Origin of the sequence: Xanthomonas sp. 3307 (genome assembly GCF_014199735.1) — a bacterium.
Classification (GTDB): domain Bacteria; phylum Pseudomonadota; class Gammaproteobacteria; order Xanthomonadales; family Xanthomonadaceae; genus Xanthomonas_A; species Xanthomonas_A rydalmerensis.
In genome coordinates, this window is record NZ_JACHOG010000008.1 from 113160 (window position 1) to 168834 (window position 55675).

The following is a 55675-nucleotide window of genomic DNA, read 5'->3' on the forward strand; positions in this document are numbered from 1 at the left end:
AGGCGGCTTCCTTCAGCGGCAGGGTCACGTTGGCGCCGACGCCACCGGCCGCGGCGAAGGCGGCCAGCGCCGCGACGAAGCCATCGGCCTGGACGTCAATGGCCTCGTACTGCAGGGCGATGCCGGTCTGCTTGGCGAAGGCGGCGTGGATGCGCGGCGACAGCGAATGGGCGACGGGATGGCCGAACACGGCAAAACGGGAGTTGGGCATGGAGCGCTCGTTGGTTGTTTTAGACTGGCGGCGACATTCCATGGACTCCCACATGCGGACCCCTGTCCTGCCGCTCGCGCTGGCCGCGAGTTTACTCTGCGCGCCGTGTGCGTTCGCGCTTTCCGAATTCGGCATCGAGGGCATGGGCGTGGTGTCGACCGCCGCCGACGAGACCCGCGGCAGCGTCGCGCCCGACGGCCAGCGCATCGTCTGGGCCAGTCCCGACCGCGCCGGCGGGCCCGGTGGCGGCGACCTGTGGCAGGCGGTGCTGCGCGACGGCCGCTGGCGCGACCCGCAGCCGCTGCCCGCACCGGTGAACTCGCCGAACCTGGACAGCGACCCGTTCTTCAGCGCCGACGGCCGCTGGCTGTACTTCGCCTCCGATCGTCCCGGCGGCCACGGCGGCACCGACCTGTACCGTGCGCCGGTGCTGGCCGACGGCGGCTACGGCCCACCGCAGAACCTGGGCGCGGCGGTGAATTCGCCGGGCAACGAGCGCGCGCCGGCACTCTCGCTGGACGGCACGCGGCTGCTGTTCGCCAGCGACGGCCGCGGCGGCGCCGGCGGCCTGGACCTGTTCGTCGCGCACTTGGAGGGCCAGACGTTCGCGCAGCCAACGGCGCTGGCCGGGGTCAACAGCGCCGACGACGACACCGATGCCGCCTGGCTGGGCGACGGCCGCGCGCTGCTGTTCGCCCGTGCCCACCGCAGCGAGCGAAGCCAGGTGCTGCTGGCGCAATGCGCCGGCGGCCGCTACGCGGACCCGCAGCCGCTGGCGCTGTCGTTCAACGGTAGCGACGGCCAGACCGCCGGCGCCGTGCTGGATGCGTCCAAGCCCAGCGAACTGCTGCTGTCCGGCAGCGCCCGCGCGCCGAAGGCCGGCAAGCGCGACCTTTACCGGATCAAGGCACCGGCGGCCACCGGAAGCAGCGATTGCATACCCGCCGATTGAACGGCGACGCCACGCGCTGAAGGGTGGCTGCATGGCGAGGCGTGTCGAAGTGCAGCGGGCCGGCGCCGTCCTGCACCGCCACCGAACGTCTCGGGATGCCCACGCTGCTGCCATGCCGGCAGACAAGAGCTGTAGCAGAGGGCCGTTGTGGGAGGGACGTCAGTCCCGACCCACGGCAGGACGCATCACCTCAATACACGTCGCGCCGGTAGCGCCCGTCGGCGCTGAGCGCATCCAGCGCGTCCTCGCCGAGGATCTCGCGCAATGCCGCATCCACGCCGCGCGCCATGCCTTCCAGGCTGCCGCAGACGTACACGGTGGCGCCGCGCGCGACCCAGTCGCGGACCGCGTCGGCGGCCTCGCGCAGCCCATCCTGCACGTAGCGCTTGTGCGCCTGGTCGCGCGAGAACAGCAGGTCCAGGCGCTGCAGATGGCCGGCGTCGCGCCAGGACTGCAACTCGTCGCAGAACAGCGCATCGTGTGCGGCGTTGCGTTCACCGAACAGCAGCCAGTGCCCGTGCACGCCGGCCTGCTCGGCCTCGCGCAGCAGGCTGCGCAGGCCGGCGATACCGGTGCCGTTGCCGATCAGCAGCATGGGCGCATCGCCATGCCGGCGGAACCCGGGGTTGGCCCGCACCTGCGCGCGCAGCACTGCACCCACCGGCGCGTGCTGGCACAGCCAGCCGGCACCCACGCCAGGGCTGCCGTCGGCGCGCAGGGTCAGGCGTACGACGAGTTGCAACAGGCCATCTTCCGGCACCGAGGCGATCGAGTATTCGCGCAGCGGCAGGCTCGGCAGCGCATCCACCCAGGCCTGCGGATCGTCGCCCGGCGTCGGCGGCGTCAGCGCGCGTGACGCCAACGCCTCCCGCAATGGCTGCCGCACGCCATCGGCCTGCACCGTCTGTTCGGCGTCCAGCGCCTGCGCGGCGAGCCAGGCGTGGACCGTGTCGGCGGCGTGGCAGGGCTGCACTTCCAGGACGTCGCCGGCATGCCAGTGCGCCTGCGGCGGCGGCGCCAGGTCGATGCGCCATACGGGGGCGCCAGCGCTGCCGGGATTGAGCAGGACGCGGCCGACCAGGCGCCAGTCCAGCGGCTCCGGCGCCTGCAGCACCGGTGCCGACGCCGCCACGCCGGTGAGCGCCGACAGTTGCCATTGCCACTGCGCCAGCGCCTGCGGATCGGCGTTGTCCACTTCCAGCGGCGGGAACAGCGCCTGCGCGCCCTGTGCGTCCAGCCAGTGCTGCACCTCCCGCGAGAAGCCGCAGAACTGCGGATACTGGCGATCGCCCAGGCCGAGCAACGCGTAGCGCAGCTCCGGCAAGGCCTGCGCCTGGCGCAGCACGCGCCGGACGAAGCCGCGCGCCGCGTCCGGCGGTTCGCCGTCGCCGAAGGTGCTGATCACGAACAGCGCGCGCTGGGTGCCGCGCAGCTGCGCCAGGTCCAGCTGCGCCAGCGAGCGCACGTCCACCGTCAGGCCGGCCGCCTGCAGTTGCGCGGCGGTCTGCCAGGCCAGGCGCTCGGCCAGGCCGCTTTGGCTGGCAAACCCCACCAGCCAGGAGGCGGCGGCCTCGCCCACCAGCCCCGGCAGCGCGCGCCGCGCCTCGCGCAATGCCCGCTTCTTGCGCCGGCGGTCCAGGTACAGCATCCAGCCGGTGACGAAGAACAGCGACATGCACAGGCTCGCCAGCAGCATCGCCACGCGCCCGGGCAGGCCGAAGAAGCTGCCGCTGTGCAGCGCGAACATGCTGGTCAGCAGGCGCCGCCCCAGCGGCTGCGCGCGGTAGTCCAGGCGGCGCAGGATGCGGCCGCTGGCCGGATCGACCTCCACGCTGTCGTAGGCGCGGTCGTGCGCCGGATCGGGCGACAGGTAACGGGCCACGATCGGCTGGCCGCTGCGGCCGGGCAGGCGCAGATCCAGGTAGGCGCGCTGCGCGGCGGGCACGCTCGCCAGGGCCGCCTGCAGCCGCGCGTAGTCCACTGCCGGTGGCTTGCCGCCGCGGCCGCCCTCTTTCTCCTTGGGCGCGGCATCGCCGCCGAGCATCGCCACCAGCCCCTGCCGGTACCAGTCGTAGGACCAGTACAGCCCGGTCGCGGCGATCAGCAGGTACACCAGCAGGCACCAGGTGCCGATCACCGAGTGCAGGCTCCACAGGAAGCTGCGTCCCTGCCGGTTCCACTCCACCGCCCACCAGGCGCGCCAGCTCCACCAGCGCCGCGGCCAGCGCAGGTACAGCCCGGACAGGCAGAAGAAGATCAGCACGAACGCGCAGGCGCCGGTGACCGCCTTGCCGCGCTCGCCCGCGGCCAGGCGCCGGTGCAGGTCTTCGACGAAGGAGAAGAAGCCATCCAGGCGCGGCGCCGGCAGCACCGCGCCGGTGTAGGGATCGAAATACAGGCGGCCGCCGTCGCGACCGGGCAGGCGCACCGCGGACGGCCGCGTGCCGGTCGGGTCGATCAGCAGCCGGTTGCTGCGGTGCGCCCCGTCCAGGTCCAGGCGCCGCGCCAGCTCGGCCAGCGGCAGGGGCTGCTCGCCGGCGGCATGGCGCGCGGCGATGGCCGCCAGCGGCGGATTGGCCAGGCGCACGATCTCGTCCTCGAAGGCCAGCGTGGCCCCGCTCAGCCCCATCACCGACAGCACCAGCCCGGCGCTGATGCCAAGGAGCCAGTGCAACTGGAACAACAACGACTTGATCACGGCGGAGGCGCAGGACGGGGCGGTCGCGCATTGTAAATGAGAACGCTTATCGCATGCGATTGACCGCCTTGGCGCGGCGTCTACCGCCAAGCGTGACCAGCGGCGCAGTTGCCATTTGCGACACATCCAATGGTCATCTGACGGACACCGAACCTCGCCAGTTTCTTCACTCCCCTGACCAGCCGAGGTTCCTGCAATGTCCGTCTCCCTGCGCGGTTGTCTTGCCCTGCTTGCCCTGTTCGCCGCCCAGGCGGCAAGCGCCGCCACCAGCTGCCCCACGCTCTACGCCGGCGGCAAGGCACCGACGCTCGACGCGTCGATCACCAGCCGCACCACCGAGGTCTGCCATACCGAATACGTGTTGATGGCCTCGGGCGTGACCAAGGGTCCGCTGTACTCGGCCGAACACATCACCGATCAGCAGGTCGCCGGCGCCGAATCGATCGGCCGCGTCGGCTCCTTCCATGACGAGACCGGCATCCCGGCCGCCGACCGCTCGCACACCTCGGACTACACCAACTCCGGCTTCGACCGCGGCCACATGACCCCGGCCGGCGACGCCTCGACCACCAACTCGGAGAAGGAAACCTTCTCGATGGCCAACGTGGTCCCGCAGGACCACAAGCTCAACACCGGCGAGTGGGCGCGGATCGAGGAGCAGGTGCGCCAGCTCGCCAAGCAGCGCGGCGAGGTCTACGTGGTCACCGGCCCGGCCTTCGACAGCGGCACGCGCAGCAGCATCGGCGCCGACAACGTGCAGGTGCCGAACTACGTGTGGAAGGCGGTGTACGAGCCGGGCAATGGCGCGGCCGCCTACATGTGCGTCAACGACAGCACCATCAACTGCGACGTGGTGTCGATCAACGACGTCATCACCATGGCCGGCGTGGATCCGTTCCCGGCGATCAGCGCCAGCATGAAGGCGAATCCGATCGCGCTGACGCTGCCGTAAGGCGGGGATTCGGGAGTGGGGATTCGGGATTCGTAACAGCGTCCTGACACCCTGCCCGGGTCGGGGCGGCCGGATGCGCGAATGCGCAAACCGGCCGCCACTGCAAGCGCGCGCACCTCAGGCGGTGTGCGCCGTCATCGCCTCGACCAGCGCCGCGAACACCGCGCTGCAGGCCGCGCTGCCGCGCACGTCCTGGTGCATCACGATCCAGCTTTCCAGACCGACATTCACCTGCTTTGGCAGCACCGGCACCAGTGCCGGCGTGCGCCGCGCCAGCGCGACCTGGCAGAAGCCGATGCCACAGCCGGCACGCAACAATGCCAGTTGCGCCAAGTCGCTGTCGGCGCGCAACGCGAACGCCTCGCGCCGCCACAGCGGCAGGCCGCTGCGCGCCGCGCGCAGGAAAGGCGTCTCCGCATCGAAGCCGATCAGCGCGTGCTGCGGCAGTTCCTCCATGGCCTGCGGCAGGCCGTGCCGGTCCACGTAGTCCTGGTGCGCGAACAGCGCCACCGCCACCGCACCGACGTGACGCGCGACCAGTACGTCCTGGGTCGGCCGGCTCATGCGCACCGCCACGTCGGCCTCGCGGTGCAGCAGGTCCTGCATCCGGTTGCTCAGCACAAGTTCCAGCCGCAGCTGCGGATGTGCGCGGCGCAGGGCCGCCAGCACCGGCGGCAACACTTCCGCACCGATCACCTCGCTGGCGGCGATGCGTACCGTCCCGCGCACCGCATCGCCATGGCGGCCCGCCGCGCGCTGCAGCGACGCGGCCAGGCTGGCCATCGCCTGCGCATGGCCACGTAAGGCCAGGGCCGCATCGGTGGGCAGCAGGCCGGTCTGCGAGCGCACGAACAGCGGCACCGCCAGCGCCTGTTCCAGCGCCGCCACGTGGCGGCCGACGGTAGGCTGGGTCAGCCCCAGCGCGCGTGCCGCCGCCGACAGCGAGCCCTCCTCCAGCACTGCCAGGAAGGACCGGTAGAGTTCCCAGCCGATCGTGTTGTCCATACAGAAATGTATAGCCGACTGGCGATCTTCGCCAATTTTCTTTAGCCGCACCGGCACCGACACTGACCGCCGACCTCAACGGAGCGCTGTCATGTCCCCATCTTCTTCCACGGCCCTGGTGCTGGGCGCCAGCGGCGGTATCGGCGGCGAACTGGCGCGGCAGTTGCGCGACGCCGGCTGGCAGGTGCGCGCCCTGCAGCGCGGCCTCGCCCACTCCAGCGAGGAGCGCGACGGCATCCACTGGCGCCGCGGCGATGCGCTGCAACGGGCCGACGTGCTGCAGGCGGCGCAGGGCTGCGCGGTGATCGTGCATGCGGTCAATCCGCCCGGCTACCGGCGCTGGTCGGAGCTGGTGCTGCCGATGATCGACAACACCCTCGCCGCGGCCATCGCCGAGCGCGCCACCGTGGTCCTGCCGGGCACGGTCTACAACTACGGCCCGGACGCCTATCCGGCGCCGGACGAAGACGCACCGCAGGCTCCGCTGACGCGCAAGGGCGCGATCCGCGTGGAACTGGAGCGGCGCCTGCAGGCCGCAACCGCACACGGCGCACGGGCGATCGTGGTGCGCGCCGGCGACTTCTTCGGCCCGCGCGTGGGCAACAGCTGGTTCGCGCAGGGGCTGGTGCGGCCGGGACGGCCGGTCGCGACGGTGACCCTGCCGGGCGCTCCAGGCGTCGGCCACCAATGGGCCTACGTGCCCGATGTGGCGCGGACCATGCTGGCGCTGCTGCAACAGCGCACGCGTCTGCCGCCCTTCGCCCGCCTGCACATGGACGGGCATTGGGACGCCGACGGCACGCAGATGGCGGCGGCGATCGCGCGGGTCGCGCAACGCCACGGCCTGGCGTCGCCACGCACGCGCCGCTTCCCGTGGCCGCTGCTGACCCTGGCCCTGCCGTTCTGGCCGCTGGCGCGCGAACTGCACGAGATGCGCCCGCTGTGGCGGCACCCGCTACGCATGCGCAATGCGCGGCTGCTGGAGTTGCTTGGCGAAGAACCGCACACGCCGCTGGACGTGGCGGTGGAGGCAACGCTGCGCGGGCTGGGCTGTCTGCCGGCGGCGACGTCATCGGCGTAGTGCGGCGACGTCATCGGCGTAGTGCGGACGCGTGCGCGGGCGCGGCTTCAACCACGACCCGGCTGCAACGGGAAAGCCCGGTCGCGGCTGAAGCCGCTCCTACGAGGATCCGCGGCCGATGGATCGCAAGATCCTGCCTGTGTAGGAGCGACTTCAGTCGCGACAGGGCCTTCCCGAGAAAAGCGTCGCGACTGAGGTGTCTCTAACAGACGGTGTCTCTAACAGAAAGAGAGACGCTGGCTCAGCGCGCCTCGCGCAGCCAGCGCGCCACCTGCGGCGCGAAGTAGGTCAGCACGCCGTCGGCGCCGGCGCGCTTGAACGCCATCAGCGACTCCAGCACGCAGGCGCGTTCGTCCAGCCAGCCGTTGCCGATCGCCGCCTTGAGCATCGCGTACTCGCCGCTGACCTGGTAGGCGAAGGTGGGCACACGGAATTCGTCCTTCACCCGCCGCACCACGTCCAGGTAGGGCATGCCGGGCTTGACCATCACCATGTCCGCGCCCTCTTCCAGGTCCAGGGCGATCTCGCGCAAGGCCTCGTCGCCGTTGGCGGGGTCCATCTGGTAGGTGGTCTTGTCGGCCTTGCCGAGGTTGCCCGCGCTACCCACCGCCTCGCGGAAGGGGCCGTAGAACGCCGAGGCGTACTTGGCCGAGTACGCCATGATGCGCACGTGCAGGTGCTCGTCGGCATCCAGCGCGCGGCGGATGGCGCCGATGCGCCCGTCCATCATGTCCGACGGCGAGACGATGTCCACGCCGGCCTGCGCATGCGACAGCGACTGCTGCACCAGCGCCTCGACGGTGATGTCGTTGAGCACGTAGCCGCGGTCGTCGATGATGCCGTCCTGGCCATGGCTGGTGTACGGATCCAGCGCCACGTCGGTCATCACTCCCAGTTCCGGGAAGCGCGTCTTCAGCGCGCGCACCGCGCGTTGCGCCAGGCCGTCCGGGTTCCAGGCCTCGGCCGCGTCCAGCGACTTGCCGGTCGGGTCGATCACCGGGAACAGGTCGATGACCGGGATGCCCAGCTCCAGCGCCGCCTCGGCCTCCTTCAGCAGTTCCTCGATCGACAGCCGCTCCACGCCGGGCATGGAAGCGATCGGCGTGCGGCCGGGCACGTCGTGCACGAACACCGGCCAGATCAGGTCGTCGACGGTGAGGGTGTGCTCGCGCATCAGGCGGCGCGAAAAGGCATCGCGGCGCATTCGCCGGGGACGATAGTGGGGATGGGCCACGTGCAGGCTCCTGGGTGGGCGGATTCTGGGAGGCCGCGCCAGTCGCACGGTCCGAGGCCGCCAGGCACCCGGGCCGCGCCGCCGGCACCGGCGTGAACGCAAGGCGGCCCGCGCACGGGCGCCGTCGGCTGGGCATGTTACTCCCGCAGGCGCGGCACGCCGCGCGGGATGTTGCAACACAGCATGCCGGTCGCCCGGCACGCGCGTCAGATCACCCCGCCTCCCAGGCTCAGCCGGATCACCCCGACCACGATCACCAGCGCATTGAGCATCAGGCCGGTCTTGGCGCGGCCACGGTTGGGTGCCGCGGTGAACAGCAACCCGATCGCGGCGATCAGCGCGCCGACCGCGGCGAACGGGATCAGGAACCAGTTGCCCCAGCCGAGCAGCGGGATGAAGGCGAGGATCATCCACAGCAATGCCACGATGCCCCACAGCAGACTGATCAGGCCCATGCCGGCCTCCATGCGAATGTCAGCCTGCACCATAGCGCACTGCGCAGCCTGGCGCGGCGCGACCGCCGGCCGGTGCGGCGCTGGCGCAGGTCTATTCGGGGCCGGCGCCGGAGGCGGTCGATGGCCAACTGGATGTCGCCAACGCGGTCGATTTCGGCACGCGGTACCGAACCGAAGCCCGGTGGCCCGGCGCAAGCGCGAAGCGGCCAAGCTCGGCACCAATGGCGTGGACCTGAAGGGTGTAGACGCGGAGCGCTGCGGCAGCAGCCTGTCGGTCGGCGCGGGCAGCGCTGGCGGCCACGTCGGTGTCGGCCTGAGCATTGGCGCCCCATCACGCGGATGCGCGCAGCGGGCGTGGCGATCTGGACGTCGCCGGGAGCCGGGGGCGACAGCGGCCCCAGAAGTGTTGAAGACACGCCAAGACACGCCGCGCATCGACAGGACCAACTACGGCGACCGGCGTACCTGTGTCAGGTGCTGCAACAGGACTGCGCTGTCATCCGACCAACGGATGGCGGCCGATCCACGGTCACGGCGCACACCGAGCACCTGGGCAACCCGGTAGGGGAGGCGCGCACTGGATCGTCTTAATGCGGGACGGAAACCCTGGACCGTCTTCATCTCGGAGCAGCCCATGAAGCGCTGGATATGGATTTTCGCGATCTGCCTGCTGTCCTTCCCCGCCATCGCCGCCCCCGTCTACAAGAAGCTCGTGTGCCGCGATAACGACCCCTTCGTGTTCTGCACCCAAGGCTGCAAGGGCGTGGACAAGAACTGGAGCCCGGTCGACCCGATCAGCGGCTCCTGGCAGGCAGACCCCGGGTATTGCTTGCGGCCCAGTCCGGTCCGCTGCTGCAAGCACGGCTCGCACTGCGGCGCGTGGACGCCCACCGCGATCGTGGCCGTTAAGCAGTACGAAGACATCTGCCCTGCTGCCGTCAAGCAAGGCGAGTGGACGGACCCGAGCCGGCGTCCGGAAAGCGTGCCCTACGAGCACTGACGATCCTGCCACTGCGCAACGCGGCGGCGTGCTGCCCTCCCGGCCTCCCCGACTCTTGGCACGGGGATCACGGCGGCCCTGCCAGGGTGGCGGCGCCGGGTTCGGCGCGATTCACCCGGCCCGCCTATGATCGCGTGAGATCCGAACACGGGGGTAAGGCCATGAACATCCGACCGTTGTTGCCGCTGGCGCTGCTGCTGGCCCTGGCCGGCTGCGCCAGTTCCTCCAAGGTGATGGTCGGTGCGGCGCGCCCGCCGATCGACCCGGCACTGGTGCAGATCTACTCCGCGCCGCCGCCGGGCGCGGTGGATATCGCCCAGCTCGAATCCTCCAGCGCGGCCGGCTTCGGCACCCAGGGCCAGACCGACGCGGCGGTGGCCCGGCTCAAGCGCGATGCGGCCAAGCTCGGCGCCAATGGCGTGGTACTGATGGGCGTGGGTTCGCAACGCTCCGGCGGCGGCCTGTCGGTCGGCGCGGGCAGCTACGGCGGCCACGTCGGCGGCGGCCTGGGCATCGGCATCCCCACCACGCAGAAGCGCGCCGCCGGCATGGCGATCTGGGTGCCGCCGGGAACACCGGCGCCGGCGCCGGCTGCCCCGCAGCCTGTACCACCGCCCGTTCCCTGAATCCGGTCAGGTCGGGCAGCGGTCTGCTGCCCTGTCCGGCCGGCGCCCGCCGCTGACGCCCCCCGGCTTCCAAGAACACATCTTCCGCATCCAGCCCCGATGGACCGGGTTGGGGCCATGGCGCCCGGCATCCCCTCGCGCGATGAAACCCTTGCTAAGCTATTTGCGGGCAGAATCGGCACGACCCGTTCGCGGGGCCGGGTTCGGGGTATCGCCCGCCCCGCAATGACACGTTTGGTCCGAACGTCTGGGATGGACCGCTTTCGACAGAGGGAAGTGCGATGAAACAGTGGATATGGATTCTGGTTGCGTTCCTGGGATTTCAGGGCGTCGCGGGCGCACAACAGGTCTATGAAGACCTGTCTTGCCGTTCCAACGATCCGTTCGTGTTCTGTACGCAAGGCTGCAAATCGCCCGATCGACACTGGAAACCCGTAGGTTCCGGCAGCGGATGGGCCCCGATTCCGCCCTACTGCCCCTACCCCACGGTCGTCAGTACCAAGTACTGCAAGGGTTGGTCCCTGACCGCGTACAAAGCATGGTTTGAACGCCAGCGCATCTGCCAGGTAGGCGGAGGCAAGGCCAGCGATTGGACGGGACGGCAGCGACCCGAAACTGTTCCGGGAAATCACTGAGAGCGGCAGCCTGTCCACGATGCCAGCGGCGTGGTCACTGGCGCGCTTACTTGCGCTGTGACGGCACGAACTCCTCGTCCACCGCCGCGGCCAGCTGGTCCGGCGGCAGCAGCCCCTGGTCCAGCAGGAAGTTGTTGAACTTCAGCCGGTCGAACTTGGCGCCCAGCGCCAGTTCGGTGCGCATGCGCAGTTCCAGGATGCGGCTGTAGCCGTAGAAGTAGCTGCCGGCCTGGCCAGGCGCGCGCACCATGTAGCGGTCCAGTTCCTGCCGCGCCATCGCCGGCGACAGGCCGACCTCGTTCTCCAGCACCAGGCGCGCACGCTCGCGGTCGATCAGGCCGAGGTTGAGCATCGGGTCGAGCATGGCCCGCGCCGCGCGCAGCAAGCGGAACTGCAGAGCGACCAACTGCCCGTCCAGCGGTTCGTACGGCACCATCTCGGCCTCGGCGTACAGCGCCCAGCCTTCCACGTTGACCGAGTTGAACGCGAACAGGCTGCGCGCCAGCGACACGCCGCGCTCGACCATGGCGGTGAACTGCAGTTCGTGGCCGGGCCGGCCCTCGTGCGCGCTCAGCGTCCACGCCGCCGCACCGAAGTTGAAGTCGTCGTAGTGCTCGCCCTTGCCGGCGCTGTCCGGATTGCCCAGCGGCAGCACGAAGGTGCCCTGCTCGCCGGTGTTGCCGACCAGCGGTGCCGGGCGGAAATGCGGCGCCGGTTGCGCGGCGCTCTCGGCCGGCGAGCCCAGGCGCATCTGCATCGGCCGCCGCGGCACATCGACGATGCGCTGCTGGCGGATGATCGGATCGATGCGGTCGATGACGCTGCGGTAGTGCGCCTCGAGCTTGTCGTCGGGGATGGTGTCGCGCTTGAGCGCGCGCAGCACTGTGCGGTAGTCGCGGGCATCGTCGCCGCGCAGGCCCTTGGCCGCGGCCACCAGCGGCGCCAGCTGCTGCATCGTCGCGCGGGTTTCCATGAACTCCAGCTGCGCGCGCTGCATCAGCACCTGCGGTGCGATGTCGATGCCCACCTGCTTGAGCTGGAACGCATACAGCTCAGGCGGCAGGCGCGCATCCTCGCGTGCCTGCGGCAGCACCACCGTGCGCGTCCAGGTCGCGTAGTCCTGGAACTGCCGGTCCATCGCCGCCAGCGCCGCGTCTGCGCCGGCGATCTTGTACTCGGCAAACAGCGCGCGGATGCCCTTGGCGTAGGTCTCGACGTTGCTCAAGGCCTGTTCGACCTCGCGCTTGGTCGGCTGCAGCAGGCTGCCATCAGCACGCTTTTCTTCGTAGCGTTGCCGCGCCAGCAGCAGGCTGGAGGTACTGCCCGGCGCCAGGCCGACGTAGCGCTGCAGCCGCAGCAGCGCCTTGGCGCGCCGCGCCGCCGGCACCTGCTCGGACAAAAGATTGTTGATGCCGCCGAACACGTGCTGCGGCGCATCCGTCCAGGGCAGCAGCAAGCGCTCGTTGAGCGTGCTGCCTTCGATGGACTGATCGGCGGCGTGGATCAGGATTGTCAGATCCTGGCGCACGTTCGGATCGCGCTCCACCTGCAGCTTTTCCTGCAGCGTGTGGCGCGCGGCAGCGGTGGCCTCGCGGAAACGCCGCGCGTTGTCGGGACCGAAATCGGAGACCTGGTCGTCGAATCCGGGCACGCCGAAGAAGCTCACTTCCTCGGCCTGGAACGGCGCCTGCGCCTGCAGCAGGATCTGCGCAAACGCATTGCTGCGCTCCACCCAGGCCGGCGCACGCTTCGCCGCTGCAACGGGCGGTGCGGCCGGAGCCGCCAGCGCCTGGAACGGCAAAGGCGCCGCCAGCGCCAGGGTCAGGGCGATGGCAAGGACACGTGGCTTCATGGCGCAGCTCCGACAGATGATGTCAGGACGGTACGCGGCGCAGGCCGATCGGCCATCTGCCGGAGGTCATGGCCGCCACCACGCGGCGGTGCAGCATATGGGCGGTCCTGCATTGCAGCCGGCGCAGCGCGCGTGCAGTGATGGCAATTCGGAGTGCATCACTGCGGACACGGGCGATACAACGGTCCCACGCCCATGGCGCCATGCACCTCGCAACGACAAAGACGGCAGAGAACGTTCGCCGCCGCTTACTTGGTTGCGGCGTCCTCGGCCGACGTGGCGTGGTCTGCGTTCGTTGCGGGCACCGGCGGCGCCTCGACCGCCATGCCATCCGCTTCCTCGTCGTCGGCCTCATCGCCCTGCCCGAGTGCATCGAGCAGCGGGATCGCCTCGCCCGCATCCGGCAGTACCTGCAAGGTGGTGTAGTGCCACTCGCCCGCATGACGCTCGGCTTCGATGTAGAGGGTGCCGTTGGCGCGGCTGCCGTGCAGCGACACGCTCAGCTCGGCATTGCCGCTTCCACCGCCGCTGCTGTTGAAGCTGCCGCTGGGCATGATGCCGTCCTTGATCGGCGCGCCCAGCGCGGCCGCCACGCGCGGATCGTGTTGTGCGGCCATCACGCCGACCCGGTACGGCTCGGACGACTTGGTGACGCGTGCGATGCCGAGCACGAACACCGCGATCGACGCGAGCAGCAGGGCGCCGAGCACCAGCACGATCAGCGGCACCGCCCACTTCCAGTGGCGCGCCCACCAGCCGCGCTTGACCGGTGGCAGCGCCGTGGTGGAGGTGGGGCCGGGCGTGCCGGGCAGCGGCGGCGGACTCGACATGACGTCACTCCTTGTCGTGCGAAAGCGGAGAAATGGAAGCGCAGCGGCGCGCTCAGGGCTTGAGGCAGCGCGCCAGGAACGCTTCGGTGGTGCGATAGCGATGCAGTGCGTTGCTGCCGGACAGGCCGTGCTTGGCGCCCGGATAGGTCATCAGCTCGAACAGCTTGCCGCGCTTCTGCAATTCGCTCATCAGCGAGGTGGAATTGGTGAACAGCACGTTGTCGTCGGCCATGCCGTGCAGCAACAGCAGTTGCGAGGTCAGCCCGTCCAGGTGCGCGGCCACGCGGCTGTCGCGGTAGCCGTCGGGATTGGCCTTGGGCAGGTTCATGTAGCGCTCGGTGTAGTGGCTGTCGTACAGGCCCCAGTCGGTGACCGGCGCGCCGGCGGCGCCGCAGGCATAGGCCTCGCTGTGCTTGGCCAGCAGCATCAGGGTCATGTAGCCGCCGTTGGACCAGCCGTACACGCCGATGCGCGCCGCATCCACCCACGGCTGCGCCTTTAACCAGGCCACGCCGCGCAACTGGTCGTCCACTTCCACGGTGCCCTGGTGCTGGTACAGCGCGCCGCCGAAATCGCGGCCGCGGCGCGGCGTACCGCGGTTGTCCAGCGAGAACACCACATAGCCGTGCTGGGCCAGGTACTGGTCGAACAGCGCATCGCCGCGACCGGGCCAGCCGTCGACCACGGTCTGCGCGGCCGGGCCGCCGTACACGTAGACCACCACCGGGTAGCGCTTGCCCGGATCGAACCCGTCCGGCTTCATCAGGCGGTAGTGCAGCTGGGTCTTGCCGTCGGCGGCGGTCATGGTGCCGAACTCGACCGGACGCTGCGCCTCACGGTAGGCCGCATAGGGATGCTGCGGATCGGCCAGGTCGTTGACCAGCAGGGTGGCGATCTTTTCGCCATTGGCGCGGAACAGCTCGATCTGCGGCGGCGTGGTGGTGTTGGACCAGCTGTCGACATAGACGCTGGCGTTCTTGGCGAAGCTGGCGGCATGCGTGCCGTTGGGCTTGGACAGCTTTTCGATGGCGCCGCCGGTCAGCGGCACCGCGTAGAGCTGGGTCTGGGTCGGCGACTCCTTGGTCGCGGAGAAATAGACCTTGCCGGCGGCCTCGTCCACTGCCAGCAACTCGTCCACCACCCACTCGCCCTGGGTCAGCGGGTGCAGCGTGCGGCCGTCTTCCGAGGCCAGGTACAGATGTTCGTAACCGCTGCGCTCCGAGCCCCAGACGAAACGCCCGTCCTTGAGGAAGTGCAGGTCGTAGGTGAGCGGCACCCAGGTCGGGCTGGTCTCGGTGATCAGCACGCGCTGCTTGCCGGTGGCCAGGGTCGCCTCGATCAGCTCCAGGCGCTTCTGATCGCGCGACTGGCGCTGGAAGGTCAGCCGTTGCGGATCGCGCCAGTCCACCCGCGCCAGGTAGATGTCCGGGTTCTTGCCCAGGTCGATCCACTGCGGCTGCGCGCCGGCGCGCGGTGCGATCGTGCCGAGCTGGACCTTCACGTTGGGCTGGCCGGCCTGCGGATAGCGCTGCTCCACCACCTCGGTATGGTCGGCATAGACCTCCGGGCGCTTCTGCACCGGCACCTCGGTTTCGTCGATGCGCGCGAAGGCGATCGCCGAATCGTCCGGCGCCCACCAGTAGCCGGTGTGGCGGTCCATTTCCTCGTCGGCGACGAACTCGGCCACACCGTTGCCGATGGTCTCGCTGCCGTCGCGGGTGAGCTGGTGCTGCTGGCCGCTGGCCAGGTCGATCACCCACAGGTTGCGCCCGCGCACGAAGCTGACGTAGCCGCCCTTGGGCGAGATCTTCGGATCGGTGACGAAGCCTTCGCCGTGGGTCAGCTTGCGCACCGCGGCGCTGCCGGTCTTGCGCAGGTCGTACAGGTACAACTCGCCGCCGAGCGGGAACAGCAACGCCTGCGCGTCCGGCGCCCACTGGTATTCGACGATGCCGGTGTAGGCGGCGATGCGCTGGCGCTCGCGGCGCGCCTTCTCCTCGTCGCTCAGGGTCTCGGTACCGGGCAGCACCAGCTTGGAATCCACCAGCATGCGGGTCTGCCCGCTGGCGATGTCGTATTCCCACAGATCCAATTGGTTGCGGTCGCTGTCCTTGCCGCGCAGGAAGGTCACCCGCGAGCCGTCCGGCGCCACCTTGGGCTTCATCAGGGTCGGCCCGGACAGCGGCTTGCTGCCGGTGATGGCCTCCAGGGTCAGTTTCTCGGCGTGGGCGGGAACGATGGGCGTGGCGAGCATGAGGGCGAGAGCGGCGAACAGAGAGCGCATGAAGGTTCCTGATGGAGCACCGAGCGCACGGATGATGCGCGTGCGCCCGGGATTTGAGAAGCGCGCCGGCTCAGCGCTGCCCGAACAGGTGCTTGCGCTCGGCGTCGCTGAGCGGCTTGCCGGCGTTCGGGTTCACCTGCTCCTTCAATGCGTAGGCGCGCTGGGTGGCCGGGCGTGCGGCGATGGCGTCGTGCCAGCGCTTGAGGTGCGGGAAGGCGGCGTAGTCGGGGGTCAGGCCGGGGTACACCTCGATCCACGGGTAGCTGGCCATGTCGGCAATGCCGTAGGCGTCGCCGGCCAGGTAGGCGCTGTGCGCCAGACGCTTGTCCAGCACACCGTGCAGGCGCCGCACCTCATTGCCGTAGCGCTCGATCGCATAGCCGATCTTCTCCGGCGCATAGACGTTGAAGTGGCCCATCTGCCCGGTCATCGGGCCGAGGCCGGCCATCTGCCAGAACAGCCACTCCAACGCGACCACGCGCCCGCGCGGATCGGCCGGCAGGAAGCGGCCGGTCTTCTCGGCCAGGTACAGCAGGATGGCGCCGGACTCGAACACGCTCTGCGGCGCGCCACCGTCGGCCGGAGCATGGTCGACGATGGCCGGCATCTTGTTGTTCGGCGAGATCGCCAGGAATGCGGGCGCGAACTGCTCGCCTGCGCCGATGTTGACCGGCTTGAGCGTGTAGTCCAGCCCGGCCTCCTCGAGAAACAGGGTGACCTTGTGGCCATTGGGGGTGGGCCAGTAGTAGAAATCGATCATGGCGGCGCTCCGGGACAGGGACCTTCGAGTGTAGCGGCGCCCCCCGGCTTGGCAGTGTCACCGCCGGCCGGGTACCCTGGCCGCTCCCGCAACGCAGCATTCCAGACTACGCCATGACTCCCGAGCGGCCCCGCCTGCATCCCCTGTCCAACCTGATCTTCGCCTCGCGCTGGCTGCAGTTGCCGCTGTACCTGGGACTGATCGTGGCCCAGGGCGTCTACGTGTTCCTGTTCGGCAAGGAGCTGTGGCACCTGATCCACGAGGCGCCGCGCCTGGGCGAACAGCAGATCATGCTGATCGTGCTCGGCCTGATCGACGTGGTGATGATCTCCAACCTGCTGGTGATGGTGATCGTCGGCGGCTACGAGACCTTCGTGTCGCGGCTGGGCCTGGAAGGCCATCCGGACCAGCCGGAGTGGCTGAGCCACGTCAACGCCAGCGTGCTCAAGGTCAAGCTGGCGCTGTCGATCATCGGCATCTCCTCGATCCACCTGCTCAAGACCTTCATCGCGGTCGGCGCGCTCGGCGGCATGCCGATGTGCTCGCCGGAGCAACTGGCCAGCGCCGTGGGCACGGTGGACCTGAAGAGCTGCGCGACGCTGACCGCCACCGGCGTGCTGTGGCAGACCATCATCCATGGCATCTTCATCCTGTCGGCGATCGGCATCGCCTGGACCGACCGGATCATGTCCGCGTCCGCGCCGGCGCGTCCGGCACACTGACCGACGCGCGCAGCGTCACGCTTTTTGCCGCATGGCAGCGGCTGCCACGCACGCGGCGGCAGCGGATGCTAGATTGACCGATGGGGTGCGCTGGCGGCATGGGGGCCGCAGCACCGCGAACGCACCGCCGTCGCATCGTTGATTGCCAACACCGGGGATTCAGGGGGACGCATGTCGCAACTCACCACACTCGCCAAGGCGCGCCGTGTCGCGCCCGTCCTGTTGCTGGCCGCGCTGGCGGCCTGCTCCAAGCAGGAGGAGGCCGCGCCACCCAGCGCCGCACCGGCCACTACCGCGGCCAATGCACCGGCAACGCCAGCGGTCTCGGCCAAGGTGCAGTCGATGGGCACCGAACAGTTGCACGACTCGGCCAGCCAGGCGCTGCGCGAGAACCGCATGTACGCGCCGGCCGGCAACAACGCGGTCGAGTACTACCTGGCGCTGCGCGACAAGCAGCCGGACGACGCCGGGGTCAAGAGCGCGCTGACCGACCTGATGCCGTACACGCTGATCGCCGCCGAGCAGAGCATCAACCGCGAGGATTTCCCGGAAGCGCAGCGCCTGATCGGCCTGATCGAGAAGATGGACCCGCAGGCGCCGGCCTTGCCGCGGCTCAAGCAGGGCGTGAGTAAGGGCATGGAGGCCGTGGCCCAGCGCGGCCAGGACGAGACCGACAAGGCCAAGAAAGACGCCGAGCAGAAGGCCAAGCTGGCGGCCGAGCAACAGAAGCAGGCGCAGCAGCAGGCCAGCGAGGCGCAGGCGGCGCAGCAGATCGCCGCACAGCAGGAAGCCGCGCGCCGCGAGAGCGCACGCCAGGAAGCCGAACGCCAGGCCGCTGCGCGTCCCGCCACGCCCGCCGCCACCGCGCAACCGACGCCGGCACCGGCTGCCGCACCCGCGGCCGCGCCGGCGGCCACGGCACAGACCCTGCGCCCGATCAGCACCCCGGCCCCGCGCTACCCGCCCGAAGCGCTGCGCTCGGGCACGGCCGGCGAAGTGCTGGTGGAGATCACCGTGGGTACCGACGGCGCGGTCACCAATGCCCGCGTGCTGCGTTCCACGCCGCCGCGGGTGTTCGACCGCGAGGCGCTGAACGCCACCAAGCGCTGGCGCTTCGAACCGGTCGGCGCGCCGGTGACCACCCGCCGCACGCTGGCGTTCAATCCCGGCGGCTGAGCCTCGCAACACCACGCGTGCCCGGCAGTGGCCGGGCGCGCAGCGAACGCCTCGGCGCAACCTGGCGCCGACCGCAACACGTCGATCGGAACGATCAGGACGTCGGTGTCATGCCCGCATTGCGGGCCGACGTGCCGAAGCGCCCCTTGCGCCAGGCCACCCAGGTCGCGATCGCGCCCACCACCGTGCATACCAGCAGGCCCGGCAGCGAGGCCTCCGGTCCGAACGCGCCCCCACTCAGCCAGTCCGGCACCCCGGCCTGCGCCGTGCTGCGCGCGATCGCCGGCCCCATGTCGGTCCCCGACACCGCCGCGCCGAACAGATAGCCCTGGGTGAAGTTCCAGGCCGCATGCACGCCGATGGAGACCCAGAGCCGGCCGGTGAGCACGTAGAAGGCGCCCAGCATGATGCCCGCCTCCACCGCGATGCAGAGCGCGGCGAACACGCTCGCGTTCGGATTGCCGAGATGGGCCAGGCCGAACAGCGCCGCCGACAGTGCGAACGCCAGCCATGGCCCGAACGCGCGCCACAGCAGCCGCAGCAGGATCGCGCGCAGCATCAGCTCTTCCACCACGCCGGCCTGCAGCGCCTTGCCGAGCGCGCCCCACGCCGGCGCTGGCCCGCTCCAGCGGATCGCGTACACGCCGAAGGCCGCCATGAGCGCCATCACCGCCGCGAACATCGCCGCGCCCAGCAACAGGCCAATGGCCAACTGCGACGGCGCCGCGCGCCAGGCGAGTTCTGCCGGCCAGCGCCGCTCGCCCAGGCGGACCGCCACTGCGTAGAGGATGGCGGCCGTCAATGCCGTGGCATATGGCGCGATGCGCTCTGCACCCGGCGGAAGCAGCCTGGCGCACAGCAGCGGCACCGCCGTTGCCACGACCACCATCAGCGCGAGCAACGCGATTGCCCAGGCCACCGCCCTCAACCAGCGCACCCTCCCCGGCTGCAGGATGCGCGCCTGGCCCAGTACCAGCAGGCGCGTGCCCGCGGTCGCGGTCACTCCGGTGTCAACGCGTGGATCGGGAGACATGCAAGGCTCGCTGCGGAGGGACGTCGAAAAGGCGGACGCATCCGCCGCGCGTGCAGGCAGTGTGCATCACGATCGCATTCCCGGCGCGGCGTCGCGACGACGGGCATGCAGCGCGCGGACCAGCCCGCGCGCTTGCTCCTGCTCAGCTGGAGATCGCCAACTGCTCCTGCCGGTAGCGGCGCACCGCCGCCAGCCACAGCACCGCGGCCAGGCCGAAGCCGGTGAGCAGGTACACCGCCCAGATCTGCGGATCGATCGTTTCGCGGCGGATGATCTTCATTAGCATCTGGTTCTGCGCCAGGAACGGCACCGCGAACTGCCACAGCGTGGTCTTCAGCGGATACACCATCAACGCATAGCCGGGCAGCATCGGCAGCAGCATCAGCCAGGTCATGTGGCTCTGCGCCTCCTTCATGCTCTTGGCCGCGGCCGCCAGATAGGTCAGGAGCGAGGTGCCGATGAACAGCATCGGCAGCAGCACGAACAGCATCTGCAGCATCGCCACGAAACTGACGTTGAGCTGGCGGCCGATGCCGCTGGCCACCTGCGCGCTGAGCTTGAACGCGAGCAGGGTCAGCAGCAGCGACACCAGGCCGACCACGCACGCCGCGGCGATCTTGCCGCTGACGATGGCGCTGCGCGAGGCCGGCGTGGCCAACAGCGGCTCCAGCGATTGCCGCTCGCGTTCGCCTGCGGTGGCGTCGAGGATCAGGTAGGCGCCGCCGATGAACGAGGTGATGGTCAGCAACACCGGCAGCAGCATCGCCAGCAATGCGCCGCGCTTGGCCTCCGGCGTGGCCAGGTCCTGCAACGCCACGTCGAGCGGTCGCGACACCTGCGAATCGATGCCGCGCGCCAGCAGGCGCAAGGCACCGACCTGCTGGCCGTACATGCTCAACGCGGCCTGCACCCGCTGGGTCGGGATGTCGGCGTCGCGGCGGGTACTGTCCTTGATGATCTCCACCAGCGCCGGGCGCCCTTCGTGCCAGGCGCTGGCGTAGTCCTCGTCGATCTTCAGCGCAAGATCCACGTCCTGGCTGCGGATCGCCCCGGTCAGGTCCTTCGGCGGCGCGACCGCGTTCAGGCCCTGCGCGGCGAGGAAGGCGACCAGGTTCGGCGCGCGTTCGCGGCCGATCACCGGAATGTCCAGCGGCTTGTCGATCTGGGTGCGCACGCGGCTCTCGGCCAGCGCGCCCATGCCCAGGATCAATGCCGGGTACAGCAGCGGGCCCAGCAGCAAGGCCAGCGCCAGGGTGCGGCGATCGCGCGAGAGGTCGCGCAATTCCTTGCGCATCACGGTGAATACAGTACGGAGCAGGCTCATGCGTGCAATCCCTCGTCGCTGCCGATCGCCTTGACGAAGGCGTCTTCCAGATTGGGTTCGCCGGTAAGGGCGCGCAGTTCGTCGGCGGTGCCGGCGGCCACCACCGTGCCCTTGGCGATGATGACGATGCGATCGCACAACGCCGCCACCTCCTGCATGATGTGGCTGGAGAAGATCACGCAGCGTCCTTCCTCGCGCAGCTCGCGCAGGAAGCCGCGCAGCGCGCGCGTGGTCATCACGTCCAGGCCGTTGGTGGGCTCGTCCAGGATCACGTTGCGCGGGTCGTGGACCAGCGCGCGGGCGATCGCGGTCTTGGTGCGCTGGCCCTGGCTGAAGCCTTCGGTCTGGCGGTCGAGGATGTCGTCCATGTCCAGCGCCTTGGACAGCAGCCGGGTGCGCTCGGCGATGCGTGCCGACGACAGCCCGTGCAGCTCGCCGAAGTAGGCGATGTTCTCGCGCGCGGTCAGTCGTTTGTACACGCCGCGCGCATCCGGCAGCACGCCCAGCGCGCGCCGGACCGCCATCGGATCCTGACCCACGTCGACGCCGTCCACGCGCACCTGGCCCTGGTCCGGCGCCATCAACGTGTACAGCATGCGCAAGGTGGTGGTCTTGCCGGCGCCGTTGGGACCGAGCAGGCCGGTGATCTGGCCGTCGGCGGCCTGGAAGCTGACCCCTTGCACCGCCTGCACGGTGCCGGCGCGGGTCTTGAATGCCTTGTGCAGATTGTCGGCGACGATCATGCGCGTCCCTCCCTGTCGAACGATGCGCAGCTCATGGTTCCCATCCGTTGAATGAAGTGAAGGCCGGCACGCCGCTCATCGCGTCCAGGCAGGTGGCATCGAGGCGCTTGGCGTCGGCGGTCTCGAAGAACTGGCCGAGCAGCTTGGGCATGCAGCCCAGGGTCATGGTGCCGTGGCCCTGACCGCGCACCACCAGGTGGCGGCCGTTGGGCAGGCCCTTCAGCACGCGCTCGGCGTAGCGCGGCGGCGTCACCGGATCCAGCTGGCCGGAGGTCAGCAGCACCGGCAGGTTGGAGGTGAACGGCGCGGTGAAGTCGGCCGGGCGGGTGCCGGTCGGCCAGGCTGGGCAGGCGGCGAAGAACATCTGCGCCACCTCCGGGCCGAGCAGCGTGTCGTGCGTCTGCGGCGCGCGATAGCGGTCGGCGTCCTCGGCGCAGATCACCGACCATTGCATGCCGCGATTCATCTGCCCGTCCAGCTGCCCGCCCATCATCTTTGCCAGCGACATCAACGGCCCGTAGCGGCCGTTGGCGGCCTCGTCCAGCACCAGCGGCAACAGCGACGCGGTCTGCGGCGCGTAGGAGAACGAGAACGCCAGGCTGGTGACGGTGTCGGCGGTGACGCGATCGTGGCGGCTCTGGCCGCTGGCCGGATCGCGGTAGTCCACCTCCACCGGCGCCTTCCGCAGGCGCTCCACCACGGCCCGCAGCTGCGCGCGGGTATCGGTGGGGAAGCGCTTGGCGCAGGCCACGTCGGCCTTGCATTGCTCGGCCTGCAGGGCGATCGCATCCTCGAAGGTGTTGGCGAACTCGCCGCCGACCACCAGGTCGTTCGGCGCCACGCCATCGATGACCACGCTGCGCACGTGCGGCGCATAGCGACGCGCGTACTGCTGGGCGACGCGGGTGCCGTAGGAGCCGCCGATCAGGTTGATCTTGTCCACGCCCAGCGCGGCACGCACCGCGTCCAGATCGCCGATCGCCTGAGTGGTGGTGTAGTAGCGCGGGTCGGCGCGGCCCTGCAGCGACTGCGCGCAGCGCCGCGCGTAGTCGACCAGTTCGGCGGCGGTGGGCGCGCGCACCGGATCGGCCAGCGGTAGTTCCTTCCCGTCCGGGCCCAGGCAGCTCAGCGGGTTGGACTGGCCGGTGCCGCGCTGGTCGATCAGGAACACGTCGCGGCGCTTGCGTGTCTCGCGCAGCGCCATGTCGACGATGCTGGCGACCTGGGTGGCGGCCTGGCCGGGACCGCCGGCCAGGAAGAACACCGGGTCCGGGTCGCTGCCGCCTTCCCCAGTGATCGGCAGCCAGGCGATGTTGAGCTCGATCTTGCGGCCGTTCGGCGCCGCCGGATTCTCGGCCACCGCCATGCGCGTGCACTGCGCCGGCACGTTGTTGGAGGCCACCGGATTGGTCAGCGTGCACGGGTGGAAGCGCAGCGCGCCGTAGCTGCGTTCGGACGTCTGCGGCGCCGGCGCCTGGGCCGCCTGGCAGGCGGCGAGCAACAGGGTGGCCGCCGCAATGGCGAACGGCCGGGAAGGGTGTCGCATGGTTCGCATCCTTGAGGTCATGGCTTGCAGAATGCCATGCCGGAACATGGCGTCGTCGGTGCCCGGTGGGGCATGGAACGGAGTACCCGGTTACTCGGCCTCATCGAACAGGAACACCTGCTCGATGCTGTGCGCGAACAACCGCGCGATACGGAACGCCAGCGGCAGGCTCGGATCGTATTTACCGGTCTCCAGCGCATTGATGGTCTGTCGCGACACGCCCAGCCGCTCGCCCAGTTCGCCCTGCGACCAGCCATGCGCCTCGCGCAGTTCGCGGATGCGGCTGTTCATTGGTAGCGGCGCGCGTTCGCGACCTTGACCACCCCATAGGTCATGCACAGTGCGGGGAACACCCACAACATTGCCGACGAGGCCGACAGTGCGATGACCTGCGCCGCCTGCAGGAACCCGGCCGCCATGTAGACGCCACAGGTCAGTCCGGCGGCGATGGCGATGGACTCCAGCTCGATGCGCCGCTGCAGTTCGTCGGAATCGCGCACGAAGCGCGCCACCGCGCGGATCACCAGCGCCAGCATCAATGCCGGCAGCAGCGCGACCACCACGCGCAGCCAGAGCACGTCGACGCTGTCGAGCAGACGCTTCCAGAACAGCATCACCACCACATAGGCCCCCATCGGCGGAAAGAACTCGCGGTAGTAGCGCCGCGCCAGCGCCCGCGGCGCGCTGTCGTACAGGCTGCCCCGCGACCACCACAGCAACACCGCCATGAACAGGCCGCCGATGCCGACGCCCATGCACACCCCGCGCAGATACGCGCTGCCGCCGAACGGCAACCAGGCCCCCGCCGCCAACAGCGCCAGACTCGCGCACAGCACCACGATCGCGTTGCGCCTGCAGTTGCCCATCCCATGCCCCCCAATCTCAGTCCAACCGATCCGGCGCCCGTTCCGGCTGCGCCCCTTGTCATGTTGACCTTCCCCCTGTCAAGCACGCTTGACAGGAGAATGCGCGCCGCGCGAACGCCTGTCAAGCGTCCTTTACAGACGGGATGAAAGCATCAATGGACCCGCCGGCGCCCGGATGCGGATACCTCTCATCCGCCCTGCGGAGAGCACTTTCCCCCCAAAGGGGGCCATGGTCCCGAGGGGCGATGGAAGAAGCCAAAGCCCCTCTCCCCTCGGGAGAGGGGTTGGGGTGAGGGTGCGGGCGCGAAGCGCGCTCGGCATTTATGGAGCAAGCGGCTTCACCCCCAACAGACCTTCCCAGCGAGGCGGTCGCGGCTGAAGCCGCTCCTACGAGGGACGCCGGCGCCGACCGCTACTTGCTGCTGACGTACTTCTCGCGACGGATGTGCTGCACCGGCAGGCCAGCCTCCTTCAGCGCGTCGAAGCAGGCATCGACCATGTTCGGATTGCCGCAAAGGTAAGCGATGTCGCCTTCGGCCTGGGGCGCGAATTCACCGAGGAACTGCTGCACGTAGCCATGCCGCACATCGGCATGCGGCGCTTCCGGCAGCTCGCGCGAGAAACACGGCACGAAGCGGAAACCGGGATGCGTCTCGGCGAAGGCGCGGAACTCGTCACCGTACAGCAGCTCGGCCGGCGTCCGCGCGCCCAGCAACAGCACCACCTCCACGCCGCGCTCGGCCATCGCCGCTTCCAGCAGCGGCAACATCGAGCGGTACGGGGTGACGCCGGTGCCGGTGGCGATCAGCAGATAGCGACGGTTGCTGTCGCCCGGCTGCAGGCAGAAGCGCCCGTACGGACCGCTGGCGCAGACCTGGCCGCCGATCTCCAGCGCCTCGAACAGCGCCGTGGCCGCGCCGCCGGCGACGAAGCTGACCGCGATCTCCACCGTGGCGTCGGCCGGCTGCGCCGGATCGTGGCGGGTGGCCAGCGAATAGCTGCGCTTGGTCGCCGTGCCGTCGGCATAGTGGAAGTGCACCTGCACGAACTGGCCAGGCGCGAACGGCAGGGGTTGGCCGTCGTCGCGGACGAAGCGGTAGTGGCCGACGGCCGGGGCCAGCATGTGGCGATCGACCAGTTTCAGCGGGAATTGGGCAGGCACGGAGATGCAACAGTCTGTGGCCGGGGGCGACCCCACGAGGTCTTCTATAATAGCGGCTGCACTTCTCCTGCGCCGTCGATGCGGCGCGAAGGCCCGCCTTGACTCCCGCACCTGCTCTTTCTTCCCAGACGCCGGCGCCCGCCCTGCGTGTGCGCGACCTGCGCAAGACCTACGACAACGGCGTGCAGGCCCTGCATGGCGTGTCGCTGGACGTGTTGCCCGGCGACTTCTTCGCCCTGCTCGGCCCCAACGGCGCCGGCAAGTCCACCCTGATCGGCATCATCAGTTCGCTGGTCAACCTCAGCGCGGGCCAGGTCGAGGTGTTCGGCACCGACCTGAGCAGCCAGCGCAGCGCGGCGATGCGCCTGATCGGCCTGGTGCCGCAGGAAATCAACTTCAACCTGTTCGAGAAGCCCTTCGACATCCTGGTCAACTACGCCGGCTTCTACGGCATGCCGCGCGCCGAGGCCGAGCGCCTGGCCGAAGTGGAACTCAAGCGCGCGCACCTGTGGGAGAAGGCCCAGGTGATGAGCCGCACCCTGTCCGGCGGCATGAAGCGGCGGCTGATGATCGCCCGCGCGATGATGACCCGGCCGCGCCTGCTGATCCTGGACGAACCCACCGCCGGCGTGGACATCGAGATCCGCCGCGACATGTGGCGCGTGCTGCGCGAGATCAACGCCGCCGGCACCACCATCATCCTCACCACGCACTACCTGGAGGAAGCGGAGAGCCTGTGCCGCAACCTGGCGATCATCGACCGCGGCCGCATCGTCGAACAGGGACCGATGCGCGAACTGCTGGCCAAGCTGGACGTGGAAGGCTTCCTGCTGGACATCGACGGCGAGCTGCCGGCGCAGTTGCCGGCGATCGAAGGCACCACCCTGCTCGCCCAGGACGCGCACACCCTGGACCTGGACATGCCGCGAGCGATGGACCTCAACCGCGTGTTCGCCGCACTGGGCGACGCCGGCATCCGCGTGCGCTCCATGCGCACCAAGAGCAATCGCCTGGAAGAACTGTTCGTGCGCCTCACCGGCGAGCACCGCGACGCCGCCACGGCCAGCGCCGGCGCCACGCCGCCGCCCGCCACTCCCTGATGCCCCCACGGCGACGACCATGACCACCCAGACCGATTCCACCCTCCCCGTTTCCGACGCCACCCCGGCCCAGCGCAACTGGGTCGCGCTGGGCACCATCGTGCGCCGCGAGGTCAAGCGCATCCTGCGCATCTGGGGCCAGACCCTGGTGCCGCCGGCGATCACCATGACCCTGTACTTCCTGATCTTCGGCGGCCTGATCGGCTCGCGCGTGGGCGACATGGGCGGCTACAGCTACATGCAATTCATCGTCCCCGGCCTGGTGATGATGAGCGTGATCCAGAACAGCTACGGCAACATCAGTTCCAGCTTCTTCGGCGCCAAGTTCGGCCGCCACGTCGAGGAACTGCTGGTCAGCCCCATGCCCAACTGGGTGATCCTGTGGGGCTACGTCGCCGGCGCCGTGCTGCGCGGGCTGATGGTCGGCGTGATCGTGCTGATCATCGCCATGTTCTTCACCCCGGTGCGCATCCCGCACCCGCTGGTGACCCTGACCACGGTGCTGCTGGGCGCGACCATCTTCTCCCTGGCCGGCTTCATCAACGCGGTCTACGCCAAGAAGTTCGACGACGTGGCGATCGTGCCGACCTTCATCCTGACCCCGCTGACCTACCTGGGCGGCGTGTTCTATTCGGTCAAACTGCTGCCCGGCTGGGCCGAGGCCGCGACCCACGCCAACCCCATCTTCTACATGGTCAACGCCTTCCGCTACGGCCTGCTCGGCAGCAGCGACGTGCCGGTGTGGGTGGCCTACAGCCTGATGCTGGGCTTCGTCGCGGTGCTGTCGGCGCTGGCGCTGTGGCTGCTGCGGCGCGGGGTGGGGTTGCGGAGCTGACGCCCCGCGTGCTCTCCGCACTACCCCGGCGTCCAGGGGTTCCACGCCTTCGCATGCCCGACGCATCCAGGCGCGGGGGCCGCTGGATGCGTCCCGTGTCCGCCCGGTTCTGAATCTCTGACTGCAAGCAGCGCGGCGGCAGGTCACCCGCCATTCGATGCTGCGGCCTTACCGGCCCGACCGGAGCAAGCGCATCTGCCTTGCTCCGCATCGCTACACATTGCCGACTGTCTCGTCCCGCGTCGCCGGCCGCCCGCGGTCACCCCGCCCCGCGCGTGGGATCGCGGACGGAGCGCCATTCGCGGATGGCATCCCGTGCAACATGCCGACATATCCGCCACGCATCACAGCCAAATCTGACGGTGCGCACGGCGCGACTGCACCGAATTCACAATTGTATATTCCATACGGGATCGCACGCGTCCAAAGTTTGACTCTATAGTGTGATGCACATCAAATTTATCGCCAATTTATTAACGCAACTTTTCTTGTAACGGCAATAAGCCGACGCTACAGTGCACACGTCCGCTACACACCATCTCTTTACTGGACGTAAAGCGCGGGCCGGAGACCAGCTTCGTCTCCGTGAACGACTTCACTTAATGAACCCATGTCGCCACACGTTGCCGCTGGCACGTTTGTGTGTTGCCGGTAATTGGGCGATCGAGCCAAGGAGAGGAATCAGATGAAGATCCAACGCAAGCCCATCCGCTTCGGCCGCAAGCAGCAGGGCCAGGGCATGACCGAGTACATCATCATCGTGGCCCTGATCGCGATCGCGGCGATCGGCGTGTTCACGTTCTTCGGCGGCACCGTCCGCAGCCAGGTCGCCGGTATGGCGCAGGAACTGTCGGGCAAGGATGCCAGCGGCATGATCGGCCGCGCTGGCACCAATGCAGGCAAGGCGCAGCAACAGGCCCAGAACGACAAGGGCATGGACAAGTACAACGGCAACAAGTAAGGCCCTTGCCACCATCTGCCCGAGCAGGGCAGATGGTGGCCTGTTGTTGGTTGTGCAGCAGGAGCCGTAGGCAGGGCCTCTGCACTTGGTAAGCAACCCAATTCCATGGAACCCAGCCGGGCCCGATGCGCGTGCATCGCGCTCTAGATGGGGTATTGCCTGAAGGAAGCCGCATGGTGATCATCGCCGCCACCGCCCCCTCGCCCCCCATGGCCGCGTCAAAGCCAAGCCGCGTTCGCTCGCGGATGCAAGGTCAGGCCATGCCCATGGTGCTGGTGTTCCTGATGGTGCTGTGCGTGGGCCTGCTGGTGACCTTCAATACCGGACAGGTCGTCGGCAAGAAGGTCGAGCTCACCAACGCCGCCGATGCCGCCGCCTACAGCATCGCCATCGAGCAGGCGCGCGCGCGTAATTTCGCCGCCTATCTGAATCGCGGCCGCGTCGCCAACGAAGTGGCGATCGCCCAAATGGTCAGCCTGAATTCCTGGCTGACCATGGTGCACTCCTCGTCGGTGCACTTCGAGAAAGTCACAGAAGTAGCAGAAGTCCTGTTGTTCTGGGTGCCTGTCCTCGGTGAAGTCCTGATCGGCATCGATCGCGCGATGACGGTGATCAACAGAACGCTCAAGGTATTTCGCCAAACCTTTCTGCGGGCAGCGGACACCACCATCGGCATCTTGGATCAAGCGCTCGACCATCCCTACGCGCTGGCCGCCGATGCGGCAGTCGGCGACATCACATCGGAAGCCAACGTCTTCGCCATGGCCAGCAAGGTCGTCAAGGACAATGTGCCCGATGCCGATCTGACCGTGGTGGGGAAAGGCGTCTTGGCCAAGAACGTCCTTTCCGCAGGCAATCAGCTCGAAAGTTATACCCCCGGCGAACGTCGCGGCCTGACCAGTACCAACAAGGGCGGCGAGCGCTACCGTAACGTCGTGATGGCATCGCGCGATACGTTCACGCGCGCACGCGACGGTACGGCGTTCGGCATATTCAACAACAACGGCGGCACCGACATGGTGGAGTACGACCGGTGGTCGGCCGTGGATACCTTTCAACTCAAGCTTCCGCTGCTCTTCACCACCCTCAAGATTCCGATCGGCTGGGCAGGGACCCAGGCCGTCAACAATCGCAAGCCGAACTTCTTTCCCGGCATGAACAATGGCCGAGGATGGCAGTCGCCCTACGAAAACAACCGCACCTATCGAGCCTACAACGGCACCAAACGCAGCGACATCGCCGGCGCGTTCATTGAAGGCGATCCAGCCGTTATTCCGGACTTCAAGCGCAACGACGCGTTCATCAACAGCTACCGTTACGGCATCAGCCCACGCTATCGGGACGTCAAGGATGCGTACTCGCAGCAGCCCGATGGCGCCAATGCGGGGCCGATCTACACCGTCGAAGTCGGCACCCAGGTCGACAAGGCACGTACCAGTTCGGCACTGAAAATCGGCAGCGGACGGATGCAACTGAAGGACCAGGCGCGCGGCGAGCAATTGCGCGCGATGTCCAGTGCGCAGGTCTACTTCAATCGGCCCTATGAACTCAGCGCGTTCCGGCGATCGGTGTGGGGTAGAGGCGACAACAAGTTCGAAAAAGGCAGCCTGTTCAGTCCCTACTGGCAGGCGCGCCTGGTGCAAACCCCCATTTCCGACCGCACACTCCTGGTGGCCGCTCCATGATGTTATTGACCAACCGATCCCGCGCTCTGGCGCTTGCCTGCATGGCCTCGCTGGCGTCCACCGCCGGTTGCCAGTCGCACGATGCGACCGAGGGCGGCAGCGGTGAGGATTCCTCCTCCGAAAGCGGGGTCAAGTCGCTACCCGCCCTCCATGTCGTCCTGACCTGGGAATCGCGCATGGGAGGCGAAAACCTGCAGCGCAAGAACTACCAGGCGAAGCTGGAGGCCTGCCGTGGCTCCGGTATGCCCACGCGCGCGCTGTCCCCGCAGGAGGAAGCCAAGCTGGGAACCGGCGAGGTCGAGATCATGATCGATGCGCATCGGCAGTTCGCCCATCAGGTCAGCTGGACCCTCGGCGCCGATGGCGATAGCGCGCAGGCCGCCTGCATGGTCAAGCTTGAGGAGCACACGGACAAGGACACCATCCAAGATGCCAACGGCATGTATATGGCCATCGACAGCGGTGCGCGCGCACAGGAACGCCAGACCGTCCAGGCCGTCGGCTGGAAGCTTGCGGGCGAGGCTCAGGTCAAGGGCCAGCCCTGCACGCGCTGGGAGAACGGCAAGCAGGAAGTGTGCATGTGGTCGGGCGGCAGCAAGTGGGGCTTTTCCGAGTCACCTGGCGATGCCGCCGGCTGCACGATCGATGGTGCCGGCGCGTACCTGCAGTCAATTCCGCTAGATGCCAAGCCCTTGCAGGGTGGCAACGGCTGCGTGCTGCAGGTCAAGTCGTTCAGCCTCGGCAGTGGTCTGGTTCCTTCCAACGTGGCGGGTGAGAAGGAAGAAAACTAGGAGGACGCAGGATGAAAACGACGTTCTTTTCACCAGCGCGCAGGATGCGCGGCCAGGGGATGGTGGAGCTGGCGGTCTGTGCCGCTGTGCTGGTGCCGCTGTTCCTGCTGATCCCGGTCGTGGCCAAGCTGGGGCATGGCAAGCAGATGGCGATGCAGGCGGCACGCAATGCCGCCTGGGAAGCCAGCGTGGCCAAAAACTATCAGCCAGCCAGCCGTGCCACGCTGCAAAGCAAGGCCCTTGACCGCAACTTCGCCGACGCCGACGCACCTATCACCAGCCGTACGTCCGGCGTCAGCAGTGGGGCGTTCTCCGACCAGATGCTCAACACCTTCTCGAACCAGAAGCTGCTCGAAAAACGCGACCTGTCGATCACACGTACTGCCAACAACGGCTCTCCCGGCTACGTTGACGAAGCCGCCCAGTTGCTACCGAAGAACTATTTCGACAATGCCTTTCCGCCAAACAAGAGCGGCTACGTCACTGCGGAAGTGACGCTGAACTATCGCGACCTCAAGACCACAGATGGCCGACCCGCGCGCTTTCTCGAGCCGCTGGACAACCTCGACTTGGCCGACAAGCGTCACCAGACGCTGCTGACAGATGCTTGGAATGCTTCCGGCCCACGCAGCGGCGCACGCAGCGTGATCGCGACAGTGCGCCCCCTTGCGCCGGTCTCCTATTTCGAGGGGCTGGATGGGGTCTTCGACTTGCTGAAACCGCTGACGCCGATCCTGCCGATGGTCGGTTCTCTCGGCGATCTCGAGTTAGGGACGATCGAGCCAGATGTCGTACCCGCAGACAAGCTCGCCAACTATCCAAGCAAGCCGGGCAAGCCATGAGTCCGCGCGTATCCCACCGCATGCTCGCTAGCGGACTCGGCGCGCTCCTGTCCGGATTCGCGGCGCAGCAGGCGCATGCGCTGGACTGGCCGGAGGTACCGGTTCCCGACCAGGCCTCGGGTGAGATCGTGTCCGACCACATGCTCTACAACGGTATTGCAATGCGCGCCAGCCGCTTCAATGTCGCCGAATCGCCGAAGCAGGTCGAGCAGTTCTATCGAAAAGAGTGGGGCAACGCCGTCGTGACTACGCCAATGGGCAACAAGACCGTGCTTGGGCACATGACCAAGGACGGTTACTACATCACGGTGGAATTGAGCGGCGACGCCAATCGCACGCAGGGCCAGATCGGCGTGATGGAAATTCCAAAGAAGGATCTTCCCGCCGACGGCGTCGGCAAGGGTTTCGGGCGGCTGCCTGACACCCAGGTGGCCGAGGACATCGTTTACATGGACACGCCGCGTCATGTCAGGACACTGAGCATGCTCAACCGCTACACGCCGCTGCAGAACCAGCAGTACTACGCGCGATACTTCATTGGGCAAGGCTATGCGCGCGACGGCTCCTCTTCGGCCTGTACCGCGAGCAGCCCGCACTGCGTCTCCCGTTTTACCCGGCAGGACGATCGCGTCACCGTGACGTCGAGCCGGGGACACGCCGGAACCGTGATCGTGGCGGTCGTCGAATGAACGTGCCTGCCTTGGCCGGCCGATGCCTGCAACGCGGTCAATCCACCATCGAATACACCGTGGTGGTCATGGCGCTGGTGATCGTGCTGATCGCCAAGCCCGATGTGATCACCGAGGTGGTGACAGCCCTGAAAGATCTCTATGCCGCCTTCGTCTACGCCATCTCGGCGTCTGACGTGCTGGTTGGGTGATCCCCCCTTTCCTCGCGATGACCTGCCCGACGGCGCCTTTCAATGCAGAAACCCAAACTCAGCAAGAACGTTCTTTTCATCCTGATCGCAGTGGTCATGGCCGGCCTTGCGGCCTTCATCGCGGTCAGCTACATCCGCACCACGGTCGCGGAACGGACCCAGGACAACCGACCGATGGTCGACGTTGCGGTGCCAGTGAACGATTTGCCGCAGGGCGCCATCCTGCAAGGTGGCGATCTGGCCCTGCGCACGATCCCGGCCGAGTTCGCGCCCGCCGATGCGGTCACGCCCGACAACCACACCCAGTTCGAAGGCAGGATGCTGCGTGCACCAGCACGCGGTGGTGCGCCCTTGAGCGCCAGCGCCCTGGTTCCGCTGTACGACCAGTTCTCGCGGCTGATTCCCAAGGGCAAGGTCGCCTACACGATGAGTGTCGACGAGAACAATTCGATCTCGGGCATGATCGCGCCGGGTGATCTGATCGATATCTTCTTCGTTAAGGACGCCACCACCGGCGGCAATGGTGGCCAGGGCGCGGGCGCACAGGTGTTCCCGCTGCTGCAGAAGATCAAGGTGCTGGCGGCCGGCAGCCGTATCGGCGAGGCGCCGACGCCGAAGGACGGCGAGGAAGCCAATACGTCCACCGGCTTCTCCAGCGTGACCCTGGAGCTGGACCAGTACCAGGCCAAGCAGTTGGCCGTCGCCTCGAAGGTAGGGGCGGTGCGCGTGCTGCTGCGCGAGATCAAAGACACCTCGCCAGGCGCAGCAACGGGCATGAGCGAGAGTCAGTTGTTGCGGTCGCTGGGTTCCGGCGATTCGGCAGACATAGGCAGCGGAAGCAGCCGCGTTGAGTTCATCATTGGCGGAAAGGGTTAAGCATGACGCAGGCAACACGTCGCAGGAGCAAGGCCGGAGCATCGGCGCCATGGTTGGCTGGCGTGTTGCTGGCGGGCATCGGGGGATGGAATGCATCGGCACAACAGGCCGCGAGCGCTGCACCGGCGGCACGGCCTTCCGCGCAGGCTGCAGCGGTGGCACGGCCTGCAACGCAGGCCGCACCGGCGGCTGGTCAGGCAGCGGATACACCCTCGGCCGAGCAGGCGCGCCTGATGGCGCAAGGGCGCCAGGTCGACCAGTTCAAGCAATCGGTGGAATCGCAGATCCAGGAACTGGGCATCAGCGGCGCCTCGTCGGGCGGTGGCGGCGGCGTCGCCCTGGCCGGTGACAAGAAGCCGTCGGTCGCCCCGTTGATCCAGTCGTCGCAAAGCATCTATGCCGGCGAGGCCGTGGTTCGGCGAGTCCCCGGGGCACTGCGGCGCATCGCGGTCGGCGACGGCGAGGTCCTGAGTGTCTTCTCGGTCGGCAAGTCCGAAGTGGTCATGATCGGTACCAAGCCCGGCGAGACCAACGTGCACCTGTGGATGGCCGATGGCAGCCAGCGCGACGTCAGCGTGACGGTGGGGGGAAGCAAGTCCGAAGGCGCGGCCGAGACCGTGCGCGAACTGCTGGGCAATACGCCGGGCATCACCGTGCGGGCCATCGGCTCCAACGTGGTGATCTCGGGCAACGACATCGACGCCGCCACCACGGCAAAGATCCAGGCGCTGCAGAAGATCTATCCGCAGGTGCTGAACTTCGCCGGCGCCGACCCGGTGGGCATGCGGCCGATGGTGCAGATGGACGTGTCGATCATGGAGTTCAACAAGAACGCCGTGGAGGATCTGGGCATCCGCTGGGACAGCACCATCGACGGCCCGATCGGCGGTCTGATCCGCGACGTCACCAAAAACGATTACTTCCGCGTGCTGCCGCAGGAGAACCAGACCTTCCAGGACATCAAGGATCGGTTGCCGACCAGGCTGTCCGGACCGCAGGGCTACTTCGGCATCGCCACCACCATCGCCTCGAAGATCAACCTGCTGATGAGCCGCGGCAAGGCCTGGGTGCTCGCGCAGCCCAAGCTGAGCGCCAAGAGCGGCAGCAACGCGACCTTCCTGGTCGGCGGCGAAGTGCCGATCGTGGTGCCGTCGATCCTCGGCCAGACCCAGATCGAGTACAAGGAATACGGCATCCGCCTGAACATCAACCCGACGGTCAACTCGTCCAATCAGGTGAATACCTCGATCATGGCCGAAGTCAGCCGGATCGATCCGTCAGTATCGGTGCAGGGCGTACCCGGCTTCCTGACCCGGCGCGTCGAGACCGAGCTGAACGTCGTTGCCGGCCAGACCATCGTCATCTCCGGCCTGCTCGACCGGGAAGCCTCCAAGGCCGTGGACAAACTGCCGCTGCTGGGCGACATCCCGATCCTGGGCAAGCTGTTCCGCTCCGATGGCTTCCGTGGCAACAAGACCGAACTGGTCATTTTCGTGACCCCGCGCATCGTCAGCCCGACTTCGCCGGAGAACCTGCAGGATCTGCAGCGTGCCCAGGGGATCGAGAAGGAATTGCAGGACGAGATCAGCCCACGGCAAGACAAGTTGATCAAGTAACCCACCCCACGGAGCGCAAGGTTCACCGCCATGTTCACAGTGCTGATCAATACGCCGGGAGGCGACACGCGCCAGGTCAAATGCATGCACCGCGAGTGCGGCATCGGCCGCGCCGACGCCAACCTGGTGATGCTGCAGGGCTGGAACATCGCCGGCAAGCACGCCACCCTGCTGCGCGAGGACGACGGCGTGTTCATCCTGCCGCTGGGCGGGCGCGAGCCGATCACGCTCAACGGCAAGGTGGTGCTGGCCAAGCAGGGGCCGATCGACGGCAAGGACGAGATCCGCATCGGCCAGTACATGCTGAAGGTCAGCGGCGACGACGCACGCATCGTCAGGCAGACGCCGGCCGCCAACGACAGTGCGGCCGTCAAGACCGAGGCGGCGGCGGCAGCGCCTGCAACCGACATGGCACCTGATCGCCAGCCGCCTGCGCCTGTCGCGACGGACATGGTGGTGGCCGGGCCGCCGCCATCGGATATCGCCACCTGGCGCACCAAGTTACACATGGCGCTGGTGCGGCAGATGGATCTGCGCCGCATGGACGTGCGCAGCATGGATGACAGCGCGCTGCGCGACAGCACCATCAACCTGATCGACGACATCATCAAACGCGAGTTCAGCGACCTGCCAGCGGACATCAGCCCGCGCCGGCTGGCCAAGCAGGTCCTGGACGAGGCGATCGGGCTGGGGCCGCTGGAAGACCTGATCGACGATCCGACCGTCACCGAAATCATGGTCAACTCCCATGACGACATCTTCATCGAGCGTGCCGGGCGCATCCAGAAATCCGAAGTGGTGTTCTCCAACGAACGCGCCTGCCTGGCCGCGATCGAGCGCATCGTCACCCCGCTGGGGCGGCGCATCGACGAAAGCTCGCCACTGGTCGACGCGCGCCTGAAGGACGGCTCGCGCGTCAACGCGGTGATTCCGCCGGTCGCCCTGCGCGGCCCCAGCATCAGCATCCGTAAGTTCGCCACGCGCCGCCTGCTGGGCGAGGACTTGCTGAAGTTCGGATCGCTGAACGAGGCGATGCTGGAGTTCCTGATCATGGCAGTGCGCGAGCGCCGCAACATCGTCGTGTCCGGCGGTACCGGCTCGGGCAAGACCACGCTGCTGAACATCCTGTCGAACTTCATCCCCGATGGCGACCGCGTGGTCACCATCGAGGACGCGGCCGAACTCAAGCTGGTGCAGCCGAACCTGGTGGCACTGGAGGCACGCCCGCCCAACATGGAGGGCAAAGGCCAGATCACTATCCGCGATCTGGTCAAGAACGCGCTGCGTATGCGCCCGGATCGCATCGTGGTCGGTGAGTGCCGTGGCGGCGAGTGTCTGGACATGCTGCAGGCGATGAACACCGGCCACGAAGGCTCGCTGACCACCGCGCACGCCAACAATCCGCGCGAGACGCTGTCGCGCCTCGAGGTGATGGTGATGATGGCCGGCATGGAGCTGCCGATGGTGGTCGTGCGCGAACAGATCGCGTCGGCGGTGAACCTGATCGTGCACCAGCGCCGCTATCCCTGCGGTTCGCGCAAGGTCAGCCATATCACCGAAATCACCGGCATCGAAAGCGGCACCATCCAGATGCAGGACCTGTTCCTGTTCAAGCCCACCACCTATCACGGCCCCGATGGCAAGGTCGCCGGCAACTTCGTCGCGACCGGTGCAGTGCCCGAGTTCTACGAGGAACTCGCCGAGCGCGGCGTGTCGGTGGACCTGGGCATCTTCCGCAACCAGGGGGGTGCGCGCTGATGGGCCTCTGGCTGATCGCACTGCTGGTGTTTGCCGGAACCGTAATGGCCGTCCTGCTGATCGCGCGCTCCAGCGAGCAATTCCTGAAGCGCTATCGCGAAAGCTTCATGGACCAGGCGCGCATGAACCTGGCGGACATGTTCCTGTTCCTGGATCCCGCCCAGGTGTACATGATCAGCGCCGTGGTGATGGTGGTCATTCCACTGATCATCTGGATGCTGACCGGCAGCCTGATCATCGCCGTGCTGGTCGGCATCTTCCTGCTCTTTGCGCCGCGCAAGATCTACGCGTTCCTGCGCAAGCGCAGGCTGGAGCAGATCCAGGAGCAGCTCCCCGACGCGTTGCAGATGCTGTCCAGCAGCCTGCGCGCCGGCGTCGGCTTCGCGCCGGCGATGGAGGTGCTGGTCCACGACGGGCAGCCGCCGCTGGCGCAGGAGCTGGCACTGGTACTGCGCGAGCAGCACATGGGCATCCGCGCCGATGAGGCGATGGAGAATTTCAGCAAGCGCGTCCCCATCACCGACGCGGAGCTGTTCGTCTCGGCGGTCAACATTTCGCGCGAAGTCGGCGGCAACCTGGCGGAGACCCTGGCGACCCTGGCCGAGACGCTGCGCCGGCGCCTGACCATGGAGAAGAAGGTGAAGGCACTGACCGCCCAGGGCCGCCTGCAGGGCATCGTCATGGCGATGCTGCCGGTCTTCCTGATCGGCTATCTCAGCCTGATGTACAGCGAAACCATGCAGCCGATGTTCCACAGCTGGCACGGCTGGGTGGTGATCACCATCTGCCTGGTCATGGAATACCTGGGCTACCGCCTCTGCAAGAAGATCATGACGATCGACGTATGACCTGGATGCTCGCCCTCGTCGCTCTTCTTGCCGCCGGCGCCGTCGCGCTGGTGGTGATCGGCACGCGCGGGGTGATCCGCGAAGTCGAGCTGGAAGACCGTACCTATTACGATCCCCTGCCGCGGCTGATGCAGTTGATGTGGCCGCTGGTGACCGTCCTTACCCGGCGCATTGCGCCGCGCCTGAGCGTAGCGCAGTTGGAGCAGACCCATCGGCAGTTGCAGGCGGCCGGCCAGGACTACACGCTGACGCCGGAAGAGTTCTATGGCCTGCGCATGGCCAGCGCGCTGGTGGTGGTTGCCTTCTTCCTGCTGTGCACCGGCATGCTTGGTCACCTCGGCATCGGCTCGGGCCTGATGTGCCTGCTGTTCGGCGGCGTGCTCGGCTGGCTGTATCCCGCCCTGTGGCTGGGCGAGCGCCGCAAGGCGCGGCAGAAGACCGTGGTGCGCGACCTGCCGATCTACCTGGACTTCATCACCATGGCGGTCGAGGCCGGCCTGAACGTCACCGGCGGCATCGAACAGGCCGTCGCGAAGGGACCATCGGGGGCGCTGTCGCAGGAGTTCTCGCGCATGCTGCGCGATCTGCGCGCGGGTCTGCCACGCGCCGAAGCGCTGCGGCGCATGGCCGAGCGCATGGACATCGCGCAGATCACCAGCTTCACCAGTGCGCTGATCCAGGCCGACAAGGTCGGCGCCAACCTCAGCGACACCTTGCGCGCGCAAGCCAACCAGCGCCGCGAGGAACGCTTCCTGCGCGCCGAGAAGCTGGCGCTGGAAGCGCCGGTGAAGATGATGCTGCCGCTGGTGATGTTCTTCTTTCCGCTGATCTTCCTGTTCCTGGGCTACTTCATCTACTTGAAGATGCTGCAGGAGGGGATCCTGTGAAGCGCGGCTGCATCGAGCGCAGCGGCGGCGCGCCGATCCCCAGAGTGTGGTCGGCCGACACATGGTGGTCGCGCGCGCGCGGGCTGCTGGCACGTCCGGCATTGGCCAAGGACGGCTCGGAGGCCTTGCTGATCCGCCCCTGTGCCAGCGTACATACCATCGGCATGCGCTACCCGCTGGACCTGGTGTTCCTGGGCCACGACGACACCGTGCTGGAGTGGCGCGAGAACGTCAGGCCGTTTCGCACGGCACTGTGCCGGCGCGCTGCGGCCACCATCGAGTTCCATGGCGGTGCGCTGGACCGCCTGCAACCGCAGCGCGGCGAACACTGGCACTGGCGCGCCACCGCGCCGGTGCTTTCCGATACAGGAGCCTGGGCATGAAAGCACGCGTCCGCACACCGCGCAGCCGCTCGTCGATGCGCGGTCAATCCATGGTGGAACTGGTCATCATCACACCCGTTCTGCTGTTCCTGTTGCTTGCTGTCATCCAGGCGGTGCTGCTGTACCGGATGAAGTCCACGCTCGATTACGCCGCGCTGATGGCCGCGCGCGCGGGCGCGGTGAGCGGGGTAGATCGCATGGAAATGCGCAAGGGCCTCGCCAAGGGCATGATGCCGCTGTATGCCCACGACACCGGGCAAGCCGCGCTTGAACTTGCATACGGCAAAGCGTTCGCCGACCTCATGGTGCACGGCCACATCACGGTCATCAATCCCACGCGTGCCGCCTGGAGCAACTTCCGCGAACGCCAGTACAACGGCCAGTACGCGTTACCCAACGACACGCTCGCCTATCGCAGCGACGCGGTCGGCAGCAGTGGCGTCAATGTCCAGGACGCCAACATCCTCAAGATCAAGGTGGTCTACGACGCGCCCCTGGTCGTCCCCTTTGTCGGCTGGGTACTCGGCGGAAAATCCCAGTATCTGAAGTCGGGCACCTTCGAGTCCTCGCCCCTGCAGCCACTCACCAATCGCCTGCCCATCGAGAGCTACGCCATCGTGCGCATGCAGTCGCCTATCTATACGCAGGGCAATCTGGACAAGTGATGCGCCGGTGCGCACTGCTGGCTTGCGCGGTGGCGCTGTGCCATGCCGTTTTCGGCGAGGCACACGCCGAAGAAGCTGCATTCTCGGGCGTCGCACAGGTGACGACCAACGAGCTTGGCGGCCTGAGCCGGATCCAGCCGCGTGGCGCGGCGCAACCGGTGACTGTGTACTTTCGCGACGACGCGCTGCGCATCCAATTCAAGGATGCCAGCGGTAAGCCATACGCGCTGATCCTGGCAAAGGACGCCCCGACCGGCTGGATCGTGGACCAGCAGGGCGGCGCCATGCCGGTTCCCGGCATGCGCTGGCCGCTGCGCTTCGACCCGGACCAGCCGTGCGCAGGGCTGGGCATGTTCGCCGACTGCCAGCGCAGCGACAGCGGCCTGCGCGCGGGCCGCCCCGCGGTGCAATGGCGTTATCGTCTGGCCAACCCAGACGGTCCTGGCAGGACCCGGCAGGGCACGATGTGGCTGGACCGCGAAACCGGCTTGGTGCTCGCCTATCGCGGCAAGACCGGACTTCAGCAGCAACAGCAATGGGATATCCAGCGCGTCGATTACGGCGCGCAACCCGATGCGTTGTTCCAACCGCCCGATCTTGCGCACTGATCCCGCTTTCGCTGCGACCCGAGCGCTCGCCGCCCATCGCTGGTCGACGCGGATTCATGGTTCTGCGGCAAGATCGGCCGACCTCCCGTTACACTAGTTTTGTTCGTCCCCCGACAAGGAGTACCTCTGTGAAAAGAGCAGTAGCGGCGACGTTGGTCCTGGCCGTCATCGCAAGTCTGAGCGCCTGCAAGAAGCATGAGCAGCCCGCGCATTCCGACGATCAGGCAACGCCCCCCGCGGCGACCGCCGGCAGCACGCAGGAAGCTTCCGCACAGCAACCTGCCACCAGTGCCACATTCGACCCGGCCAGCTTGCCGGTGTCCGACGTCCCGTTGGGAGACTTCCCCTACATCGCCCTGCCCAGCGGATATGTCACCGGTAACAAACCGGATGGCACCGACTTCGATCAAGTTCCGTTCTGGACCGGTGATCGCCTGCAACCGGTCGAGGGCAAGGTCTGGTCGGCGCAGATCAATGCGGCGGACGGTAAAACGTTCTCGGACATCGAACTGGAACGTAACATCGAGGCCATGGTCACTGCGCTCGGTGGCAAAAAGATTTTCGACGGCCGGATTCCCGAAGCGGCCACGCAGAAGATCAAGGAATGGCCGCGGGATTTCGCCACCAAGTACAACAGCGGCCTGGGCGATGTCTGGAACAACCCGGTGCAGGTGTTCGTGGTGCATCGCGCCGACCGCGACATCTGGATCCACCTGTGCAGCTACCAGTTCGGCGGCGGCCTGCTGATCGCCGAGACCAAGCCGCTGCAGGTCACCGCCAGCCTGCTGCCGGCCAGCGAACTGAAGACGCAGATCGACAGGACCGGCAAGGTGGCGCTGCACGTCAACTTCGCCACCGACAAGACCGATATCCTGCCCGATTCGCAACCGCAGATCGCGCAGGTCGTGCAATTGCTCAAGCAGGACGCGGCGTTGAAGCTGGCCGTCAATGGCTACACCGACGGCACCGGCGATGCCGCGCACAACAAGACGCTGTCGGAAGGACGCGCCAAGGCGGTGGTTGCCGCGCTGGTTGCGCAGGGCATCGAGGCGTCGCGGCTGAGTGCGGCCGGCTTCGGCGATGCCGATCCGGTGGCGGACAATGCGACCGAGCAAGGCAAGTCGCAGAACCGCCGCGTCGAGCTGGTAAAGAAGAACTGAGCCGCGCAGGGGCGCTGCCGCGTGCGGTCGCGTCCTCGTTGCCTGCACTGTTGCGGTGTGGCACAGCGGCACTGCCGCTCGCGTCGCACCGCCGGCAAACGCGCAGCCGCGCGTTTGCCGGCACGCGTCCCGACAGCGGGTCGCATCCCCACTCTCTTGCGACCCTCGTCCCATGCGTATCCTCATTCTCGGTGCCGGCGCGACCGGCGGTTACTTTGGCGGACGCCTGGCCCAGGCCGGCGTCGATGTCAGCTTCCTGGTGCGACCAGCGCGGGCCGCTCGCCTGCAACGCGATGGTCTGCGCATCCGTAGTCCGCGCGGCGATGCGGCGATCGCGGTCAAGACACTCACGGTAGAAGCATTGCCCGGCGCGGCGCAGGCGCGGCCGTTCGATCTGGTATTGCTCAGCTGCAAGGCCTATGACCTGGACAGTGCGCTGGACGCGGTGGCGCCGGCGGTACTGGACGGCACCAGCGTATTGCCGATCCTCAATGGCCTGCGCCACTACCGGGCGCTGGATGCGCGCTTCGGTGCGGAACGGGTGATCGGTGGGCTGTGCTTCATCAGCGCCGTGCTCGACGCCGATGGCGCGATCCAGCACCTGGCCAAGCCGGCCTCGCTGACCTTCGGCGAGCGCGACGGGCGCGGTGCCGACAGCGCACGCGTGCGTGCCCTGGCCGAGGCCTGCACGCAGGCCGAAGTGGATCATCTGGCTGCGCCGCGGATCGCGCAGGAACAATGGATCAAGTACACCTTCCTCACCGCACTGGCCTCCGCCACCTGCCTGATGCGCGCGCCGATCGGGCGCATCGTCGCCAGCGACGATGGCGTGACGCTGGTGCGCGGCCTGTACGCCGAATGCACGGCGGTGGCGGCGGCCGCAGGCGAACCGGTGCCCGAAGCGGCGCAAGCCAGCGCGCTGCAATTGCTGACCCAGCCCGGCTCGCCGATGAAGGCATCGATGCTGCGCGACCTGGAAGCCGGGCAGCAGGTGGAAGCACAGCAGATCGTCGGCGACATGCTCGCCCGCGCCCGCAGCGCCGGGCACGCCGCGCCGCTGTTGATGGCCGCGTACTGCCACCTGCAGGCATACCAGGCCGGCCTCCCCGCACGCTGACGGGCGCCGCGAGGAAGCGGCGCGGTACGCCGTCCCTTCCTTCGCGCCTGCCACGGTCGCTGTGCGCGCCGCAGGTCATGGTGCCTCCTCTACCCCATAGGACATGCATCTTCGCGCGCCGCTGACGCGCCTGGCGCCTATGCTCGCCCACCACTCAGGGGCGGCAACGGGCACGCGCATGGAAAAACTGTTCCGCGGCGGGCATTTCCTCATCATCGTGCTGTTCCTGCTGTGCGCGGCCGGGCTGATCTGCATGGCCGTGCTGGAGCTGTGGCACGGCCTGACGCCGGGCGGCGAACTGGTGGTGCGCGACCGCTTCAACGTGGTGCTGGAGGCGATCGGGCTGCTCACCGTGGCGCTGGTGACCCTGGAACTGGGCCAGACCATCTACGAGGAAGAGGTGCAGCGCGACGTCAAGGTCAGCGGACCGACCAGGGTGCGCCGCTATCTGTCCCGGTTCTTCGTGGTCATCGTCATCGCCTTGGCGATCGAGACCCTGGTGTCGATCTTCGAACTGATGCACGACGACCCGGCCAAGCTGCCCTACGCCGCTGCGGTCGGTCTGTGTGCGGCACTGCTGCTGGTCGCCTGGGGCGTGTTCGTCAAGCTCAACCGCAGCGCCGAGGAGCTGGAGCCGGAAGCGATGGCCGAAGCGAAGCGCGAGGACGCGCAGGTCGATTGAGGAGGGTGGGTGCTGCCCAGGCGAGTCGCACTGACACTCGTAAGAGCGGCTTCAGCCGCGACGAATGAAGCCCAACGCCGATTGACATTGTCAGGCGTCGGGACTGAAGCCCTCCCACAAGAAAATCCCAACCCACTCCGTCCAAGATCTCCACCGGCGCATTGACCGGCAGGGTCGCGCAGAGGATCGGCATGGCCGACGGACCATCAGCCGCGACGGGTGCCCGGTCGCGGCTGAAGCCGCTCCTACAAAAGATGCGGGCAGCGCGCGGTTTTACGAATCCCGAATCCCGAATCGCCAATCCCCAACCCCAACCCCAACCCCAACGCGCCGGCCCGCTCAGGCCGGCATCGGCAAACGGAAGAAGGTCCGCGCGGCGGCAGTGCTGGAAGCAGCGACAGTGGCTACGTCCTCGCCGCGGTCGCGCGCCAGTTCCTCGATGATGTGCGCGAGGAACGCCGGCTCGTTGCGGCGGTCCTTCGGCGTCGGCTTGAGCGTGCGCGGCAGCAGGTACGGCGCGTCGGTCTCGATCATCAGCCGCTCGGCGGGAATGTGCTTCACCAGCTCGCGCAGGTGCGCGCCGCGGCGTTCGTCGCACAGCCAGCCGGTGATGCCGATGTACCAGTCGCGGTCCAGGTAGTCGAACAGTTCCTCGCGGCTTCCGGTGAAGCAATGCACCACCGCCGGGCCGAGCTTGCCGTCGAACTGGCGCATCAGTGCCATGAAGTCGGCATGGGCGTCGCGCTGGTGCAGGAACAGCGGCTTGCCGGTGTCCACCGCCAGCTGCAGTTGCCGCTCGAAAGCGCGGTGCTGCGCCGGCCGCGGCGAGAAGTCGCGGAAGTAGTCCAGGCCGCACTCGCCGACTGCCACCACCTCGGCGTGCGCATGCAGCGCGCGCAGTTCGGCATCGCATTCGGCGGTGTATTCCACCGCGTGGTGCGGATGCACGCCGGCGGTGGCGTACAGCAGGCCCGGATACTGTCGCGCCAACTGCAGCGCCAGCGGCGAGTGCTCGCGGCTGGCGCCGGTGACCACCAGTTGCGCGACGCCGGCGGCGCGGGCGCGCTCCAGCACCGCGTCGCGGTCGCGATCGAAGGACTCGTGGGTGAGGTTGGCGCCGATGTCGATCAGGGTCATGCGATTGCGCGGGAATCAGCCGGGAAAGCGGCTGATTGTACGGGCCGTGGGCCCGCCACCGCTCTACAGCGGCGCAGCGGCCCCGTATCCTTGGCCGATGACGTCCGCCGTGTTTCCGATCGATCCGCTGCTGCCGCAGATCCGCGACAGCCTCGCCGCCCATCCGCGCCTGGTGCTGGAAGCCCCGCCCGGCGCCGGCAAGACCACCCAGGTGCCGCCAGCGCTGCTCGACGCGCCCTGGCTGCAAGGCCGGCGCATCGTGATGCTGGAACCGCGCCGCGTCGCCGCGCGCAGCGCCGCGACCTTCATGGCCCGGCAGCGCGGCGAAGCGCCGGGCGAGACCGTGGGCTACCGCATCCGCTTCGAGAACAAGGTGTCCGCGCGTACCCGTATCGAGGTGGTCACCGAGGGCATCTTGACCCGTATGCTGCAGGACGACCCGATGCTCGACGGGGTCGGTGCGCTGCTGTTCGACGAATTCCACGAGCGCCACCTGGCCGCGGACCTGGGCCTGGCGCTGGCCCTGGACGTACAGGCGCAGGTGCGCGAGGACCTGCGCATCGTGGTGATGTCGGCAACGCTGGACGGCGAGCGTCTGGCGCAGTTCCTGGATGCTCCGCGGCTGTCCAGCGCCGGGCGCAGTTTCCCGGTGGAGATCGCGCACTTCCCGGCGCGACGCGAGGAGTCGCTGGAAGCGCAGGCCCGGCGTGCGGTCGAGCATGTGCTGCAGCAGCATCCGGGCGATGTGCTGGTATTCCTGCCCGGACAGCGCGAGATCGGGCGGGTGCAGGCGGCGCTGGAAGCGGCGGGTGTCGGCGGTGGTGCGGTGGCGGGCATAGCGCCAGGAGATGGCGCATCGGGCATGACCCCAGCCGGCACCGCCTCTGGCGTTACCCCAGCTGGCACCGCCTTGGACGCACCCTCATCCGGCGCTGCGCGCCACCTTCTCCCGGAGGGAGAAGGGAGCGGGGTGGAGGTGTTGCCACTGCATGGCGAGTTGCCGGTGGAGCAACAGAGCAAGGTGCTGCAGCCCGATCCGCAGGGGCGACGACGCGTGGTGCTGGCGACCAATGTCGCCGAGTCCTCGGTGACACTGCCCGGGGTGCGCGTGGTGATCGATGCCGGGCTGGCGCGCGAGCCGCACTACGATCCCAACAGCGGCTTCTCGCGGCTGGACGTGACCGCCATCGCCCAGTCATCGGCCGACCAGCGCGCCGGTCGCGCCGGCCGCGTCGCCAGTGGCTGGGCCTACCGGCTGTGGCCGCAGTCGCAACGCCTGGAGGCGCAACGCCGCGCGGAGATCCTGCAGGTGGAGCTGGCCGGGCTGGGGCTGGAGCTGGCGGCCTGGGGCAGCGATGGCCTGCGCTTCGTCGATCCGCCACCAGCCGGTGCGCTGGCCGCCGCCCGCGAGCTGCTGCAGCGGCTCGGCGCGCTCGGCACAAACGGCACCATCACCGCCAGCGGCCGGCGCATGCTCGCGCTGGGCACGCATCCGCGGCTGGCGGCGATGCTGCTGGCGGCCAACGATGCGCGCGCGCAGGCGCTGGCCTGCGACCTCGCCGCCCTGATCGAAGCACGCGATCCGCTGCGCCAGGGCGGCGATGCGCTGGCCGCGCGCTGGCGTGCCCTGGCCGCGTTCCGCCGCGGCCGCGTGCCGCACGACGCCAACCGCGGTGCGCTGGCGGCGATCGACGCGGCGGCCAAGCAGTGGCGGCGGCGCCTGCGCAGCGAGGCCGCCGCGCCGGACAGCGTGGAGGCGCACGAACTCGGCGATCTGCTGGCGCATGCCTTCCCCGACCGCATCGGTACACGTCACCCCAGCGATCCACTGCGCTACCAGTTGGCCAACGGCCGCAGCGTGCGCCTGTTCGAGCACAGCGACCTGCGCGGCGAGCCCTGGCTGGTCGCCACCGAACTGCGCCACGAGGCCAAGGACGCACTACTGCTGCGCGCCGCGCCCGTGGACGAGACCTATCTGCGCGCGCAGTTTCCGCAGCGCTTCGCGCAGGAAGACGTGGTGCGCTGGGATGCCGAGCGGCGCGCGCTGAGCGCGCTGCGCGAGACCCGCTTCGATCGCATCGTGCTCGACAGCCGCCCCGCTGGCCGCGTCGAGCCGGCGCAGGCGGCCGCGGCATTGACCGAGGCGGTACGCGAACTCGGACTGCAGGCGCTGCCCTGGAGCGAGGGTCTGACGCAGTGGCGCGCGCGGGTGGCGGGACTGCGCCAGTGGATGCCGGAACTGGACCTGCCGGACCTGGGCGATGCCGCGCTGCTGGACAGCCTCGACGACTGGCTGCGCCCGGCCTTCGCCGGCAAGACCCGGCTCGACGCGCTGAGCGAGGACGAGCTGGGCGAGGCGCTGAAAGCACGGCTGCCGTGGGACCGGCGCCAGGCCATCGACCGCCACGCACCGGTGCGCATCGCGGTGCCGTCGGGCATGGAACGGCGCATCGACTACAGCCTGGACCATGCCGGGCAGCCGCAGCCGCCGGTGCTGGCGGTCAAGTTGCAGGAGCTGTTCGGCCTGGCCGACACCCCGCGCATCGCCGACGGCCGTGTGCCGCTGCTGCTGCACCTGCTCTCACCCGGCGGGCGGCCGCTGCAGGTCACCCAGGACCTGCGCAATTTCTGGTCCAGCACCTACCCGGAAGTGAAGAAGGAAATGAAGGGTCGCTACCCGCGCCACCCCTGGCCGGACGACCCCTGGACCGCCACCGCCAGCCACCGCGCCAAGCCGCGCGGTACCTAACGTGTGTCATCGACCCCGCGTAAGCGCGTCATGCCATGCTTACGCGGGGTTGCGCCAGGGAAGCGGGACCACGTCCGAGCGCCGATGCGGCCACGCACGCGCGTACCTAGGCCGATGGGCCGTCATGAAAGCCGCAATCGGCTCCAAGCGGCTCGACCCGACGGCCAGCCACCGCTGCGCCACGCGGCCAACGGCAGTGCGCGTGGCAGGCCTACGCGGCGCACTCAGCCGTTGATGGCGCGACCAAATCCACGCCCCGCATTCAGCCGGCAGACGAATCCGCGGCGCTGCGCTAACGCCCCGTATACGGTAGGCGGGCGACACTGCAGCCCTTCATTCCTGCCAGTAGGGACGCCCATGAGCAAGCTGACCATCATCACCGACCGCGCCCTGGATCTCGCCAGCCACGCCGGCGACAGCCTCAAGCACTTCGGCCCGCAGGCGAACAAGTGGTTGCAGTCGGGCAAGGCGATGGGCGCGCTCAAGGCGGGCGCAGCGATGGGTGCAGTGAAGACCGGCTCCAAGGTCGCGCGCACCGCCGTGCGCCGCAACCCGGCCATCGCGATCGCCGCTGCCGCAGTGGGCGTGGGCCTGCTCGGCTACGCCATCTACCGCAAGCGCCAGCGCGACAAGGGCGCGCCGATCGAAGGCAACGCGCAGCGCATCGAAGCCGCCAACAAGCGCGGCAACGTCGGTGCGCGCCGCAGCGCCGCCAGCACCCGCGGCACGCGCCGCAATGCCGCAGCGCAGGACGCCACCGAAGAGTGAGATCCGCGTACTGCCGCTGACGGCAGCCGCAGCATGAAACGCAGCGACCGGGAGACATCCCGGTCGCTTTTTTATGGACTCGCTGCAATCCTGCTTTTCTAACGCAGGAACGGCGTCTACCGCGACCGGAGCGTTACAGAGGTTCCCATGTTGCGGCTGAAACGCTCCTCCGCGTCACTCGGCACAACACGCACTACAGCGCGCGCCAGGCCCCCGGCGCCAACCCGTCCAGCCGGTGTGCGCCCATCGCCGCACGCACCAGGCGCAGGGTCGGCAAGCCGACCGCCGCGGTCATCCGCCGCACCTGGCGGTTGCGGCCTTCGCGCAACACCACCTGCAACCAGGCATCGGGCACGCTCTTGCGGAAGCGCACCGGCGGATCGCGCGGCCACAGCGATGGCGGCGCATCCAGCAACGTCACCTCGGCCCGTGCGGTCGGGCCGTCGTTCAACAGCACACCATCGCGCAGACGCTGCAACTGCTCCGGTTGCGGTGCACCCTCCACCATCACCCAATAGGTCTTGGGTTGCTTGTGCCGCGGATCGGTAAGACGGTGCGCCAGCGCGCCGTCGTCGGTCAGCAGCAGCAGGCCTTCGCTGTCGTAGTCCAGGCGCCCGGCCGCGTACACGTCGGCGGGCAGGCCGAACTCGGCCAGTGTCCGCCGCGGCGGCGTGCTGCGGTCGGTGAACTGGCACAGCACGTTGAAGGGCTTGTTGAAGGCGATCAGCATCGGCGGAAACGGCAGCGAACCTGCGCCGCACGGCGCGGCGCAGGCATTGTCCCATGCGCTCGCGCCTCCCCGCCCGCGCGCCGGTCAGCGCTTGACGAATTTCAGGGTCATGCGGTCGCTCTCGCCGATCGCCTGGTACTTGGCGTCGTCGGCGGCGTCGTGCTGGTTGCTCGGCGGCAGCGTCCACACGCCGCCCGGATAGTCCTTGCTGTCGCGCGGGTTGGCGTTGAGCTCGCTCTTGCCGGCCAGCTTGAAGCCGGCCGCCTCGGCCATGGCGATCACCTGCGCCTGGCCGACATAACCGCTCTTGTCGTCGGCCGGCACGTCGGCCTTGGCGCGGTGCTCGACCACGCCGAGCACGCCGCCGGGCTTGAGCACCTGATAGAAGCCCTTGAACATGCCCTCGGCCTGGCCGGCCATGCGCCAGTTGTGCACGTTGCGGAAGGTCAGCACCAGGTCGGCCGAGCCGGGCGGGCCGAACACCGGCGCGTTCGGCGCATACGCCACGATGCGCGCGCGGTCGTACTGCGCCGGCGCCGCGGCGAACTTCTGCTCCAGGCCGCTGCGCGCCTTCTGCTGATAGTCGCGGCCGCGCCCTTCCGGCACCGCCGCCGGATCGACCACCGCGGCGATGTACTGGCCACGCTCGCGCAGGTACGGCGCCAGGATCTCGGAATACCAACCGCTGCCCGGGGTGACCTCGATCACCGTCTGGGTCGGCTTGATGCCGAAGAACGCCAGGGTCTGGCCGGGATGGCGATAGGCATCGCGGGCGACGTTGGCGCGGTCGCGCCAACTGCCGTTGATCGCCGTCTGCAGCGCCGCATCCGGTGCCGGCAGCGTGGCGGTGTCGGCGGGCTTGATCGCCTGCGCCGCCGGGGCGAGCAACGCGGTGGCGACGGCCAGGGTACAGGCGCAGGCGAGCGAGGTACGAAGCGTCATGGCAGGCATCCGCAAGAGAGGTGCCGCGAGCCTAGCACGCGGCCCGGTAGCGCCGAATGTTGCACTTCCGTTAGCGCCAATCACGTCTACAGAACGATGTTTTCTCGCGTATTTGACGGCCATCCAACCCCTGACGACTATCCTGTCGCCTCCCCCACAGTGGAACGTTTTCCATGCTGCACACGCGCGAACTCGGCCGTTCCGGCCTGCATGCGGCACCGCTGGCGTTCGGCGGCAACGTGTTCGGCTGGAGCGCCGACGCCAAGACCTCCTTCGCCCTGCTCGATGCCTTCGTCGAGGCCGGCTGCAATCTCATCGACACCGCCGACATCTATTCGGCCTGGGTGCCCGGCAACCAAGGCGGCGAATCGGAAGCACTGATCGGGCAGTGGCTCAAGCGCAGCGGCAAACGCGACAAGGTGCTGATCGCGACCAAGGTCGGCAAGTGGGCCGAACGCCCGGGCCTGTCGGCCGACAACATCGCTGCCGCCGCGGAGGACTCGCTGCAGCGCCTGCAAACCGACGTCATCGATCTGTACCAGGCGCACGAGGACGACGATTCGGTGCCGCTGGAAGCGTCGCTGGCGGCGTTCGGGCGGCTGATCGAACAGGGCAAGGTGCGCGCGATCGGCGCCTCCAACTACAGCGCCGCACGCCTGCGCGAGGCGCTGAACGTCTCCGCGCAGTACGGCCTGCCCCGCTACGAGACGCTGCAGCCGGAGTACAACCTGTACGACCGCGCCGGCTACGAGGCCGACCTGGAACCGCTGGTGCGCGAACAGGGCCTGGGCGTGCTGTGCTACTACGCGCTGGCCAGCGGCTTCCTGAGCGGCAAGTACCGCCGCGCCGAAGACGCCGGCAAGAGCCAGGCGCGCGGCGCAAGCGTGGTCGCACGCTATCTCAACGCGCGCGGCCTGCGCATCCTCGCCGCATTGGACGACATCGCCGGCAAGCATGCGGCCACACCCACGCAGGTGGCGCTGGCGTGGTTGATGGCGCGGCCCGGCATCGTCGCGCCGATCGCCAGCGCAACCAGCCTGGACCAGTTGCAGGACCTGCTCGCCGCCGCGCGCCTGCAGCTGTCCGCCGAGGACATCGCGCAATTGAATACCGCAAGTGAGGAAACCGCATGACCGCCCCCACCCAGACCACCCGCATCGTGCTCGCCTCGCGCCCGCAGGGCGCGCCGGGCACCGACAACTTCCGCACCGAACAGGCGCCGCTTGAACCACCCGGTCCCGGCCAGGTGCTGCTGCGCAACCGCTGGCTGTCGCTGGACCCGTACATGCGCGGGCGCATGAGCGATGCGCCGTCCTACGCGCCGCCGGTGCAACTGGGCGAGACCATGGTCGGCAGCACCGTGGCCGAGGTGCTGCAGTCCAATTCCCCCGACCATGCGCCGGGCGATCTGGTGCTGGTGCAGAACGGCGGCTGGCAGACCCATCTGGTCGTCGATGGCGCCAGCCTGCGGCGCAAGCTCGATCCGAACTCGCCGTTGCCGCCGAGCACCGCGCTCGGCGTGTACGGCATGCCCGGCTTCACCGCCTACGCCGGCCTGCACGAGATCGGCAAGCCGCAGCCAGGCGAGACCGTCGCGGTGGCCGCGGCGACCGGCCCGGTCGGCGCCACCGTGGCGCAGATCGCCAAGCTGCGCGGGGCAAAGGTGATCGCCATCGCCGGCGGTGCGGAGAAATGCCGCTACCTGCACGAGGAACTCGGCGTGGACGTGGCTCTGGATCACCGCGCCAAGGACTTCGCCGAGCAATTGCGCGCCACCGCGACCGACGGCATCGACGTGTATTTCGAGAACGTCGGCGGCCACGTGTTCGATGCGGTGCTGCCCTTGTTCAACGACTTCGCGCGGGTGCCGGTGTGCGGCACTATCGCCACCTACAACGCCAACGGCGCCTTGCCGCCGGGTCCGGACCGACTGCCGGCGCTGATGGGCCAGGTGCTGCGCCAGCGCCTGACCCTGCGCGGCTTCATCGTCGGCGACTTCGTCAAGCTGTATCCGGAGTTCCTGCGCGAAATGGGCGCCTGGCTGGCCGACGGCCGCGTGCGCTACCGCGAACACGTGGTGGACGGGCTGGAGAACGCACCGCAGGCCTTCATCGACATGCTGAGCGGCGGCAACTTCGGCAAGCTGGTGGTGCGGCTGGGCGACTGAGGCGAGAAGGCCCGAGGCTGTCGGGACTAATCCCACAAAAAGGGACGAGAGTCCCTCCCACATCACGCCCGGACACCGATCACCGCGAGTCGCTGTAGGAGTCGCGATCGCTTAGCTTTGGCTGTTGCTTTTGCCCTTGTTTTTGACTTACCGGGTTCCCTTCCGAAGCGGCGGCCATCGCGGGGAAAAACCCGAAGGGCGGCGCACATGGATGTGCGCCGTCCGCGGCAGGGGCAGGATGCCCCTTCCGCGGATCCCCGGGATGGACGCGGACCCGGAGCGCGCAGCGCGGAGGGCGCGAGGCAGGGCGCGCTTTCTTTTGGTTACCTTTTCTTTGCGCGAGCAAAGAAAAGTAACTCGCCCGTAAGGGCGAAAGCCTTTGCTTTCGCTTGAGATTTGCGTGTCGGACGAAAAAGAACCGTAGGAGCGGCTGCCGCAGCGCCCATCTGCTTCATGACGGGGGACGATCGCCTTGCGCCTGGCGCCCTCGACCACACCCCAGCATCGACGCCCGCGAATACAGCCACTACCATCGGACGCATCGCCGCCGCCGCCGCTTCCATGTCCGATTCCCCGCGTCCCCCTCGCGCACGCCGCACCGCGCGCGCCGCCACCGCTCCCACCCCGCCCGAGCGCGGCCTGGCCGCGGAACTGATGCGGCGCATCGGCGAATGCGAAGGCGACCCGAACTTCATGACCTCGCTGGCGCGCGGCTTGGCCGTGCTCAGCGCCTTCGGCCAGCACAGCCGCGATGTCAGCATGGCCCAGCTCAGCGCCGACACCGGCATCCCGCGCGCGGCGGTGCGGCGCGTGCTGTACACGCTGGAGAAGCTCGGTTACGCCGGCACCCATGGCCGCGGCTACGTGCTGTTGCCGCGCGCGCTGGGCATCGGCAGCGGCTACCTGTCCACCGCCGCCCTGTCGGTGGCGGCGCAGCCGGTGCTGGACGCACTGCGCGACACCCTGCACGAGTCCTGTTCGCTGGGCGTACTCGACGGCGACGACCTGCTGTACGTGGCGCGGGCGGAGACGGTGCGGATCATGTCGATCGGCCTGCGCGCCGGCAGCCGCCTGCCGGCCTACTGCACGTCGATGGGCCGGGTGCTGCTGGCGGCGCAGCCGGGCGACACCTTGAACAGCTACCTGGAGCGCAACCCGCTGCGTCCGCGCACCGAACGCACCGTCACCGACCGCGCGCAGTTCCAGGCCCTGCTCGAGCGTGTGCAGCGCGACGGCCATGCGGTGGTGGACCAGGAACTGGAGATCGGCCTGCGTTCGGTGGCGGTGCCGGTGCGCAACCGCCAGGACCGTGTGGTCGCCGCGCTCAACGTCGGCAGCTCGGTGGCGCGCATGACCCTGGGCAGCCTGCAGAGCACGGTGCTGCCGGCGCTGCGGCATGCGGCGCAGCAGTTGAGCCGGGTGCTGGACTGAGCGCCACCGAGGCCGCGCCGACCCGCCGCGTCGCCCACCAGAACAGCAACGCCAGCAGGCTGACCGCCGCCCCCAGGCGACACACGCCCGCCCAGCCGGCCTGCGCGTAGGTCGCGGTCGTCGCGATCGCGCCCAGTCCGCTGCCCACCGCGTAGAACAGCATGTACAGGCCGATCAACCGGCCGTGCGCCTGCGGCCGGCGACGCAGGATCATGCTCTGGCTGGTGACGTGCAGCGCCTGCCCGGCCAGGTCGAGCAGGACGATTCCCAGCACCAGCGCGGCGAGCGACTGCGGCAACTGCGACAACGGCCACCACGCCAGCACCAACACCACCAGCGCCGCGGCGCTGGTGCGCTGGGCATGGCCGCGGTCGGCCCAGTGCCCGGCGCGCGCGGCCGCCAGCGCCCCGACCACGCCGACCAGGCCGAAGGCGCCGATGGCAAGGTGCGAGAACGCATAGGGCGGCGCGCGCAGCGGCAGCACCAGCGCGCTCCAGAAGATGTTGAACGCCGCGAACATCAGCAGCGCCAGCACGCCACGTACCTGCAGCACGCGCTCCTGCCGCAGCAGCGTCAGCATGGACATGATCAGGCGCGGATAGGGCAGCGGTTGCGGCGGCACCGGCAGCACCGGCAACCAGCGCCACAGCGGCCACGCGAGCGCCAGCATCAGCACCGCGGCGCCGGCATAGACCCCGCGCCAGCCGGCCAGTTCGCTGACCCCGCCGGCAAACACCCGCGCCAGCAACAGGCCGATGAACACACCGCCCTGCGCCGCACCGACCACCCGCCCTTGCTCCTGCGGCGCCGCGGCGCTGGCGGCGTAGGCGATCAAGCCCTGGGTCATCGCCGTGCCCAGCAGGCCGACGGCGAGCATGCCGGCCAGCAACGCCGGCGCCGACCGCGCCACGCTCACCACGACCAGCGCCGCGACCAGCCCCAGCGCCTGCACCGTCATCAGGCGGCGGCGCTCCACCAGGTCGCCCAGCGGCACCAGCAACAGCAGGGCCAGCGCGCAGCCGATCTGGGCCGCGCTGACCACGCCGCCCACCGCCGCCGGGCGGATGCCGAAGTCGGCCGCCAGCGCATCCAGCAGCGGCTGCGCGTAGTAGACGTTGGCCACGCTCAGGCCGCTGGCGATGGCGAACAGCCAGACCAGGCGCCGCGGCATGGCGGGCGCAGCGGTGACGGATTGCATGATCGATGGCTTGCCTGTTCCGGTTTCAAAACGAAACCTGTTCCAGGCTAGGCCGATAGGTTTTAAAATGCAACCACTACCGCCGAGCGCCTGCCAGGAACGCCGATGCCGTCCCGCCCTGCCCTGCCCGCTTCGCCCTGCCCGGTGGCGCGCAGCGCCGACCTGATCGGCGACCGCTGGTCGCTGCTGATCGTGCGCGATGCCTTCGATGGCGTGCGTCGCTTCGGCGACTTCCAGCGCAGCCTGGGCATGGCGCGCAACATCCTGGCCGACCGGCTGCGCAAGCTGGTCGAAGCCGGCATTCTGGAGACGCGCGAGGCGTCCGACGGCAGCGCCTACCGCGAGTACGCGCTGAGCGCCAAGGGCGAGGACCTGTTCGCGATGGTGCTGGCGCTGCGGCAGTGGGGCGAACGGCATCTGTTCGACCACGGCGAGCGCCATTCGGTGCTGATCGACACGCGCAGCGGCAAGCCGGTCGCGCGCATGCAGCCGCGCGCCGCCGACGGCACGCGGCTGCGCCCGGCCGACACCGAAGTGCGTAAGGTGCGCTGAGCGGAGCGCTGCGCGCTCTAGGCGCCGCCCTCGGCGGCCTGCTCGGCCAGGATCGGTGCGGCCAGGGCGAAGGCATGGTTGGCCGCGGGCACGCCGCAATAGATCGCCGCCTGCAGCAGCACTTCCTTGATCTCGTCGGCGCTGACGCCGTTGTTACGCGCGGCACGCACGTGCAGCTTGAACTCCTCGTCGTGGCCGCGCGCCACCATCATCGCCAGGGTCAGCAGCGAACGCGTGTGCCGCGGCAGGCCCTCGCGGGTCCACACCGTGCCCCAGGCGGTGCGGGTGATGAACTCCTGGAACTCCTCGGTGAACGGCGTGCGCGCGGCCAGCGAGCGATCGACGTGGGCATCGCCGAGCACCGCGCGGCGCACCTGCAGGCCGGCGGCGTAACGTTCGTTCTCGTCCATCGGGTCGACTCCTGAAACGTAGGGAAAAGGCAGGCGCGGCTACTGCAGCAGGAAGCGCAGCAGCGCGTCGTTGAAGGCGTGTGGCGACTCCACGTTGCACAGGTGGCGGCCATGCACCTCGGCGTCCTCGCCCTGCGCCACCTGCGCGGCGATGGCCTGCAACTCGGCCGGCGGACACACCGGATCGTCGTGCCCGGCCACGGCCAGCACCGGCACGCGGATCTCGCCCAGGCGCTCGCGGAAGTCGGCCTCGGCCAGCGCCTGGCAGCAGCCGATGTAGGCCTGCGCGTCGGTGGCGCGGAAGCTGTCCAGGATCGCCTCGACGGTGGCCGGCTGCGCCTCGGCGAAGGCCGGGGTGAACCAGCGCGTGCGGGTGCCCTCGCACAGCGGCGCCAGGCCCTCGGCGCGGACCTGGTCGATGCGCGCCTGCCAGCTCTCGGCGCTGCCGATCCTGGCCGCGGTGGCGCACAGGGTCAGGCTGAGCAGGCGCTCGCCGGCGTGCAGGCCCAGCCACTGCCCGGTCAGCCCGCCGATCGACAGGCCGCAGAAATGGCTGCGTTCGATCGACAGCGCATCCCAGAGCGCCAGCACGTCGCCGCCGAGATCGGCCATGGCGTACGGCGCCGGCGCGGCGGTGGAGGCGCCGTGGCCGCGACGGTCGTAGCGCAGCACGCGGAAATGCGGCGCCAGCGCCGCGATCTGCGCGTCCCACATGTGCAGGTCGGTGCCGAGCGAATTGCACAGGGTCAG

Annotated in this window: 54 protein-coding genes (2 of these 54 only partly in view); 32 read left to right on the forward strand and 22 right to left on the reverse strand. The window is 68.5% G+C overall.

What is annotated here, in order from left to right; translation table 11 throughout:
- Positions 1–211, reverse strand: the start of a protein-coding gene (gene aroE, locus GGR64_RS17410; RefSeq protein ID WP_184647384.1) for a shikimate dehydrogenase. 638 nt of this gene lie to the left of the window's left edge; the window shows 211 of its 849 coding nt (coding positions 1–211); its start codon is at positions 209–211; its stop codon lies beyond the left edge, outside the window.
- Between the two features lie 52 nt (positions 212–263).
- Here aroE and GGR64_RS17415 point away from each other — a divergent pair, with 52 nt between their 5' ends.
- Complete coding sequence (locus GGR64_RS17415) at positions 264–1163, forward strand: PD40 domain-containing protein (protein WP_184647386.1); 900 nt, start codon at positions 264–266, stop codon at positions 1161–1163.
- A gap of 190 nt (positions 1164–1353) precedes the next feature.
- Here the strand turns inward: GGR64_RS17415 and GGR64_RS17420 are convergent, their stop codons facing one another.
- Positions 1354–3861 carry a sulfite reductase flavoprotein subunit alpha gene (locus GGR64_RS17420; RefSeq protein ID WP_184647388.1) on the reverse strand — a complete coding sequence of 836 codons (2508 nt, stop codon included), beginning with the start codon at positions 3859–3861 and terminating at the stop codon, positions 1354–1356.
- 196 nt (positions 3862–4057) lie between these two features.
- On the opposite strand from GGR64_RS17420, the gene GGR64_RS17425 reads away from it, so the two are divergent.
- Positions 4058–4813: a DNA/RNA non-specific endonuclease gene (locus GGR64_RS17425; protein WP_184449955.1), complete on the forward strand. Its 756-nt coding sequence runs from the start codon at positions 4058–4060 to the stop codon at positions 4811–4813.
- Positions 4814–4930: 117 nt separating this feature from the next.
- On the opposite strand, the gene GGR64_RS17430 is transcribed toward GGR64_RS17425, so the two are convergent.
- Positions 4931–5818 carry a LysR family transcriptional regulator gene (locus GGR64_RS17430; RefSeq protein ID WP_184647390.1) on the reverse strand — a complete coding sequence of 296 codons (888 nt, stop codon included), beginning with the start codon at positions 5816–5818 and terminating at the stop codon, positions 4931–4933.
- A 91-nt stretch (positions 5819–5909) separates the two neighbouring features.
- Between GGR64_RS17430 and GGR64_RS17435 the strand changes: the two genes are divergently transcribed.
- Complete coding sequence (locus tag GGR64_RS17435) at positions 5910–6899, forward strand: NAD-dependent epimerase/dehydratase family protein (RefSeq protein WP_184647392.1); 990 nt, start codon at positions 5910–5912, stop codon at positions 6897–6899.
- A 241-nt stretch (positions 6900–7140) separates the two neighbouring features.
- Here the strand turns inward: GGR64_RS17435 and hemB are convergent, their stop codons facing one another.
- Positions 7141–8133, reverse strand: coding sequence for a porphobilinogen synthase (gene hemB / locus GGR64_RS17440; protein ID WP_160964472.1), 993 nt, complete (start codon positions 8131–8133; stop codon positions 7141–7143).
- Positions 8134–8339: 206 nt separating this feature from the next.
- Positions 8340–8588 carry a hypothetical protein gene (locus tag GGR64_RS17445; protein ID WP_010340624.1) on the reverse strand — a complete coding sequence of 83 codons (249 nt, stop codon included), beginning with the start codon at positions 8586–8588 and terminating at the stop codon, positions 8340–8342.
- A 634-nt stretch (positions 8589–9222) separates the two neighbouring features.
- Between GGR64_RS17445 and GGR64_RS17450 the strand changes: the two genes are divergently transcribed.
- Together GGR64_RS17450 and GGR64_RS17455 are read left to right on the forward strand one after the other, a co-directional pair.
- On the forward strand, positions 9223–9588 hold the full coding sequence (locus tag GGR64_RS17450; protein WP_184449949.1) for a hypothetical protein: 366 nt from the start codon (positions 9223–9225) through the stop codon (positions 9586–9588).
- 161 nt (positions 9589–9749) lie between these two features.
- Complete coding sequence (locus tag GGR64_RS17455; RefSeq protein ID WP_184647394.1) at positions 9750–10214, forward strand: hypothetical protein; 465 nt, start codon at positions 9750–9752, stop codon at positions 10212–10214.
- A gap of 681 nt (positions 10215–10895) precedes the next feature.
- Here GGR64_RS17455 and GGR64_RS17465 read toward each other — a convergent pair.
- The 4 genes from GGR64_RS17465 to GGR64_RS17480 all read right to left on the reverse strand — a co-directional run bounded on the left by GGR64_RS17465 (position 10896) and on the right by GGR64_RS17480 (position 16575).
- Positions 10896–12701, reverse strand: coding sequence for a DUF885 domain-containing protein (locus GGR64_RS17465; RefSeq protein WP_184647398.1), 1806 nt, complete (start codon positions 12699–12701; stop codon positions 10896–10898).
- A 248-nt stretch (positions 12702–12949) separates the two neighbouring features.
- Positions 12950–13531 carry a cytochrome c oxidase assembly factor Coa1 family protein gene (locus GGR64_RS17470; protein ID WP_184647399.1) on the reverse strand — a complete coding sequence of 194 codons (582 nt, stop codon included), beginning with the start codon at positions 13529–13531 and terminating at the stop codon, positions 12950–12952.
- Positions 13532–13583: 52 nt separating this feature from the next.
- Positions 13584–15815, reverse strand: coding sequence for a S9 family peptidase (locus GGR64_RS17475; RefSeq protein WP_184647401.1), 2232 nt, complete (start codon positions 15813–15815; stop codon positions 13584–13586).
- 70 nt (positions 15816–15885) lie between these two features.
- The gene (locus tag GGR64_RS17480) at positions 15886–16575 is read right to left on the reverse strand and encodes a glutathione binding-like protein (RefSeq protein ID WP_184647403.1); all 690 of its coding nucleotides are present in this window, start codon (positions 16573–16575) and stop codon (positions 15886–15888) included.
- A 113-nt stretch (positions 16576–16688) separates the two neighbouring features.
- On the opposite strand from GGR64_RS17480, the gene GGR64_RS17485 reads away from it, so the two are divergent.
- Both GGR64_RS17485 and GGR64_RS17490 read left to right on the forward strand, forming a co-directional pair.
- Positions 16689–17297, forward strand: coding sequence for a TIGR00645 family protein (locus GGR64_RS17485; protein ID WP_160963228.1), 609 nt, complete (start codon positions 16689–16691; stop codon positions 17295–17297).
- Between the two features lie 171 nt (positions 17298–17468).
- Positions 17469–18473, forward strand: a complete 1005-nt coding sequence (locus GGR64_RS17490; protein WP_160964488.1) for an energy transducer TonB — start codon at positions 17469–17471, stop codon at positions 18471–18473.
- 94 nt (positions 18474–18567) lie between these two features.
- On the opposite strand, the gene GGR64_RS17495 is transcribed toward GGR64_RS17490, so the two are convergent.
- From GGR64_RS17495 to GGR64_RS17525, 7 genes are all read right to left on the reverse strand, one after another.
- A complete protein-coding gene (locus GGR64_RS17495) occupies positions 18568–19476 on the reverse strand; it encodes a type II CAAX endopeptidase family protein (RefSeq protein WP_326520371.1) in 909 nt (302 codons plus the stop codon).
- A gap of 172 nt (positions 19477–19648) precedes the next feature.
- On the reverse strand, positions 19649–20839 hold the full coding sequence (locus GGR64_RS17500) for an ABC transporter permease (protein ID WP_184647489.1): 1191 nt from the start codon (positions 20837–20839) through the stop codon (positions 19649–19651).
- On the reverse strand, positions 20827–21573 hold the full coding sequence (locus GGR64_RS17505) for an ATP-binding cassette domain-containing protein (protein ID WP_160964494.1): 747 nt from the start codon (positions 21571–21573) through the stop codon (positions 20827–20829). The genes GGR64_RS17500 and GGR64_RS17505 overlap by 13 nt, the downstream gene beginning before the upstream one ends.
- 31 nt (positions 21574–21604) lie before the next feature.
- Positions 21605–23119 carry an alpha/beta fold hydrolase gene (locus tag GGR64_RS17510; protein WP_184647407.1) on the reverse strand — a complete coding sequence of 505 codons (1515 nt, stop codon included), beginning with the start codon at positions 23117–23119 and terminating at the stop codon, positions 21605–21607.
- A gap of 90 nt (positions 23120–23209) precedes the next feature.
- Positions 23210–23410 carry a helix-turn-helix transcriptional regulator gene (locus tag GGR64_RS17515; protein ID WP_010340539.1) on the reverse strand — a complete coding sequence of 67 codons (201 nt, stop codon included), beginning with the start codon at positions 23408–23410 and terminating at the stop codon, positions 23210–23212.
- Complete coding sequence (locus GGR64_RS17520) at positions 23407–23985, reverse strand: hypothetical protein (RefSeq protein WP_160964500.1); 579 nt, start codon at positions 23983–23985, stop codon at positions 23407–23409. The genes GGR64_RS17515 and GGR64_RS17520 overlap by 4 nt, the downstream gene beginning before the upstream one ends.
- Before the next feature lie 412 nt (positions 23986–24397).
- A complete protein-coding gene (locus GGR64_RS17525; protein WP_237475211.1) occupies positions 24398–25108 on the reverse strand; it encodes an FAD-binding oxidoreductase in 711 nt (236 codons plus the stop codon).
- Positions 25109–25245: 137 nt separating this feature from the next.
- Here GGR64_RS17525 and GGR64_RS17530 point away from each other — a divergent pair, with 137 nt between their 5' ends.
- From GGR64_RS17530 to GGR64_RS17620, 19 genes are all read left to right on the forward strand, one after another.
- The gene (locus GGR64_RS17530; protein WP_184449929.1) at positions 25246–26247 is read left to right on the forward strand and encodes an ABC transporter ATP-binding protein; all 1002 of its coding nucleotides are present in this window, start codon (positions 25246–25248) and stop codon (positions 26245–26247) included.
- Positions 26248–26266: 19 nt separating this feature from the next.
- Entirely contained in the window at positions 26267–27082 is an 816-nt protein-coding gene (locus tag GGR64_RS17535) for an ABC transporter permease (protein ID WP_160964501.1), read from the forward strand.
- Between the two features lie 685 nt (positions 27083–27767).
- Positions 27768–28043: a pilus assembly protein gene (locus tag GGR64_RS17540; RefSeq protein ID WP_160964502.1), complete on the forward strand. Its 276-nt coding sequence runs from the start codon at positions 27768–27770 to the stop codon at positions 28041–28043.
- Positions 28044–28216: 173 nt separating this feature from the next.
- Entirely contained in the window at positions 28217–29728 is a 1512-nt protein-coding gene (locus GGR64_RS17545) for a pilus assembly protein TadG-related protein (protein WP_184647409.1), read from the forward strand.
- Positions 29725–30519, forward strand: coding sequence for a hypothetical protein (locus tag GGR64_RS17550; RefSeq protein WP_184647411.1), 795 nt, complete (start codon positions 29725–29727; stop codon positions 30517–30519). The genes GGR64_RS17545 and GGR64_RS17550 overlap by 4 nt, the downstream gene beginning before the upstream one ends.
- 11 nt (positions 30520–30530) lie before the next feature.
- Positions 30531–31361, forward strand: a complete 831-nt coding sequence (locus GGR64_RS17555; RefSeq protein ID WP_260303261.1) for a TadE family protein — start codon at positions 30531–30533, stop codon at positions 31359–31361.
- Positions 31358–32050: a hypothetical protein gene (locus GGR64_RS17560; protein ID WP_260303262.1), complete on the forward strand. Its 693-nt coding sequence runs from the start codon at positions 31358–31360 to the stop codon at positions 32048–32050. Before GGR64_RS17555 ends, GGR64_RS17560 begins: the two co-directional genes overlap by 4 nt.
- On the forward strand, positions 32047–32241 hold the full coding sequence (locus tag GGR64_RS17565) for a hypothetical protein (protein WP_184647413.1): 195 nt from the start codon (positions 32047–32049) through the stop codon (positions 32239–32241). Before GGR64_RS17560 ends, GGR64_RS17565 begins: the two co-directional genes overlap by 4 nt.
- Positions 32242–32283: 42 nt before the next feature.
- Positions 32284–33117 (forward strand): Flp pilus assembly protein CpaB, encoded by an 834-nt coding sequence (cpaB, locus tag GGR64_RS17570; RefSeq protein ID WP_184647415.1) that lies wholly within the window; start codon positions 32284–32286, stop codon positions 33115–33117.
- 233 nt (positions 33118–33350) lie between these two features.
- On the forward strand, positions 33351–34733 hold the full coding sequence (locus GGR64_RS17575; RefSeq protein ID WP_184647417.1) for a pilus assembly protein N-terminal domain-containing protein: 1383 nt from the start codon (positions 33351–33353) through the stop codon (positions 34731–34733).
- A gap of 30 nt (positions 34734–34763) precedes the next feature.
- A complete protein-coding gene (locus GGR64_RS17580) occupies positions 34764–36491 on the forward strand; it encodes an ATPase, T2SS/T4P/T4SS family (protein WP_184647419.1) in 1728 nt (575 codons plus the stop codon).
- Positions 36491–37339 carry a type II secretion system F family protein gene (locus tag GGR64_RS17585; RefSeq protein WP_184647421.1) on the forward strand — a complete coding sequence of 283 codons (849 nt, stop codon included), beginning with the start codon at positions 36491–36493 and terminating at the stop codon, positions 37337–37339. Before GGR64_RS17580 ends, GGR64_RS17585 begins: the two co-directional genes overlap by 1 nt.
- The gene (locus tag GGR64_RS17590) at positions 37336–38226 is read left to right on the forward strand and encodes a type II secretion system F family protein (RefSeq protein ID WP_184449921.1); all 891 of its coding nucleotides are present in this window, start codon (positions 37336–37338) and stop codon (positions 38224–38226) included. Before GGR64_RS17585 ends, GGR64_RS17590 begins: the two co-directional genes overlap by 4 nt.
- Complete coding sequence (locus GGR64_RS17595; protein WP_184647423.1) at positions 38223–38609, forward strand: DUF192 domain-containing protein; 387 nt, start codon at positions 38223–38225, stop codon at positions 38607–38609. Before GGR64_RS17590 ends, GGR64_RS17595 begins: the two co-directional genes overlap by 4 nt.
- Positions 38606–39274, forward strand: a complete 669-nt coding sequence (locus tag GGR64_RS17600) for a TadE family protein (protein ID WP_184647425.1) — start codon at positions 38606–38608, stop codon at positions 39272–39274. The genes GGR64_RS17595 and GGR64_RS17600 overlap by 4 nt, the downstream gene beginning before the upstream one ends.
- Positions 39274–39882, forward strand: coding sequence for a hypothetical protein (locus tag GGR64_RS17605; protein ID WP_221236271.1), 609 nt, complete (start codon positions 39274–39276; stop codon positions 39880–39882). The genes GGR64_RS17600 and GGR64_RS17605 overlap by 1 nt, the downstream gene beginning before the upstream one ends.
- A gap of 56 nt (positions 39883–39938) precedes the next feature.
- Positions 39939–41042, forward strand: coding sequence for an OmpA family protein (locus GGR64_RS17610; RefSeq protein WP_326520373.1), 1104 nt, complete (start codon positions 39939–39941; stop codon positions 41040–41042).
- A gap of 172 nt (positions 41043–41214) precedes the next feature.
- On the forward strand, positions 41215–42159 hold the full coding sequence (panE, locus tag GGR64_RS17615; protein WP_184449913.1) for a 2-dehydropantoate 2-reductase: 945 nt from the start codon (positions 41215–41217) through the stop codon (positions 42157–42159).
- A 178-nt stretch (positions 42160–42337) separates the two neighbouring features.
- Positions 42338–42841, forward strand: coding sequence for a hypothetical protein (locus GGR64_RS17620; protein WP_160964518.1), 504 nt, complete (start codon positions 42338–42340; stop codon positions 42839–42841).
- Positions 42842–43180: 339 nt separating this feature from the next.
- Here the strand turns inward: GGR64_RS17620 and GGR64_RS17625 are convergent, their stop codons facing one another.
- Positions 43181–43978 (reverse strand): TatD family hydrolase, encoded by a 798-nt coding sequence (locus tag GGR64_RS17625; RefSeq protein ID WP_184647427.1) that lies wholly within the window; start codon positions 43976–43978, stop codon positions 43181–43183.
- 97 nt (positions 43979–44075) lie between these two features.
- Between GGR64_RS17625 and hrpB the strand changes: the two genes are divergently transcribed.
- A complete protein-coding gene (hrpB, locus tag GGR64_RS17635) occupies positions 44076–46727 on the forward strand; it encodes an ATP-dependent helicase HrpB (RefSeq protein WP_260303292.1) in 2652 nt (883 codons plus the stop codon).
- Between the two features lie 357 nt (positions 46728–47084).
- Positions 47085–47495, forward strand: coding sequence for a hypothetical protein (locus GGR64_RS17640; RefSeq protein ID WP_017908157.1), 411 nt, complete (start codon positions 47085–47087; stop codon positions 47493–47495).
- Positions 47496–47688: 193 nt separating this feature from the next.
- On the opposite strand, the gene GGR64_RS17645 is transcribed toward GGR64_RS17640, so the two are convergent.
- Both GGR64_RS17645 and GGR64_RS17650 read right to left on the reverse strand, forming a co-directional pair.
- Positions 47689–48225 carry a pseudouridine synthase gene (locus GGR64_RS17645; RefSeq protein WP_160964797.1) on the reverse strand — a complete coding sequence of 179 codons (537 nt, stop codon included), beginning with the start codon at positions 48223–48225 and terminating at the stop codon, positions 47689–47691.
- Between the two features lie 84 nt (positions 48226–48309).
- A complete protein-coding gene (locus GGR64_RS17650; RefSeq protein WP_184647429.1) occupies positions 48310–49167 on the reverse strand; it encodes a class I SAM-dependent methyltransferase in 858 nt (285 codons plus the stop codon).
- 173 nt (positions 49168–49340) lie between these two features.
- Here GGR64_RS17650 and GGR64_RS17655 point away from each other — a divergent pair, with 173 nt between their 5' ends.
- From GGR64_RS17655 to GGR64_RS17665, 3 genes are all read left to right on the forward strand, one after another.
- Complete coding sequence (locus tag GGR64_RS17655) at positions 49341–50300, forward strand: aldo/keto reductase (RefSeq protein WP_184647431.1); 960 nt, start codon at positions 49341–49343, stop codon at positions 50298–50300.
- Entirely contained in the window at positions 50297–51334 is a 1038-nt protein-coding gene (locus GGR64_RS17660) for an NADP-dependent oxidoreductase (protein ID WP_184647433.1), read from the forward strand. Before GGR64_RS17655 ends, GGR64_RS17660 begins: the two co-directional genes overlap by 4 nt.
- A gap of 561 nt (positions 51335–51895) precedes the next feature.
- The gene (locus GGR64_RS17665) at positions 51896–52765 is read left to right on the forward strand and encodes an IclR family transcriptional regulator C-terminal domain-containing protein (protein ID WP_184647434.1); all 870 of its coding nucleotides are present in this window, start codon (positions 51896–51898) and stop codon (positions 52763–52765) included.
- Here the strand turns inward: GGR64_RS17665 and GGR64_RS17670 are convergent.
- Positions 52659–53963 (reverse strand): MFS transporter, encoded by a 1305-nt coding sequence (locus GGR64_RS17670; protein ID WP_260303323.1) that lies wholly within the window; start codon positions 53961–53963, stop codon positions 52659–52661. The two genes, GGR64_RS17665 and GGR64_RS17670, sit on opposite strands and share 107 nt — an antisense overlap.
- A 105-nt stretch (positions 53964–54068) precedes the next feature.
- On the opposite strand from GGR64_RS17670, the gene GGR64_RS17675 reads away from it, so the two are divergent.
- Positions 54069–54515 (forward strand): helix-turn-helix domain-containing protein, encoded by a 447-nt coding sequence (locus GGR64_RS17675; protein WP_184647435.1) that lies wholly within the window; start codon positions 54069–54071, stop codon positions 54513–54515.
- Positions 54516–54532: 17 nt separating this feature from the next.
- Here the strand turns inward: GGR64_RS17675 and pcaC are convergent, their stop codons facing one another.
- Positions 54533–54925 (reverse strand): 4-carboxymuconolactone decarboxylase, encoded by a 393-nt coding sequence (gene pcaC, locus GGR64_RS17680; protein ID WP_152235697.1) that lies wholly within the window; start codon positions 54923–54925, stop codon positions 54533–54535.
- Between the two features lie 39 nt (positions 54926–54964).
- Positions 54965–55675 carry the 3' portion of a 3-oxoadipate enol-lactonase gene (gene pcaD, locus GGR64_RS17685; RefSeq protein WP_184647437.1) on the reverse strand. Its footprint extends 69 nt past the window's final position, so the window shows 711 of its 780 coding nt (coding positions 70–780); its start codon lies beyond the right edge, outside the window — the gene reads right to left on this strand; the stop codon is at positions 54965–54967.

Excerpts from the sequence above, each read along its gene's own strand:
- GGR64_RS17575 (WP_184647417.1), top strand. The coding sequence starts at position 33,351 with ATGGCGCAAGGGCGCCAGGTCGACCAGTTCAAGCAATCGGTGGAATCG.
- panE (WP_184449913.1), top strand. The coding sequence starts at position 41,215 with ATGCGTATCCTCATTCTCGGTGCCGGCGCGACCGGCGGTTACTTTGGC.
- GGR64_RS17610 (WP_326520373.1), top strand. The coding sequence starts at position 39,939 with ATGGTTCTGCGGCAAGATCGGCCGACCTCCCGTTACACTAGTTTTGTT.
- GGR64_RS17450 (WP_184449949.1), top strand. The coding sequence starts at position 9,223 with ATGAAGCGCTGGATATGGATTTTCGCGATCTGCCTGCTGTCCTTCCCC.
- GGR64_RS17540 (WP_160964502.1), top strand. The coding sequence starts at position 27,768 with ATGAAGATCCAACGCAAGCCCATCCGCTTCGGCCGCAAGCAGCAGGGC.
- GGR64_RS17415 (WP_184647386.1), top strand. The coding sequence starts at position 264 with ATGCGGACCCCTGTCCTGCCGCTCGCGCTGGCCGCGAGTTTACTCTGC.
- GGR64_RS17620 (WP_160964518.1), top strand. The coding sequence starts at position 42,338 with ATGGAAAAACTGTTCCGCGGCGGGCATTTCCTCATCATCGTGCTGTTC.
- GGR64_RS17525 (WP_237475211.1), bottom strand. The coding sequence starts at position 25,108 with ATGCTGGCCCCGGCCGTCGGCCACTACCGCTTCGTCCGCGACGACGGC.
- GGR64_RS17580 (WP_184647419.1), top strand. The coding sequence starts at position 34,764 with ATGTTCACAGTGCTGATCAATACGCCGGGAGGCGACACGCGCCAGGTC.
- GGR64_RS17445 (WP_010340624.1), bottom strand. The coding sequence starts at position 8,588 with ATGGGCCTGATCAGTCTGCTGTGGGGCATCGTGGCATTGCTGTGGATG.
- GGR64_RS17650 (WP_184647429.1), bottom strand. The coding sequence starts at position 49,167 with ATGACGCTTCGTACCTCGCTCGCCTGCGCCTGTACCCTGGCCGTCGCC.
- pcaC (WP_152235697.1), bottom strand. The coding sequence starts at position 54,925 with ATGGACGAGAACGAACGTTACGCCGCCGGCCTGCAGGTGCGCCGCGCG.
- GGR64_RS17470 (WP_184647399.1), bottom strand. The coding sequence starts at position 13,531 with ATGTCGAGTCCGCCGCCGCTGCCCGGCACGCCCGGCCCCACCTCCACC.
- GGR64_RS17505 (WP_160964494.1), bottom strand. The coding sequence starts at position 21,573 with ATGATCGTCGCCGACAATCTGCACAAGGCATTCAAGACCCGCGCCGGC.
- GGR64_RS17480 (WP_184647403.1), bottom strand. The coding sequence starts at position 16,575 with ATGATCGATTTCTACTACTGGCCCACCCCCAATGGCCACAAGGTCACC.
- GGR64_RS17510 (WP_184647407.1), bottom strand. The coding sequence starts at position 23,119 with ATGCGACACCCTTCCCGGCCGTTCGCCATTGCGGCGGCCACCCTGTTG.
- GGR64_RS17640 (WP_017908157.1), top strand. The coding sequence starts at position 47,085 with ATGAGCAAGCTGACCATCATCACCGACCGCGCCCTGGATCTCGCCAGC.
- GGR64_RS17545 (WP_184647409.1), top strand. The coding sequence starts at position 28,217 with ATGGTGATCATCGCCGCCACCGCCCCCTCGCCCCCCATGGCCGCGTCA.
- GGR64_RS17430 (WP_184647390.1), bottom strand. The coding sequence starts at position 5,818 with ATGGACAACACGATCGGCTGGGAACTCTACCGGTCCTTCCTGGCAGTG.
- GGR64_RS17485 (WP_160963228.1), top strand. The coding sequence starts at position 16,689 with ATGACTCCCGAGCGGCCCCGCCTGCATCCCCTGTCCAACCTGATCTTC.
- GGR64_RS17550 (WP_184647411.1), top strand. The coding sequence starts at position 29,725 with ATGATGTTATTGACCAACCGATCCCGCGCTCTGGCGCTTGCCTGCATG.
- GGR64_RS17665 (WP_184647434.1), top strand. The coding sequence starts at position 51,896 with ATGTCCGATTCCCCGCGTCCCCCTCGCGCACGCCGCACCGCGCGCGCC.
- GGR64_RS17660 (WP_184647433.1), top strand. The coding sequence starts at position 50,297 with ATGACCGCCCCCACCCAGACCACCCGCATCGTGCTCGCCTCGCGCCCG.
- GGR64_RS17600 (WP_184647425.1), top strand. The coding sequence starts at position 38,606 with ATGAAAGCACGCGTCCGCACACCGCGCAGCCGCTCGTCGATGCGCGGT.
- GGR64_RS17465 (WP_184647398.1), bottom strand. The coding sequence starts at position 12,701 with ATGAAGCCACGTGTCCTTGCCATCGCCCTGACCCTGGCGCTGGCGGCG.
- GGR64_RS17560 (WP_260303262.1), top strand. The coding sequence starts at position 31,358 with ATGAGTCCGCGCGTATCCCACCGCATGCTCGCTAGCGGACTCGGCGCG.
- GGR64_RS17625 (WP_184647427.1), bottom strand. The coding sequence starts at position 43,978 with ATGACCCTGATCGACATCGGCGCCAACCTCACCCACGAGTCCTTCGAT.
- GGR64_RS17520 (WP_160964500.1), bottom strand. The coding sequence starts at position 23,985 with ATGGGCAACTGCAGGCGCAACGCGATCGTGGTGCTGTGCGCGAGTCTG.
- GGR64_RS17475 (WP_184647401.1), bottom strand. The coding sequence starts at position 15,815 with ATGCGCTCTCTGTTCGCCGCTCTCGCCCTCATGCTCGCCACGCCCATC.
- GGR64_RS17670 (WP_260303323.1), bottom strand. The coding sequence starts at position 53,963 with ATGCAATCCGTCACCGCTGCGCCCGCCATGCCGCGGCGCCTGGTCTGG.
- GGR64_RS17555 (WP_260303261.1), top strand. The coding sequence starts at position 30,531 with ATGAAAACGACGTTCTTTTCACCAGCGCGCAGGATGCGCGGCCAGGGG.
- GGR64_RS17590 (WP_184449921.1), top strand. The coding sequence starts at position 37,336 with ATGACCTGGATGCTCGCCCTCGTCGCTCTTCTTGCCGCCGGCGCCGTC.
- GGR64_RS17425 (WP_184449955.1), top strand. The coding sequence starts at position 4,058 with ATGTCCGTCTCCCTGCGCGGTTGTCTTGCCCTGCTTGCCCTGTTCGCC.
- GGR64_RS17535 (WP_160964501.1), top strand. The coding sequence starts at position 26,267 with ATGACCACCCAGACCGATTCCACCCTCCCCGTTTCCGACGCCACCCCG.
- cpaB (WP_184647415.1), top strand. The coding sequence starts at position 32,284 with ATGCAGAAACCCAAACTCAGCAAGAACGTTCTTTTCATCCTGATCGCA.
- GGR64_RS17675 (WP_184647435.1), top strand. The coding sequence starts at position 54,069 with ATGCCGTCCCGCCCTGCCCTGCCCGCTTCGCCCTGCCCGGTGGCGCGC.
- hrpB (WP_260303292.1), top strand. The coding sequence starts at position 44,076 with ATGACGTCCGCCGTGTTTCCGATCGATCCGCTGCTGCCGCAGATCCGC.
- GGR64_RS17645 (WP_160964797.1), bottom strand. The coding sequence starts at position 48,225 with ATGCTGATCGCCTTCAACAAGCCCTTCAACGTGCTGTGCCAGTTCACC.
- GGR64_RS17490 (WP_160964488.1), top strand. The coding sequence starts at position 17,469 with ATGTCGCAACTCACCACACTCGCCAAGGCGCGCCGTGTCGCGCCCGTC.
- GGR64_RS17435 (WP_184647392.1), top strand. The coding sequence starts at position 5,910 with ATGTCCCCATCTTCTTCCACGGCCCTGGTGCTGGGCGCCAGCGGCGGT.
- GGR64_RS17515 (WP_010340539.1), bottom strand. The coding sequence starts at position 23,410 with ATGAACAGCCGCATCCGCGAACTGCGCGAGGCGCATGGCTGGTCGCAG.
- GGR64_RS17605 (WP_221236271.1), top strand. The coding sequence starts at position 39,274 with ATGCGCCGGTGCGCACTGCTGGCTTGCGCGGTGGCGCTGTGCCATGCC.
- GGR64_RS17655 (WP_184647431.1), top strand. The coding sequence starts at position 49,341 with ATGCTGCACACGCGCGAACTCGGCCGTTCCGGCCTGCATGCGGCACCG.
- GGR64_RS17455 (WP_184647394.1), top strand. The coding sequence starts at position 9,750 with ATGAACATCCGACCGTTGTTGCCGCTGGCGCTGCTGCTGGCCCTGGCC.
- GGR64_RS17585 (WP_184647421.1), top strand. The coding sequence starts at position 36,491 with ATGGGCCTCTGGCTGATCGCACTGCTGGTGTTTGCCGGAACCGTAATG.
- GGR64_RS17565 (WP_184647413.1), top strand. The coding sequence starts at position 32,047 with ATGAACGTGCCTGCCTTGGCCGGCCGATGCCTGCAACGCGGTCAATCC.